We start from the raw sequence: 56720 nt of genomic DNA, 5'->3' as shown, positions 1-56720 counted from the left end.
TAGAGGTAGACTTTTTCCACTTTTGCATCGGGTCGCATCATGAGGTGCTGGCTCCTGAAAGAGTTCGGGAGCACAGCATTGAGGATCAACTGGCGGCTTTGAAGGTGTAGGTGATGGATCGCTTACGACATTCCTTCGGTCATGGATTGGATTCGACCAAGCTCGCCGAAGAAGCCATGCCAAGCTGCGCCAGCGACTTTCAGACGAGTCCGAAAGCAGGGCTGCGTTTTTGCAGAACATTGCGGTTGCCGATGTAGCGATGCCACGTGCCCGATTCCTCAAAAAAACTTCCGACTGGTACGAGAGCAAGGGCGCGTCGGGCAATTCACTTGTTGTCGTCGGTGAAGAAGGCGATGGCAAAACATGGCTCGTCGCAAACTGGCTTTATCAGATGCTGGACCAACCGGAATGCCCGCTGATCCTCTTTCTTCCGTCTTCAGTAGTCACGAATACCGAACCTGCGACGCTGTTGTCGCATGCACTGGCAGCCGACTCTGACATCGATGGCGCCGAACTGTGGAAAAAACGGCTGCAACGGTGGGTGGATGAGGAAAACGCTGTCATCCCGCCGATCCTACTGGTGCTTGACGGCGTCAATGAAAAATTTTCGCACACCCACTGGCGGGAACTATTCACTCGCCTCGATACGTCAACCTGGCGTGAACATCTGCTGGTGGTTATAACTTGCCGGTTAGGCTACTGGAAAAACAAATTAGAGCTAGGGTTCCGCAAACCCTTCGAACTTTTGAAAATCACGCCGTACGATGACGATGAGCTAAATGCGGCGCTGCATGAAAAATCCCTATCGCTCGCAGAACTATCTTCAGCCATCTTGCCGTTGCTGCGCAAACCGCGCTATTTCGATCTTGCTGTGCGTCACCGTGAACGGCTAGCTGATTCGGGGGATATCACAGTGGCGCGCCTGCTGTACGAGGACTGGCGCGACAGATATGAGCGTCGAACAGGTTTGCCGCTTGATCCAGCAGAGTTTAACGAATTGCTGAAAAGGATCGCTGACCGGGCGCGAGAGGGGGAGCAGCGACTTCGCATGAGTGAGCTGAAGGAGGATTTTCCTCCTCTCGATGACAACCAACGTCAGGAGCTGTACACAGAGCTGGTATCTGGTGGTGTGTTGTCTGATGCCCCCGGCGGCCGCATTGAGGTTGTCAGCGACCGGCTCTCCATGGGATTTGGACTACTTCTGGTCGACAGGACTCGGGAGGCGCATAGGCACGGAAGTAACCTTAGCGAGGCTGTTTCTCAATGGCTAGAGCCAGCGTCGGGAATAGACGAAAAATCGAGAATAGTCGAGCATGCGTCTTTGCATGCGCTGATTCTCGAGGATTGCCCGGACGAAGTACGCATAATACTTCTGTCTACATGGCTAAATCTGCAGAACCGCGATGATCCCGAATGCAGGAACTTCATTCGTTATCTGCCGCAGAGGCCTGAGACGTTTTTCAAACTCGCGCAAGATCTGTGGGCCACTCCTGCCGAAAACTCATGGGGTCAGCAGCTTCTGCTCGAGGGCATACTCCACTGGAACTTTGTTCCGAGTGTGCATGCACAGGCGGTCAGGTATGCGACCATCTGGCTTGGTTATATGTCGTCCTTCGACGACCTCGACGCAGAAGACAATCACGACGCAACTTTGGAAAAGCAGCGCGTCGAAAACCGAATGAGGCTCGAGACCAATCTTGCCGGGCGCCCCGTGGCCGACACCATATATGTCGGTTCATTTGAGCTTCGTCCTATTCGCAACGAGGGACTCTTGCGTTTGGGTAGGGTGGCATTGGCGTATATATCGCAGCTGCCGCGCGCAGAATTTGTACATTCGATTGTTACTGGCATCCTGGCGGAGTCTGTGCAGACGCATCTTTCGAAACTGGACGTCCTCAGTTGGGTAGTACGGACGGCGCCTGACAGCGAAATGCTCAAACATGCGCTATTCGAAGAAGTCGAAGCGCTCTGTCGTGTCGGAGATATGCCCGCAGCTATTGCTGCGGCACACCGAACGTTACGACTAGAGGGGTCATCTGACAGCGTCGCCAGAAAGGCGATACTGCCGGAAGAGCCTGCTTTCGACCTGAGCCGCCATCACGAGGAGTATCTGCGAGATCCATGCCTTTCTATCTTTTCATGGAGTCGTGAGGACTGCGTTCACTGTTTGGGAAGAAGCGATGTCCCGATCAAGCGTCTGGCCAATTATGCCAAAACGTATTGGCGTGATCCTGACTTTTCCAAACCGCCCGCGCTCACTGACAGACTCAGCTCTACCGAGATCATCGAGCCGGAGCTGTTGTGGCAAGAGCGCCAGTTTTCGTACGCTGAATCCGAACTGGAAAGCATTGAGCCAACTTTCCACGCGTGCGCGCCTGAGGTGTTTGCGCAGAAAATGCGCAAAGTCTTTGCTGATGCGCCGAATCGCGATGGCGACAAGTTATGGGCCTTGATTGTTCAAGTTAATGACTACAGCCTTCTTCTTGACGAAGAGAACCTGAAAGCGTTGCAACAGGTCTGGCAATTGTTGCCTGGCCAATTTTCTGGTCAGGACCTGCGTCAGCTGGAGTGGACGCTGTTTAATGAACTGCTCCTGCGTTGGTCATCAGAAGAGCAGTTGCAACGGTTGCTTGCGCGGTCACCGGATGCGTTTGACTTGCGGGATTTTGTCCGCAATTTCAAACCTGTGCCTTCGGGGTTATGCGAGAGCGTGTCAATACCTGAAGACGACGCGTCCGCCCAGCGGGCGACGTGGTTCCTGTCGAGGTCGTCAGAGTTCGTGAGCTCAAGGTTACTCCCCCGGATGCTTGAACATGCGGATAGCTTCATTCGAAGTATGGCTTTCAAGGCGATTTATCACTCTGGTGATCAGGATGTTTGGGACGGCTGGTTGACGCGTGGCTGGCGTCACTCCTCCACGATGCATAGGGAGGAGTCGTACTGGGGCTCCCGGCTACTTATTGACGCGCACAGCGTTGATCCGAAAGAGACAATGGAGCGTATTGACCCTGCATATGTGCTCAAGCTAGGTGAGGCACGAGGGTGGGTGCCCCCGGCTACCGATGCTGTCGTTGAATATCTGCTTAGATGGCTCGCCGTAATGAGCGAAAGTGTCCGTCTCGGTGCTGTTGCGTCGTTGCCTGCGATGAAGATTGCTGACGACTTGCGTGCGAGTCCTACCGATGCGTTTTCAGTCACGATATCGAACATCGCCCCTGACCGTTCGATACGGTTTATTAGTCCGTCGATTATCTGGGGTGGCACATACGCTAGCGGAAGTTTGAGCAATGAAACTTTCGAGGAGGAATCGCGTTCTGAATGGCAGGTTAGAAGTAACCTTGTGGTAGATGCTGTGCAATCTGCAAGGTCGCGCGGTGCCCATTGGCTTGACGATCTAACCACCGTGGAGGCAATCGAGCACATTCTGGACGCAGATCCCTCGATCGAAACAAGACTGCGTCAACTCACTGGGGCTGAGGGCACGGCATCGGACAACTTTATCGTAGGCTCCTATGGCCTACTGGTCCCGTTGTGCTCACACCTCCTCAATAAAAAGCCGGATGTCGGCGCACAGTTTTATCGTCGTTTGACGGCTCGCAAGACTGCTGTGAATCAGGTAACCGGCGGAACGGAGCTGGACTGGGTCGATATTGTCCTGTTCGAGTCTTACGACTCCGAGCCCGTACGGGCTCTCTGGGAAGAGGCGCTTGAGAACTGCAAGTCAGATGGTGATCTGATATCGCTGTTCATGCTAGCCCGCAACGGGGATGCTCGTACCTGGATGGAAAGCAGAGTTTCGGCGGACGAGAGCGCATCGAGCCAGTTTGTCCGGGCCCGAGCCATCCTGATGGCGGGCTTGCTTGGTCTGACGATGCCTCAAACACAACCCGAGACGTGGCTCTCGGATGTCGCAGAGCTTGCTACCCAATATCAAGATGTCGACTGTTGGGGCAGAGAGTGGTTCGACCGCTTTGTGACAGCTGAGGATGACGCCCACGCGTTCTCAGCATTCAAGTTGTTGCTCGAATGCGTGGACAGAAGGTTCTGGACCTGGAAGGAAACGTTGATCGCTGGTAGCTCTGAGCCGATATCCACTCGGCGCGCGGCTTTCCTGAACCAGAATATTGGAAACATCAAGACTGCAATCAAGGAAAATGAGAAAGCGATGTTCGAAAGCTTCCTGACAATGAAGGTGGCGGAAGGGCAGGTATGGCCGTGGCTGATTATTCAGGCATGAAAGACAAATGCGGGACAGATCCTGACGTCAAATTGACACGACTACCAGGTAACACGCCCGCCCGACTTGAACCGGCCGCTTTTACGTCGACTGCACATAAGATTTGGGGCCGGGCGCAAGCGATGCTGGCGCGTCAATCGTAGGTGTGAACGCCGTGGCGTGACTTTAGTGGAAGGCACACATCCCTCGATGTCCCCAGTCTCCCGCTAAGCGGAAATTCGTTGACCCTGCGTGAGTGACGCCTGTGGGTCGAATGCAGCCATCCGTAACCGGCTGTTTTCGATGAAACTGCTGCCTTCGCTGATGTGTCATACCATTGCAGGCTGAATCATTCTGCGTGACCTACCGCGGCGTTGCGTTTCTGCGTCCTGGTTCAAACGGCCTGCGCCGCCAGGCTTTATAGTGTCTGCCAACTTAGGGAGTACAAGCGTGCAAGATCCCTTCAATCTTCTTCGTTTCGTCGAGGCCCAGCGCCCGGTTTTTACCCGAGCCATGGAAGAGTTGCGTGCCGGGCACAAGACCAGTCACTGGATGTGGTTCATCTTCCCGCAACTGCATGGCCTCGGGCGTAGCGAGATAGCCAAACGCTTTGCCATTTCTGGTGCCGCCGAAGCCCGGGCCTATCTGCTGCATGATTTACTGGGTCCACGGCTGGAGGAAAGCGTAAGTACCATCCTGCAACACAGCGATAAGAGTGCACTGGAAATCCTTGGCCACCCTGATGACCTGAAGTTGCGCTCCTGCCTCACGCTGTTCGCCAGCATTAAGCCCGAACACCCCCTATTCCAGCTGGCCCTCGATCAGTTCTTCGCCGGCGAGCCAGACGCCAATACCCTGTTCCTTCTTGGAGAATAAGGTCGACGCGAGTTACGTCGCCAGCACCACGTCGAACCTCTTCGACACCGTGATCGGCCGGCTTGGGTTGATGCAACTGATATTTCGCAGCTGCTACTGACGACCGGCAGGACTCGGCCCAGAGTGTGTAAAAACGTCAGATTGGGTTTCTATATCGACTCTAGGAGACCGTGCTCACGTTTCGCAAACTGATCACGGTCACGACGTTTCCAGGAACAGTTAAAACGGCTCAGCAGCCTCTTAAAGTCCTTTGGATGGGGTAAAAAAGACCGATTTTTACGCCGTTAACGCTTTCATCAAGCTAGTGGTGCCGCTGATTTTCATGACCCGTTTCAGGTTGTAGGCGAGCACGTTCAAGCTCATCTTGGCGCTCACCCCGTTGAGCTTTCGGGTCAGGAAATGCGTCGCACCCATCCATTGCTTGAGCGTCCCGAAGGGATGCTCAACCGTCCATTTTCGGACTCGCATCATCTCCGGTGTGTTGCTCAGCCGAAGCTGCATCTCCTCCAATACGGCTTCATGCTCCCAGCGTCGCACTCGTCGTTCCGTGCTCGGTGTGCACTGCAATTTCAACGCGCAGCCTTGGCATTTCGAACTCCAGTAACGATGCAACTTCAGGCCTTTTTCAACGTAGGAATAGTGCCAGATCAGCGACTCTCCAGCCGGGCAAATGTATTCGTTTTTTGCCGCGTCATAGATGAAGGCATCGTTATTGAAACGCCCGTCAGCCTTGGCTCCAGAGGTCATCGGCTTGGGCACGTAGGCGGTGATGCCTGCATCGTGACAAGCCAGGATTTGTTCGCTTTTGAAGTAACCCCGGTCAGCCACTACCGACAACGTATCTGACGCTAACGCCTCGCGGGCCTGCTTGGCCATTGAGCTGAGTTGATCTCGGTCGGAACCGACGTTGGTCACCTCATGTGCAACGATCAAATGGTGCTGAGTATCGACCGCTGTCTGCACGTTGTAGCCGACGATTCCCGTGCCGCGCGTCATCATGGAGCGGGCGTCTGGATCGGTCAGTGAGACCTGTTTATCCGGCGATTCATTGAGCTGGATTTCGATCGCTTGAAGCTCCTTCATTTGAGTTTTGAGCTTGGCGATTTTCTCTTCCAACCGCACGGCGCTGGGCTCGAAAGCTGTTGGTTCTTGCCGATCGGCAGCATCGAGTGCCGCTAGGTAACGGTTGATACTCGATTCAATTTCTTCCATTCGCCGTTTCAGTTTGGCGCTGGTGAAATTGCGGTCACGGTTGTTGACTGCTTTGAATTTACTGCCATCGATGGCGACCAGATTTTCTCCGAACAGTCCCAACTGCTGACACAGCACGACGAACTGGCGACAGACGCCTCGGATGGCCTTGCTGTTGTCTTTTCGGAAGTTGGCGATGGTCTTGAAAACCGGCATCAAACGCCCGGTCAACCACATCAGCTCGATGTTGCGTTGAGCTTCTCGCTCCAAACGTCGGCTCGACTGGATGCGGTTGAGATAGCCGTAGATGTAGATCTTTAGCAAGATCGCGGGGTGGTAAGCGGGCCGGCCAGTGTCTGCTGGAATGGCACCTTCAAAACCCAGATTGACCAGGTCGAGTTCGTCGACAAAGACGTCGACTACGCGCACCGGATTGGTATCGTTGATGTAGTCGTCGAGGTTCGACGGAAGTAAGGTGCCTTGGCCTCGATGTTCACCTTGGATAAAGCGCTTCATGGGCGATCCCTGCGATGAAATCCTCAGAAATCATAGCAAGTGTTCGCGAAGGCGTTTTTACACCCTCTGGGCCAACAGCAGCCATTGAAATGTGTCTATGAAACCGGTGACGATTCACTCAGTTTCGATAACCGCTCTCAGACAAGTAAATCGACGGTCTGCAACATGCGCCGATAAGGCGAGTGCGGATGCCCCATCTCAAAGTGGATGGTTTCGATAAGACATTCCAGAAACCGTTCGGCCGCCGGCCGCAGGGGCTGCCCGCTTCGGCTGATGGCCCCCACTGAGGCGCTGCTGACCGGCTCGCGCAACGGCAGGGCGCACAAGCCTTCTCGCTGAGCGCAAACCTCTACCAGCGGCCAGGGAAAGATGCTCAACATGTCGGTCTCGCGCAGCAAGCTCAAGATGATCGACAGTGAATGGGCGAAATGCACATGCCCCGGCGTCGTAATCGCCCCGTCTTGCCGGGAGGCCAGAATCCAGTCGGCCAACGCCAGATCCTCCATGGTTCGACTGTTCGACAACGGGTGTTGATGACGGGCCACCACCGCGCAATCAGCCGTGAACAGGGGTAGGTAGGTGAGGTCGGCGCTGGAGCACTGGGTATCAAGCCGTCCGATAAAGAGATCGACGCTCGCATCCCGCAGCCGCGGACAGGCGACGGACGAAAGACCTTCATGCAGCTCAAGTTGCACTTTTGGAAATCGCTGGCGAAAACACACGACAGCCTTGGGCATGAGCGTCATCGCTAACCAAGGTGTCACGGCTACCGACAAGCGACCAGTCAGTTCCCCGTTGCAATCAGCCAACACTTGACGGGCACTGACCATCTGCGCCACTAGCAGGCGTGACTCAATCAACAGTTTCTTCCCGACCTCGGTAAACACAATCCCGGAGGTATTGCGGATCAGCAATTGTGTTGCTGTGTCGGCCTCCAGTTTCTGTATCGCTTTGGTGACTGCGGCCGGCGAGGTGTCGAGCCTTTTGGCAGCGCCGCGGATACTGCCCGCGTCGGCCACCGCCACCAGTGCGTTGAGTTGATAGAACTTCATAGTGTCCGCCGGTGTTAACCCTGGGTTGCCTTGTTCACTTTCGATTGCCTATTAGCCGTTGCTTTGGCGCTCTAAGCTCAAACCAACGTCGCCCAGGCTTCGACCCTCACCAAAAGACCGTACCAGAAAAAGCGCAGGCACTTTGATGAAACGTAAGATGTCGTGAGCCATAGCATGGGATGTGGTCCTTGCGACAGATTGGTTTCTCCCCCCAGGTAACCAAGGAAAAACTCTGCCAATGACACAGTCCATGACGTTGTTAAAAGAGATCGAGCAGGAAATGCGCGAACTGCGCCACCAGATCCATGCCAACCCTGAACTCGGTTATCAGGAGGTCGAGACCAGCGAACTGGTAGCTGAGCGATTGATCAAATGGGGTTATGAAGTGACGCGTGGCTTCGCCGAAACCGCGGTCATCGCCACGCTGAAAAAAGGCACCAGCCCCCGCGTGATTGGTATACGAGCTGACATGGACGCACTGCCCATTCTCGAGAAAACCGGTCTCCCGTATGCCAGTCGGATACCTGGCAAAATGCATGCGTGTGGCCATGACGGGCATACTGTCATGCTCCTCGCCGCTGCATACGCTCTTGCCCATGGTCACCCGTTCGATGGCACCGTACACCTGATTTTTCAGCCGGCCGAGGAAGGTCTGGCCGGCGCCCGAAGAATGATTCAGGAAGGCGTGCTGCAACAGTTCCCCTGCGATGCGGTGTTCGCCGCACACAACATGCCTGGTTACCCTGTCGGAAAACTCGGGTTCCGGGCCGGGCCCTTCATGGCTTCCGCCGACCAGGTCAATGTCACGATTCACGGAAAAGGTGGTCACGGCGCGATGCCGCATCTGAGCGTCGACCCTGTGGTGGTCTGCGCAAGTATCATCATGGCCTTGCAGACAATCGTCTCGCGCAACGTTTCACCTCAGGATATGAGCGTTATCACCGTGGGGGCCATTAACGCAGGCAAGGCGTCCAACGTGATCCCGGACAGCGCGCACATGCTGATGTCGGTCCGTTCACTGAACAACGACGTCAGAGACCGTCTGGAGAGCCAGATAAAACGCCTTATTCACGCCCAGGCAGAAGCATTCGGCGCGACAGCCGACATCCAGTACAGTGCCGACTACCCCTTGCTGGTGAATGACGAAGAAATGACCCGGTTCGCCAGCCAGGTGGCCATCGACTGGCTCGGTGAGGACGAGGTAATGAAAGACATCGTGCCCTTCAATGGCAGCGAGGATTTCGCTTACTTCCTTCAGCAATGCCCGGGCTGCTACTTGATCATCGGCAATGGCGACGGCGAAAAAAGCTGCATGGCTCACGATCCTCGCTACGACTTCAATGACGACATCCTGATCCGTGGCGCTGGCTATTGGGTCAAGTTGACGGAGGCTTTTTTACCGCTTAACGCCTGAGCAAAGACCTGCCAAACCGCGAAAACCAATAAAAAATGAGGTCATCATGCAGCTACGCAAACTTCAATACACCGTCATGCTGTTCGGGCTGATCATCACCCCGATATCGCAGGCGGAACCGGTGATAAAGTTCGGCGTCGACCCCAGTTACCCACCTTTCGAGCAAAAGCAGCCAGACGGCTCATTGAGTGGTTTTGATATCGATCTGGGTAATGCCCTGTGTGCCGAGTTGCGGGTCAAGTGCATCTGGGTCGAGCAGACCTTCGACGGCATGATCCCGGCGTTAAAGGCGAAGAAATTCGATGCCATCCTGTCGGCATTCAGCGCCACCGAGGCACGTCGCCAGCAAGTCGATTTCAGCCATAAGATCTACACCGCTCCGTCTTCTCTCGTCGCCAGGAAAAACACCGGATTGCTGCCGACGGCAGAGTCATTGAAAGGGAAGTCCGTAGGGGTTGTTCAAGGGTCACTGCAGGAGGGTTTTGCCAGATCGGAATGGGGTCGCCAAGGCGTCAATATCCATTCCTACCAAACCCAGGACCAAGTGTTTTCAGACCTCATCAACGGGCGCCTGGATGCTTCGTTCCAAGCCTCGGTACAGGCAGATATCGGGTTGTTGCAAAAGCCTCAAGGTCAAGAATTTGCCTTTGCGGGTGAACCCATCACCGACAAACGCATCATTGGCGATGGCGTCGCGATCGGTGTCAGAAAAAACGAGTCTGATCTGAGAGAGCAGCTGAACATCGCCATTGCCGGCGTTCGTCAATCAGGCCAATACGACCAGATCGCGAAGAAGTATTTCAACTTCAATATTTACGGCGAGTGAGCGAGTCCCCATAAAAGGAATGATGCCCAGACGTTTACATGCACCAGTCTTTGAATAGTCCCAGTGCACAAGCCCCACCAAACGGTGTTTGGTGGGGCTTCATTTTACAGGGCCATATCAGCCGATGGATTGCTCTCGTGCTGTGGTTTCGCCTGACCCGGAGCCGGGGCTTGCGCAGCAGTTACCTGGTCAATCACAGGCGGGGGATCAAGTTGGAGGACTTTACTGGTGTACGCCCATTCTTGATAAACACGCTCAGGACTACCGTTAAGCTTGGTGCCGTAACTCGGAACGATCTGGCGCAGCTTTTCCTGCCAGGCAGGGGTCGCCACCTTGTCCTTGAACACTGTCTCAAGCACAGTCAGCATAATAGGAGCAGCAGTGGACGCGCCTGGCGATGCACCCAGCAAGCCTGCAATGCTGCCGTCCTGGGAGCTGACGATTTCGGTACCCAGTTTCAGTACGCCGCCCTTTTCCTCGTCGCGCTTGATGATCTGAACGCGTTGGCCGGCTTGCCACAGACGCCAGTCTTCCTTCTTGGCATTAGGGAAGTATTCCTTCAGGGCATTCATACGGTCTTCATCCGACAGCATCAGCTGACCGGCCAGGTATTCAACCAGTGGGTACTGCTCGATGCCCACCTTAGTCATTGGCCAGATGTTGTGCGGGGTCGTGCTCGTAAGCAGATCGAAGTAGGAGCCTTCTTTAAGGAACTTCGTGGAGAAGGTCGCGAACGGGCCAAACAAGATCACGCGCTTGCCATCCAGCACGCGAGTATCAAGATGAGGAACCGACATAGGCGGTGCGCCGACTGACGCCTTGCCATAGGCCTTCGCCATATGCTGTTCAGCGATCGCTGGATTATCGGTTACCAGGAAGGAGCCGCCGACAGGGAAACCTGCATATTCTTTTGCTTCAGGGATGCCGGATTTCTGCAGCAGATGCAGTGCACCACCGCCCGCGCCAATGAATACGAATTTGGCGTCGGTCTGAGTTTGCGAGCCGTCTTTCAGGTTCTTGTAGGAAACACGCCAGCTGCCATCTTCATTGCGCTTGATGTCTTGCACTTCGCTCGAAAGCTTCAGCGAGAAGTTCGGTTTGGTTTGCAGATAACCGGCGAACTGGCGAGTGATCTCGCCGAAGTTCACATCTGTACCGATCGGGGACCAGGTAGCCGCGACCTTTTGATTCGGGTCACGTCCTTCCATCATGAGCGGAACCCATTTCTTGATTTGTACCGGGTCTTCCGAATACTGCATGCCCCTGAACAGAGGGCTCGCCTGGAGCGCTTCGTAGCGCTTCTTCAAGAACTGGATGTTGTCATCGCCCCACACAAAACTCATGTGCGGTGTGGAATTAATGAAGGAGTGGGGATTTTTCAGGACGTTGTTCTGAACCTGCCATGCCCAGAATTGACGCGAGATCTGGAAGGCCTCATTGATTTCGATGGCCTTGGGGATCTCGACCTTGCCATTCTTGTCCTCTGGCGTGTAATTCAACTCAGCCAAGGCAGAGTGGCCGGTCCCGGCATTGTTCCAGCCGTTCGAGCTTTCCTCGGCGACGCCATCGAGACGTTCAACCATCTCCATGGACATGTCGGGTTCGAGCTCATTGAGCCAAACACCCAGGGTCGAGCTCATGATGCCCCCGCCGATGAGGAGTACATCGACTTTTTTTGTCTCAGATGCGTGCAAGGGCATGAGTACCAGGGACATGGCCAAGCCAAGTAGCCCCGTGTTCACTTTTTTCAACATACAGTTATACCTAGGATAGAACGCCATCCACCCACCATTCTTGATCATGAGGTGCCCTGGCTCACCGCATGCAATGCCGCATGCCGTCGAACCCTGCACTCAGAAAGACTGATGGGTGGATATATAAGACCGATAGACATTATCGGCCTCACTTTTAGGCCCCTCCTGCGCTGACTTCTTGTTAGTCATTGGCTTCAGCTACTTGGGTGACACTAATTCTGTGTGTAAGTCATCGGACGCAGGGGATGAACAGATTCAACCCGCTCACTAAAAAAACGCCCGTCAATCTCTTCGCGATTCCTATGACGCCCGGACACTTCGGATAGGCACGCTCGATGGCACCTGTCGTACTTGCAGCGTCCGGTAGCCCCTTACGGTGGGTCGCTGTCCGCATAATCCCCGAGGGCGGCGAGCATCCATGCCGCGACATTCTACCTCAGGTCCCCACATCGACGAAGACGCATCATTTTCGCATTCTTCGAGGCAGCGGCAGCCATCACGTCACCCTTGTAAGCCTGTTGCCAGCGCAAATATGGAGCGCGTCCTTCGTGGCGGAGCGTTCGTTTTGCATAGACCGCCCGTGGGGCGGTCCATTACAGCCTTCAGAAACCGGATAAATCAGGAGCCCTGTGGGGTTTCTCCACGCGCCAGGCGAGCATCGATGTCTTCGATCACCGTCGGCAACTCGGCAATTGTGTCGATCAGGTAGTGCGGGCGGGAGCCTTCGAACATTTTGATGATGCGGGCACGTTCTTCAGCCAGTTTGTCCGAGGGCAGGGCCATGTATTGTTCGTAGCTCAAGCCCAGAGCGTTGCCGGAGCAGGTGAGTGCGACCGTCCACATGCCAGCGCTGCGGCCTTCGAGGATGCCCGGCCAAGTGTCGTCGACCTTGACGCAAGCGGCGACGTCGCTGATCCCCAAGGCAATAACGTTGGCCAACGCCTGAGCAGGATACGGGCGACCGTTGGGGACTTCATCGGTCGCCACAACATGGTCGGCGACATAGCCGTTCTGTCGAGCCAGCTCTACCACTTTTGCCATGACTACAGCCGGGTAACCGGAGCAGGAGCCGATCTTCAGCCCCTTGTCGCGTAAAGCAGCAATGGCGTCCAGTGCGCCGGGAATCAGTGCGGAGTGCAGGGCGATCTTCTCGATCTGTAGCGGCATGAAGCGCTCGTAAAGCGCGGTGACGTCATCATCGGTCGGCAGCCGATCGAAGGCCGCACGGTAGCGTTCGGCAATCTGCGGTTGGTTGCATAAGGTGCGGATATGGTCCCATTTACCCATGCCCATAGGGCCGCGGGCCTCTTCCAGGGAAACAGCAACTCCGAACTCGGCGAACGCCTCGACGAAAATTTGAGTGGGGGCAAAGGAACCGAAATCGACAACAGTGCCCGCCCAGTCCAGAACCACAGCTTGCAGTTGGGACGGTTGTTTGTAGTGCATGGTGAGTCTCCATTTTTGGGTATGAGCAGGCCGTCCTTCTCGTAAGAAAGAAGTAAGCCTATTGAGTGTTTGAGGGCGTTACGGGATCAGGTTGCCGGCGTCGGACTTGAGTCGAACAACTCCGAGATCATCGGCCGGTTTCTGCGAATGCCCAGGCAGCACAGGTGGTAATCAATAGAAAATGGGTGATCGACAAAAGTGATCGGTTTTGTGCCTGGAGTTTCGGCGTACTCGACGGCAGAAACGAAACCGATTCCGATGCCCTTGGCGATGGCATGGACGATGGCTTCGCGACTGTTCAACTGCATGACGCAGTTCAGGGTGACGTCTAGCCGCTTGCAGCTTTCCTCCACCAGCTGACGCGTCCGTGAGCTTTTTTCGCGAAGGACCAACTTCTCGCTGCTGATCTGCTCGACGCGCACCTCTTTCTGCCGGGCCCAAGGATGGTCGTCGCGGACAACGGCAATAATCGGGTAGCGTCGGTAGAGCTGAGTGTGAAAACGTTGGTCGAATTCGGAGAGGGCAAGAATCGCCACATCGATATCGAAGTTGAAGAGTCGCTCCAGGGTCTCTCTTTCAGGGGAGAACGAGGTTTCCAGTTCTATGTCCGGATGCCGCTGCATCAATTCGTAGGTCAGGTTCATTGCAATAGGAGGAGAAACCGCCCCCAGTCGCAGCATGCCGGTTTTGCGTTGCTTGAAACTGTGCAGAAGTTGCACAGCTTCATCCTCTTGGCCAAATAGGCCCTGGGTGATCGCATAGAGTTTGTGTCCTGCCGAACTCATCTCGATAAAGCGACCTCGGCGGTGGAAGAGTTCCACGGAAAACTTCTTCTCCAGCGCGTTAACCTGCTCACTTACAGTTGGCTGACCGATGCTCAGGTACTCGGCGGCGAGGGTGAAACTGCCGGTCTTCGCCACCGCATGAAAGGAACGTAGCCATTTGTGGTACTGGTACATAAAAGATCCTGTTCCTGAGTTGTTACCTTTAATTCAAGCATCTGTGCTCGCCAGTCAACGCCTGATGAACAGCGCGACCGTCGCACTGCAAAGGCACGCAGTAGTGACCACGATGAAGATCAAAGATGTATTCCCTGTAGTGTCCAGCATATTGCCGATCAGGGGTTCAGCCAGGCCTGCGAACAGATAAGACGAGAAGTTCATCACTCCGGTTGCGGTGCCAGCCCGCTTGGCCCCTACCAAGTCTGGGCAGAGCGCCCAGAAGCTGGACGCAGGGCCGTAAACGAAGAAGCCACAGAGGAACAACGCCACAAGACCGATAGCGCTATGAGGAGGAAGGCTCCACATCCACAGGCTGGTCGCTGCACCGAGGAACATGTAGAGCATGATGGCCAGGTAGCGTTTGGAGCCGAACAGTTTGTCCGATACCCAACCATTGCTGAGGGCGCCGATCGCCATGCCAACTGGAAGGGCAACCGTAATCCACTTCGGATCGACCATGCTGTCACCACTTTTCCAATTGGCACCCAGAAAGTGAACCGGAACCCAGACGATCAGGCCATAGCGAGCGGCGTTCTGGAATCCCAGAGACACGGCTGCGATGATCAAACGAAAGTTCTTCAGTACCGCTTTGTAGCGTTGCGCAGACGTTTCGACCTCACCGTGTGCCACCTCGTGGTCTTTGTCATTGGCGTTGGCCACACCCGTATCGGCGAGTGGTTCAAAGCCAAGATCTTGCGGACGTTCACGAGCAACCAGGTAGAAAATAATGCCACCCGCCAGCATCAGCAGCACTGGCAAACGGAAGATCCAGCGCCACTCCAGTTGCAGCACCTCGAGAACGACGATTGAGGTCACGTAAGAAAGGACAGAGGCGCAACCGGCTGCGAACACGTAAAAGCCATACACCTTGCCGCGTTCGCCAGCGCTCCACCAATTGGAGATGAGTCGGCTCCCTGGCGCCCAGCCCAATGCCTGAAAGTAACCGTTGATACCCCAGGGCAGGATCAGACTGGCAAAGCCGCCGGCGAAGCTCGTCACCCAGTTGGCGGCACAGGACAGCACAGCGCCAAGGGTCATGATGCGTCGGCCGCCGAATTTGTCGGCGAGGTTGCCGTTGATTGCCTGGCCAATGGCGTAGGACCAGAGCATGGCTGCCGATGCCCAGCCGAGCGTTTCCTTGGTCAAGCCGAACTCGGCCTGGATGCCGGGAATGGCGAAACCGAAGGTCTGCCGACCGGTATAGAAAAACAAATAACAGAACATCGCCGCCAGCAGCATGCGCCACTGGGCTACTCGGAACGATGAGGCGCGTACTGCGAGACCAGACATGGCTTGGGCACGATTCATGATCTTTTCCTTATTATTGTTCGTTCCCGCCGAGTGGGGTCGGAGGGTGCACTCTTTGTCGGTGCCGCAGGAAATCGCCGCGGCTCGTCACGCCGCTAGCAGTGCTTGTTGGGTTGGCAGGCGCTAGGCAGCTTGTGAACCGATGAAGTTCTTGCCTCGTGCGCCCTGCATGGCGAAATTGATGATGTCCTCGGCGTCCTTTGCCGTTACGCCATAGTCGGCAAACTCGGTCTTGACCCCCAAACTGTGCAGGAACTCGCGCAACTGACTCTGGGCCTTGTGCAAGTCGTTGCCGAATATCCGCTGAAGCGTCCGGTCGCGCGCCTCGTCATGTCCCCAGGCCAGGCCCAGAACCAGCGGCAGGGTGAAGGAGCAGGCAATGCCATGGGGCAGGCCGTGGCGCAGGGTCATCTCGTAGGAGATGGAGTGGGCCAGCGCAGTTTTAGTGTTGGAGAACGCCATTCCTGCTTTGAGTGCGGCCAGCGCCATCCGGGAACGCAGTTCCCTGTTGGTCAGGTCACGACGTAGCAGCGGCAGGCACTCCAGGATGTCCTCAATTGCAGAGATTGCAAAGGTGTCCGAAATCGGGTTGGCATTGATGTTCCAGATCGACTCAAGAGCATGAGAGAGGGCGTCCAGACCCGTAGAAACGGTGACCCCTGCCGGAACCGTCAACATCAGCTCCGGATCGACAATGGCTACCTTGGGCCAGGTACTGTCCAGGTGCAGGGAATATTTCTTGTGGCTGGCGGAGTCCCAGATAGTGGCCCAAGGGGTGACTTCGCTCCCTGTACCCGCAGTGGTTGGCGCCGCAATCAGTAATTTGCTGCGCGCCGGGAAAAAGGGCCGAGGTAGGCCACGTCCAGCTTTCCTGCCCGTAGCGCTTCGATGATGCCGTTGTAGTCCGTCGCGACAAAGGGTTCGACAGGCATACCCAGTTTGTCTTCGAGGCTGCTGAGCACCTGCTTGCTGGACTCGATCATCGCTTGGGAATCTTCTGACGGGATCAGGCCAATCCTCAGTTTGTCGTTCGCCGTAGCTTGGCAAGCAGCACTTATGGAAAGGAAGGCAATACCGGCGACGCGCAAAAATTTGGAGAAGGTTTTCATGGCATTCCAAGGGGTTGGTTGGAGTTGCCTCAGGCTAGGAATGTCACGTGACAGTCATACGATCAATTCAATATGGGTTTAAGCAGCTAACTATTGATGGAGTCTATGGATGTCGACCGCCAAGATGCGTGCATTCCTGGCCGTGGCCCGCCACGGGAGTTTCAGCGCAGGGGCTCGGGCGCTAGGGCTCAGCCAGCCGACTCTTACCACACAGGTACAAAGCCTCGAGCGTCAGCACAGAGTTGAACTGTTCCACCGTCGTGGGCGGCGCATTGAGTTATCCGACGTCGGCCGGCAGTTACTACCGATTGCCCAGGCCATGGCTGCACTGGATCTGGAGGCGCACAACCTCTTACGCGATTCCGGCAGGCTTGACAGCGGCCAGCTCAAGCTCGGGGCGGTGGGCCCGTTTCACGTGATCGAAATGGTGGACAACTACCTTCAGCACCATCCACGCATCGACGTTTCGATACGGGTTGGCAACTCGGCGCAGGTCTTGGCCGATCTTGAGAGTTACGTGACGGATATCGCTGTGCTTGCCGGACGGCATGATGATCCAGGACTCTGTGCCGTGCTCTACGCGCGTCACGCCATCATCCTGTTTGCCCACCATAAGCATCCCTTCGCTGGACGTGGTTCAGTGCGACTGGAGGAACTTGAAGGCCAGCCGCTGCTTCAAAGAGAGCCCGGGTCTACAACTCGCTTGGTCCTGGAGCAGGCCTTGATTGAGGCGCAGGTCGTTCCACGCATCGCCATGGAAATTGGTAGCCGCGAGGCCCTGCGCGAAGCCGTGGTGCGTGGCATTGGGCTGGGGGTTGTATCCGAGGCAGAGTTCATCCCCGATCCTCGCATCCGAACGATCCGCATCGAAGGCGATCCGCTCTACACCGAAACCTATCTCTATTGCCTGACCGAGCGGCGCTCCAGTCGACTCATCTCATCGTTCTTTGATGTAGTCCTTTCTGAGGACGTGAATTGCACTCGTTAGCGCAGACAGTCTTGAGTGGCTGGTTTTGGCCGATACCTGCCGGTCATGAGGGGCAGCAATCGACCCAAGTGGGCATGCGACCGTCTCACGATCCATGTCCGCGGAGACTGCCTTTGCCGGTTTTTCTCTTGAGATCCCCCGACCCAATAGCGTTCAGCATTTTCTGAAACGTCGGGCATTCGATATGACGGGGAGCAGGACAGGACGCTGCACGACGAAGCTCGTCGCGTATGGCACTGAGGCGCTCGATGGTGCGGTCCAGTTCCTCAGCCTTCTCTGCAAGCCTCTTGTGATCAATGGCAGGCTGACCGTCCGCGTCCAGCATGGCGGCGATATCGTCCAATGAAAACACCGCAGATTGCCCGAGCGCGATCAATGACAGTCGCTGGAGTACATCCGCACGAAATACGCGGCTCAGGCCACGACGACCTATCGAGCGGATAAGACCTTTTTCTTCGTAGTAGCGCAGGGTTGAAGACGGCAGACCGGAACGACGTGCCACTTCACCGATATCCATCTCTTTCATGCTTGACCTCAAGTCGACTTGAACTTGCAGACTACCGGAATCAAACCGCCAAGACAGGCTGAAGGCAAGGGGAAATACCATGGGAGTAGGTGAGTCAGTACTGCGCATTTTGTTTGTTGGAATGTGGGCCACGCTGATCATGGACGTATCGGCTTTTATTCAAAAGCGGGTATTTGGCTTGGCGTCGCCTGACTATGGGCTCGTCGGTCGTTGGTTGGGCCACATGTTACAAGGGCGGTTTCGTCACGCCTCGATTGTGGCTGCGCCCCGTGTCCAGAATGAACGCCTGGTTGGCTGGGTGTTCCATTACATCACTGGCAGTGTCTTTGCGATGGTGCTCTTCGGTGCCCAAGGGCTTGCCTGGATCTGCAACCCCTCTCTGATGCCCGCGCTGGTGACTGGCTTGATCAGTGTGATTGCACCTTTCTTCATCATGCAGCCCGCGTTCGGTTTTGGCATCGCGGCTTCGAGGACAGCGGCACCGAACATGGCAAGGTGCAGAAGTGTCATTGCGCATCTGACGTTCGGAATCGGGCTCTTTGGGGCTGGGTGGCTATTGATGCTCCTCTTTCCTGCGCCGCTCTGCCTAAGGTGAGCGCCTGTGGGATAGCGGTGGGCGCTCAGGGTGCTGTCGTAAGCCCGGAGTTTCTGGCCGGTTGCTGCCTGTCGGGAAGGGCTGAAAGCGACCCGTTGCAGTCTCTCAGGCTCCGCAAAGGTTGGCCAAAAGCGGCCCATGACCAGGGTTCGCTTTGGGCCGATACGCGAGCGGTAGGTACGGGTCGAGCCATGGCCCTGGTCGCATAAATTTGAAATGCACGGCGTTGCTCGACAGAATCGCGCCCCGATCCGGCCAAAGGTGCCGGACGTTCGTGGTGAAAAGGGGCTGCAGTTGAACGAACAGACATTGTCCATGCGCCTGGAGCGCGTGGCGGCGCATGTGCCAGCAGGTGCGCGCCTGGCCGATATCGGCTCGGATCACGGCTACCTGCCTGTGGCGTTGATGCGCCGTGGCGCGATCGCGGCGGCGGTGGCCGGCGAGGTGGCATTGACGCCGTTTCGCTCGGCCGAACGCACCGTGCGCGAGAACGGCCTGGACCAGCGGATCACCGTGCGTCTGGCCAATGGCCTGGCGGCGATCGAGCCGGGAGACGGGATCACGGCGATCAGCATCTGCGGCATGGGCGGCGAGACGATCCGCGACATCCTCGACAGCGGCAAGGCGCGTCTGAGCGGCCAGGAGCGCCTGATCCTGCAGCCCAACGGCGGCGAGCAGCCACTGCGCCAATGGCTGATGGAAAATGGTTACCGCATCCTCTGCGAGGAAGTGCTGCGGGAAAACCGCTTCGACTACGAAATCATCGTCGCCGAGCGCGCCGGGCCGGTGATGTACACCGCCGAGGAGCTGTACTTTGGCCCGCTGCAGATGCAGGCACGCAGCCCGGCGTTTCTGGTCAAGTGGCAGCGCATGCTGCGCCAGAAGCAGCAGACCCTGACCCACTTCGCCCGGGCGCGGCAGGCCGTGCCCGAGGAGAAGGCGCAGGAGATCGCCCGGCAGGCCCGGTGGATCACCGAACTGCTGGCTTGAGCCCGGGTCTAGGGGTTGTACGAAAAGTCGCCGAGCGGCGATCAGGCAAGGCGAAAACAGGCGAGGAACGGCCGGGGTCGCGCTCGACTTTACTGGTTGTAAATGAGCATTCCGATCGGACTCGCGCACGAGCCTGTTTTCAACGCAGCATGATCGACGCGTAGGCACTGTTCGTACAAAACCTAGGTCCATCAAGGTCCGTGGAACGCCACGGTGCCCATCAACCCTTACACAAATATTCCTCAACCAGCGCCACCCAACACGCCGCACCCAGCGGGGTGATTTCATCATTGAAATCATAGTGGTCGTTGTGCACGGAGCATCCATTGAACTCCCCAGAGCCATTGCCCAGCATGAAGTAACAGCCGGGCCTGGCCTTAAGCATCCAGGCGAAGTCTTCGCTGCCCATCAGGCGCATCGGCATTTTATCCAGCACGTTTTCGCTGCCCAGCACCTTCTGTGCGGCGGCGCGCATGCGTTTGGTCTCGGCTTCGCTATTGACCAGTACCGGGGCCAATAATTGATAGTCTGTGGCCAGGTTATCCGGCACGCCCTTGCCGTTCCGGCAATAGATTGTTTGGCACGTTCTGCAAGAGCATTGGCGTCGTTTGCTAGTTACGTCGACCCGCTTTTTAGCCACACTGAAATTGTGAGCTGGGTCCTGAGAGACACAGCGACCTTGGTAAAGCCGAAACCTCCTGAAGGGTGACGCAAATGAAAATACATGAAACCACGACCCCAGTAAGAGCCTTTGATCGCGCCTATATCAACGGCCAGTTCGTCACTCCCCATGGAACCCAGGTCGTCGATCTGGTGAACCCGACCGACAACAAGGTTATCGGCAAGGTCACCATGGCAGACGAAATCGACACCCGAAAAGCCATCGGTGCTGCGAAAGAGGCCTTCAACACCTTTTCGCAAAGTAGCAAGGAATACCGGATGGAGCTCCTACAGCGGTTGCACGACGCCGTGGCCAAGCGAATGGATCAACTCGTTGAAGCGACGGTCGTTGAATACGGCGCACCGCAAGACCGTGCGAAGGGCTCCAACAACCTCGCGGCGAACATTTTCCTGCACTTCAAGAAAGTCCTCGAAGATTTCGACCTGGTCAAAACTGTCGGCACATCTAAGGTCGTGATGGAGCCGGCCGGTGTGGTGGGCATATTTACGCCATGGAATTCGAGCGCCGGCTCGATCGCGATCAAGGTGGCTCCGGCAATCGCTGCCGGATGCACGGTCGTCATCAAGCCCAGCGAGATGAGCGCTATGCAAACGGCAGTGTTGATGGACGCCTTTCATGAAGCCGGGTTACCTCCTGGCGTCATCAATGTCGTGACGGGCCTCGGTGAGGTCGTCGGGACGGAGTTAACGAAAAGTCCCGACATTCAGAAAATCAGTTTCACCGGTTCAACGCAGATCGGAAAACTGGTCGCCAAGAACTCCCTAGACACAATGAAGCGCTTGACGCTGGAACTCGGGGGCAAGTCGCCAAACATCATCCTGGGCGACGCCGATCTCTCCACGGCGATCCCGATGGCCATCAACGCCTGCTACCTGAATAACGGGCAGGCCTGCATTGCGGCTTCGCGTCTGATCGTGCCGGAAGACCAACTCGACGAAGTGAAGCGATTGGCCAAGGCGGCCGTCGAAAAAATCAAAATGGGCGATCCGAGGGACAGAGACGTCACCCTCGGCCCATTGGCCAGCACAAAGCAGTACAAGCGCGTGCAGGAGTGCATCAAGTCTGGGATCGAGGAAGGTGCGGAGCTCGTCATCGGCGGGGAAGGTCATCCCCAGGGACTGGAGGGTGGGAATTTCGTCAAGCCCACCGTGTTCGCCAACGTCACCCGCGACATGCGTATCGCGAAGGAAGAAATCTTCGGACCGGTCTTGTCGATACTGACGTACAAGACGGAAGCCGAGGCCATTGAAATCGCCAATGACACCGAATTCGGCCTCATCGCCTACGTAAGCTCGGCGGACCCGGAAAGGGCCACCCGTGTGGCGCGCAAACTCGCCGCCGGCCGCGTCCTGATCAACACATTAAGTCACGATCCGTTTGCTCCCTTCGGTGGGTTCAAACAATCGGGGATCGGTCGGGAAGGTGGGATCTTCGGGCTGCAGGAGTATCTGGAACCCAAAGCGATCATTGGTTAACCCGAGGAATGTCCTGTCAGCGCGATTGCTTCCAGACGAAATGCCGGCGAGAGAAAAAATGACCGTCCACGTGTCAGACCGTTTCAAAGCCGCGAACGCCTTTTGGATAGGGCTCGCTAAGATCGGACTTACACCAGCAGCGGTGCTGAGCCGAGCTCGCTTGCCACTGACTGTTTACGACGGCAAGAAGAACCTCGTCACAACGGCGCAGTTCTTCGCACTCTGGCGTGCCGTGGGCGAGCTCTCCGCTGATCCGGCCGCGGGCCTAAAAATCGCCACCCAGATCGACGTCGGCAATCGGCCACCGTCAACTATGGCGGCCTATTACGCCCGTGACTACCGGGATGCCCTCGCCCGCCTTGCTCGCTTCAAGCAACTGTGTTCGCCCGAGGAACTGCAAATCAAGGTGAGCAAGGACGAGTGCGTGATCGAGCCTGTGTGGCTCCACGCGCAGGAAGAAACGCCGCCTTTGTTGACAGACGCCGCCTTTGTCTCGTTCGTTGAACTTGGTCGCCGCGGCACAGGGCATTTGGTGACGGCGAAAAGGGTCGAGCTAAAGCGCAGCGCGGAGGCGACCGGCTTCCACGAAGCCTATTTCAAGGGCCCGATCACGTTCGGAGCGCGACGCAATGCGCTCGTCCTGCACGCGACCGATCTCGATCGGCCGTTCCTTACCTACAATGCCGAGTTGCTTGACATGTTGAATCCGCAGCTCGAGCGCGCGCTTGAAGAGCGCCGTGCGCAAAGTTCGATCAGTGAGCAGGTGAAATGGATTCTCAAACGCATGCTCGCGGGAAACCAGCCGAAGATATCGGCCGTGGCGCGCGAGCTCGGGTTGAGCGATCGGACCTTGCAGCGTCGAATCATCGATGACGGCGCAACCTTCCGACAGTTGATTCTTGAGGCGCGGCGGGAACTGGCGCACGAGTACCTCAGCCGGCCGGAGATGGATGTCACGGAAGTGGCATTTCTGCTCGGCTACGTGGATTCGAATTCTTTCTATCGAGCTTTCCGAGCGTGGGAGGGAACGACACCCTCCCAGTTGAGGGCAGCGCTCCGACGATCTGAAACTAGGCAATAAGTGCAAGAAGAAGGGGAGGAATTTATGAACAAAGTATGGTTAGTCACCGGCAGCGCGAGCGGTTTGGGCCGAAACATTGCGAAGACTGTACTCGATTCCGGCGATCGGCTCGTCGCCACAGCACGCGACACGAAGCGACTTGATGACTTGGTAAAAAATACGGCGACCGCGTTCGCGAGGTTTCTCTGGACGTGACAGATGAAAGCGCCGCTCAGGCGGCCGTGGAGACGGCGGTTGCCGCATTTGGTCGTCTCGACGTTGTCGTGAATAACGCCGGGTACGGCGGTGCTGATCCGAACGTCCTCTTTGCGCCGTTGGGATTAGCGGAACGAGCGACCGGAAATGGCCGACTCCCGCCCGTCGTGACCGGCAGAGACGACCCTGAACGGACACTCGTCAACTTCAGCTCAGGGTCGAAAGCTGCTTGCTCCGCTATTGCAGCGGAACATACACATCTGTTTGCCATTGATCCTGCGGTGTCTCGGGATAGACGCTCAGGTAATTGAAGAACAGCGGCTGGTCACGAAGTTCCTCTCCACTGGCAGGAAGCCAATCGCGGTAAATCGGATAGATCGTTTCGCCGATGTGATCCGGTGACCCCGCGTGTCGCACCACGACGCAGCGACCGGCAGGAATGACGATCTCGTGCACGCCGAACTCATTCGGCGCCACGGCCTCGTGAATCTCGCCGCAGATTGCGAAGCGGAATGCTTGTGGAGGTGTCGTATCGGGGTTGCTATAGGGAATGCCAAAGGTGCGACTCGATGCCACCGGCGACTGTCCGCTCTGCATACGCCACTCGATGAACGTGCGCACGCTCTCATTGACGAGCCCGGCTGGTCCGCAGTGCTCAAGCGCTGCTACCTTGACTTCAGGGAAATCTACGATTCGTACTTGCATGATGATAGTCCTGGAAAAGTGAGGGATTGCGAATACCGCATTCCAGACCTGCCAGTTCGGTTCCTTCCTGAACGCACTCGGCGTCGTACCGAACGCCCGCCTGAACGCCCTGCAAAATGCCTCGGGACTTTCAAAGCCGGCACCGAGTGCGGCGTCCAGTACCGAGTGATCAGCGAGGGCGGCTAGGCGATGTGCCGCGCGTCGTAGTCGCATCAGTTGCACATAACGTGAGACAGGCACTCCAACGAACGCGGTGAATTGTCGATGGAAGTGAAACGCCGAAAAGTTCGCCACATGGCTCAACGTCTTCACCGACAGGTCACCTTCGAGATTGGCATCAATGTAGGCGAGTACGGCGTTGAAGCGTTTTGTGTACGCGAAATTGCTCGGCATGTCAGACACTGGGAAAAGCTCCTGGAAGTACGGTCGGCAATAGAGTCGACTATAGCGGCGCGAACGCGCCTAGCCGCGCTTGCTCAAGGCACGTTTTGGGTTGGCCAATGCGATCTCTTCCAAGGCGATGTAAAGGTCTGGGGCATTTCAGGTGTCCACTTCTGGCCGATTCTGTTGAAAAAGTCGGTTCTTCTGGACTGCCCGCATACTGACCACTGAAAACGCTTTTTTGCGCGCTGCTACGCGAAATCTGAGTCCGGAATCCTCTGCTCAATGTAAAAATTTCAATCTCAAGCGCGTACTTTTCTACCATGGAAACCATGGCCGACTTTTTCAACAGAATCGGCCGATTACTGCCGGTCGCGAAGGGCGGGAGACGACCCTGAGCCGTCGTTCGCTTCCACCGCAAACTGACGGAGACTGATCCGAGTCCGCAGAGTCCCAAAAAGACGCCGTGCTGCTCGCTATGGTGGCGAATCGCACGACAGGCAACAAGACCAAACAGTCCACACTCCGAGCGTGACCTTACAAACCCAATCCGATGGTTTGCGGACGATCACATCTCTGCGAAGCAAACATACAAAACTTCAGATCGGTGGCAGCCTGGCTGCAGGGTGCCCAGGATCGGCAAAAGCAATGACTGCAACAGAGATAGTGTCGTGAGATCAATCGCCAAGGCGCGCTAATTGATCTGCACAATGACCGGACCTTCCGTTACGATCGGCGGGTTCGCGTGGATATGCGAGGCATTTTTCTGAATCCAGTCGCGCGCGACTTTCAAGCTCGCATCGGTGCCGGCCTTGTCCGTGCAAACAGTCACCGATGTACCACCATCACCCGTATTTAGCAGTGTGTAGCTTACGAGGCCAGGCACTTTCCGGAGGGTAGCTTCGACGTCGGCGTTGCGCGCTTCTAAAAACTCGAAAAGCTGCTTTGCGCCAGAACCCAAGTAGGTTCTTATAACCGCATACATAGTCGTCTCCTTCGTGAGTTACCGTCTGAATGCCAATCCAGATTCGCTGATGGCCGCTATCACGTGGGTTTCAGTTCGTCCCGATTTATTCAGCTTAGCCAAACGCCGGCGACAAGCGAAATGCAACGACCACCGGCAGTTTTTGGCCGGAAGTGGGCAGTTCATGCTCAAACCCTGGTTTCAGCTATTTCTAGCTTCTTTTCAGGTATCCCTGGAGATATTCGGCGAGCGCCGTCGTAAGTTCGGCGGCACTGCTTTCTACCTTCCACACGAGAAAGTAAGCGTTGGCTGCCCCTAACGTCGTTGCGAATGGCCGAACCAGGCTGCCCTCGGCCAAGTGAGCCTGTGTGACGACATCAGAGAGCAAGGCAATTCCTTTCCCCTGGACAGCTGCCGCTATCGCATGGGCAGCGGAAGGTACTTTTACCCGGACGTTGTCGAAGAGCTTTACCCGTGCAGCCAGTGACCATCTGGTCCACTGCTCGCCGTCATCTTCGTGCAAAAGCGCGAAGCCATGGAGCTTGCGATCTCGACTGTGCAGATCCATTCGACCGAGCAGAGTGGGAGAGCACACCGCGCAGAGCTGGACTTCACTGAGTAGCTCCCAGCGCCTGCCGGGGAACGGCGGCTGGTCGTAGACGACTGCAATATCATTGGAATGCCAATCTACTTCTGCACAGTTGACCGCCTGGTTAATCGACAGGTTGGTCATGTTGCGGCTGATCGCAAATTCGACAATCGCGGCAGTCAGCCAAGCGATGCCGATAGAGGGGGGAAGTGATATCGAAAGCGAGCGCTCCTTTGGCTCGCCTTCGCGCTCAACGGCAAGTCGTACCACGTCTGCCAAGGTGCCCAGGGCCTCAGATACGGATTGATAAAACTCATGTCCGGTTTCAGTCAGTGCCACGTTCCTGCCTGTGCGCACGAATAGCTGAATTCCGGTGATTATGCTCAGTTTCTTTAGCTGCAATGAAATCGCGCTTGGGCTGAGATGGAGTTCGTCTGCGGCACCGCGCAGCGTGCCGAGCCGGGATACCGCTTCGAAGGCCCGCAGGTAGGGAAGAAACGCCAGTTTGTTGGTCACTGAAAGGCTCTGTGCAGGTAGCGATTGGTTGGTTTATGAAAACAATAATGTGCTGGATTAATCGCTTTAACTCACGATACCTGATTGCTAGGCTGACTTGAAACTGTGGAGGAAACCATGATTACTGCTCAGCCTTTCAATTATCCCTACGACGGCAGATTGGTGCCTGCGGCAACGGCATTGCTGGTGATTGACCTTCAGGAGGACTTTCTGTCCAACACTGGCTACTTCGCTAGAAGCGGATACGATCCAGCGCCTTTAAGGGCGATTCTCCCTACGGTAAACCAATTGATCCAAAAGGCCCGATCAGTGGGAATACAGGTCATCCACACAAGGCAGGGTTATCGGGGGGACTTGGCTGACATGACGCCCTACGAAAGATGGCGTCGGCGACAGGCCGGGCTTGAAGGTACTGACGTGTTACTACGCTCCAGTCCGGGCTTTCAATTGGTAGCTGAACTGGATGTGGGTGTCGATGACATCATCGTAGACAAAACCTGCAACAGTGCCTTCACCTACACTGAGCTTGAGCACATTCTGCGTGCTCGTGGCATTACCCATTTGCTATTCAGTGGCTGCACAACCGATGTCTGCGTGCACACGACCTTGCGAGAAGCGTGTGATCGTAATTTCCAATGCCTGACCATTGCCGACGCTTGTGCCAGCGGTGACCAGTACGCCCACGATGCCGCGCTGTACATGGTGACCGTGGAGAACGGAATTTTCGGCGCACTAACTGATGCTGCCGCCGTGCTGGAAGGACTGGCTCGACTCGATGGCCAGACGCTATGAAGGGGGCAGACCCGCTCACCGTTGATGGTGTTTCGCAGCATTATATTTCGCTGATGAAGCTCACGCCCAAAGGCTTGGCCGAGCTACATGACAGCCCATCACGGCGGGCAATGAGTGAATGTCGTGTAGCCGAGCAAGGGGGGCGTTCTCTGGCATTTTACGCGACCCTTGGGGCGTACGATTTTGTCCAGGTATTCGAGATGCCGAATAATCTGGCAATGATGCAGTACGTGCTCACCGCACGCCGCGATGGCTATGTAGAGCCCCTTGTGCTTCCGGCGTTCAGTCACGAAGACTTTGACCGAATCCTGGCGAACCTGGCCGTCTTGGCTTGATCCAGTCGGCGGCTTGTTTCAACGTGTAGACCTGAAGCGTATCGCAGCGATTGATTTTAGCTCACTGCTCGCCACGGCCCGTTTCTGGCCGAAGGCGCTCAGTTCGTTTGTGGATGTCGATCTTCTATTCATACCAGAACAGCAAAGACCCGCAGTTGGAACAGAACTGACGCGTGACGCCTTCGGACGATTCATAGCCCTTGAGCGCCTTTGTGTTTGTCATGATAGAAACCGCTGACCCGGGACTACTCGCATAAGTCGCGAAAGTGGCGTTCGCCATGTTCATCCATGAGTTGGAGGTCGGGGAGGGGATGCATATTGAGGCGTTAAGCCGGGCTGTAAATCCGCGGCGCGTTGCGATGGGGGACGTGGATCAAGTTGAGGCGGTGCTTGATTGCCCACTGCACGGTCAATGCAGTGGGTGCCGACAAGCTGACCAGCGTGCCAAGCTTCGCCCTTACCGCTTTGTGAATAAGCTCCAGGCTGCAGCGGCTAGTCACTACTGTAAAGCCGCAACGTGCATCGATCTGTGCACGCTGCATAGCGCCTATCAATTTATCCAGCGCGTTGTGGCGGCCGATATCTTCGCGGCACAAGAGCGCGGAGCCGTGTGAGTCAAAGTACAGCGCTGCATGTAGGGCGCCACTGCTACGCGCCATTTGTTGAGCTTGTTCGATGCGCTCGCGTATGCCGTTAAAGTGTTCCGCTGGGGGGAGAGGAGCAGGCTCCAGAATGTCCAGTTGCGGAAGTGCCTGTTCCAGCGCTTCCACACCACACAATCCGCAACCACTGGTACCCGCCATTTGCCGGCGATGATTCTTCAGTGCCCAGAAGGCACGACTGGAAATCTGTACATCCGCCTGACAGGCCTGGTCGAAGTGCGAGAGGCGGATATCATAGATTTCGTTCAGGTCTTCAACAATATCGTTACTAACGCTGAAACCTCGGATGAAATCCTCGAGGTTCCCGGGCGACACCATCATCACGGCCTGGCTCAGACCGTTGTAAGTGATGGCCAAGGCTATCTCGGACGCTAACGCAGCCTGGGAGACGAGTGCGCTCGTATCATAGGCTCGATAGGTGACGTTCATAGGCTTTGGCGCAGGTGCATTCGCATCGCTTTGGTCAGATGATTGTTCGACTCGACAAGACATGACAAAACCCTCGAATCAGTTCTTTGCGGCAAATAGTTTCTGGGCTTCAGCAAAACATTTCTCAGCGATTGCCGAGCGAGGTTCGGTTTTGCGCATCACGAGACCCAGGGGCGCGAGAACACTTGCATCTGGAAGGTTGATAAAGGCCAGATTCTCGATAGGGTTTTCCAGGCCACTGTCCAGCGGCATGACAGAGCAGCAAAAACCTTCGTGAATCGCCTGGAACAACTGATAAGTCGAATCGGTTTCGAGTAATGGCTGTGGGTCTAGCCCGCGGCTGCGGAAACTCAGGTCAATGGATTTTCGATAGTGCATGCCATTGCTGATCATCCCCAATGGCAGCTCGGCGGCATCTTCCCAGCTCATTTCTGTTCCTTCGAAATGGAAGTGGCGAGTGTCGTACAGCAAACCGACGCGGGTCTCTCCTATTTCGAAAAACTCCAGATAGTTGGGATTCACGTGGTCGAGATAACAGATGCCCAGATCCAGTTGGTTGTTACCGATACCTTCGATGATTCGGTCTGAGCTCATGGATGACAGGCTGAATTTTAGCTCTGGGAACGTATGGGAAAGCCCCTGAACGTAGCTGATTGGGTTAAAACCGCTGAGAGGCACCATGCCCAGACGCAAATTGCCGACTAACTGGCCGCGACACGCGGCGGCTTCCGCGAACAGCCCGTCATGTGCGGCGAGCAATGTTTTGGCCCATGCCAGCACGCGTTCACCGGCCTGGGTGAAACCTTCAAAGCGCTGGCCTCGGGTGACCAGCTCCAGACCCAGTTCATCCTCAAGATTGCGCAAGCGCATGGACAGCGTCGGCTGAGTAATGTGGCAGCGCGCAGCAGCCTGCCCGAAGTGTCGAGTCTGCTCCAGCGCGATCAGGAATTTGAGTTGCTTGATGTCCACAATGGCACCTGCTGAGGAATGAATGTGATGTCAGTAGAGCAGGTAAATATCATGATTAAAAACACGGATAGTTGGGCCAGCAAACGATCTCACGGTCCTTGTTCTCAGTCCAATCACACGTATTGAACGACCGATTGATTGGCTCTATCACGATCGAATTTAATTAAAGTAAGGAATCATTGCTGGTGAGAAAGCTTTCGATAGAGGCGCTCGATAAACCGGTTGGCCAGAACGATTAGACAGTGACTGTTTTAGCGAATTAGCCTCTGACAATTGTTTTCATTATTGCCTGCCGGAGAAGGACATGAGCGTTAAGTCGGATGCGTTATTTGTACCGTTGAATATGGCTGTGTTGACCGTCAGTGATACCCGAGAATATGCCAATGATACTTCCGGGCAATTACTGGTGAGTCGATTGCTGGAAGCGGGTCATACCCTGAGTGAGCGAAACTTGCTTAAGGATGACCTGTATAAAATCCGCGCCCAGGTCGCCAGCTGGATTGCCGACGAGCAGATTCAGGTCGTGCTGATTACCGGGGGGACTGGATTCACTGGCCGCGACAGCACACCTGAGGCTGTAAGCTGTTTGCTGGATAAGCAGATTGACGGCTTTGGTGAGCTGTTTCGGGCGATTTCTATCCTCGATATCGGTACCTCCACTGTTCAGAGCCGGGCCTTGGCCGGATTGGCCAACGGTACGCTGGTGTGCTGCCTTCCAGGTTCGACAGGCGCCTGTCGAACCGCATGGGAAGGCATTCTTGCCGAGCAATTGGATGCACGCCACAGACCGTGCAATTTCGTGCCGCACCTCAAGCCTGTGCAAGTCTGCGGGTCACGGGGATGAGTCAGTCACAGCTGATGCCGGTGGAGGAGGCCATCGCCAGGCTGCTGGACATGGCTGAGGCCCAACGTCTTCATGATAGCGAGCCAGCACTGCTGAGTGCCGCACGGCAACGGGTGCTGGCCAGTGACCTGGTGGCGACCCTTGATCTTCCGCCTTGGCCGAACAGTGCTATGGATGGTTATGCCTTGAATGTGGACGACTGGAGCGGACAGCCGTTAGTCGTATCCCAACGAATTCTTGCCGGTCAGGCCCCCGAAACGTTGCTACCGGGAACCTGTGCCCGAATCTTTACTGGAGCGCCGGTACCCGAGGGTGCCAACTGCATAGAGATGCAGGAGAACGTTGAGCTTTTGGATGACGGCCGCGTACGTTTCAAACAGCCGCTGACGGTTGGCCAGAATATTCGACCGCAAGGCCAGGAGAACCGTGTCGGGCAGGTGTTGCTCCATGCAGGCAAACGACTGGGACCTTTCGAGTTGGCCATCGCAGCGGCGCAGGGATGTACGCATGTGCATGTGGTACGGCGTCCACGGGTCGCGCTGCTTTCTACCGGCGACGAACTGGCCGAACCGGGCATGCCCCTGAAGCCCGGCTGCATCTACAACAGCAATCGCACCTTGTTGAGCCACTGGTTAAGTGCATTGGGTTGCGACGTCATCGATGCCGGTATCCTGCCCGACCGGCCGCAGCAGACGCGGCTCAAACTCGAACAGTTGCAATACGCTACGGACTTGATTCTCACCACCGGTGGCGTATCCGCAGGTGACGCCGATTGCCTCGGGCAGGTGCTGCGTGAATGCGGTAAACCGTTGTTCTGGAAGTTGCCTATCAAGCCGGGCAAGCCACTGACCGTGGGGTACTTTGGCACCGTTCCGGTCATCGGCCTGCCAGGCAACCCGACGTCGGCGCTGGTGACTTTCGGACTGCTGGCCCGGGCTTACGTGTTGCGCATCCAGGGTGTCGAAGACGTCACGCCCTTGAGCTTTGCGGTAAACGTCGGGTTTGACTGGCCTAAGGCAGGAGGCCGCCGGGAGTACCTGAGGGCCAAATTGGAAGCGGGGCGAGCGGTGCTCTATCCGAATCAGAGTTCAGGCGTGTTGCTGGGCGCCTCCTGGGCGGATGGACTGGTCGAGATCCCCGAAGGCTGCACGTTACAGGTAGGTGACACGGCGCGATTTATTCCTTTCTGCGACTTGTTCTAAGCGATCTATCCACCCCCTCAATTATTTGAGGGGGCTCATACCGCTAGCGCCCATCACTACCTTCCCAGCGACTTGCTGCCAGCCGATCACTCTCTCTGCCGCATACCCAACGGTCACCGGATCGGGTTTCTTCACGCTTCCAGAAGGGCGCTCGTGTTTTCAGATAATCCATCAAAAACGCGCAGGCATCAAAAACAGCCTGTCGGTGTTGGCTGGCAACGCCGACAAAAACGATGGGTTCACCAACGCTCAAAAGACCCACGCGGTGGACTATGTTCACCCGTTGCAGCGGCCACCGTTCATGGGCTTGATCGACGATCAGTTGCAAGGCGCGCTCGGTCATTCCTGGATAATGCTCGAGAAACAGGTTGCTGACCTTTTCTCCCTGATTGATATCGCGGACATAGCCCACGAAGGTGGCCACGGCACCGACACCAGGGTCTTCGGCGTGCAAACTTCGGGTCAGCTCACCCAAATCAAACACCTCAGTCTGGACCTGAACAGTCATCGCTTAACCCCCGGTCACTTGAGGGAAGAAGGCAATCTCATCGAAGTCTTCTATCGGGGCGTCGGGTGTACATAACTCCTGGTTCAGCGCACACATGAGGCTGCTTTCACCGAGTACTTCCTGCCAAATAGCGCCCCTGGCGATCAGCAATTTTCTGACATCGTCGATGCTTCGCAAAGACTCATCCAGTGCGATTTTTTCTCCGCCAAGGCCGAGTTGTTCCCGATAGCGCGCAAAGTAGTTGATCAGAATCATTGGCCGTCACCTGTCACAAAGGTGCCCGATTTTCCACCCTGTTTCCTGAGCAGTTGGACCCGGTCAATGACCATCCCCCGGTCGACGGCTTTGCACATGTCGTAGATCGTTAGTGCCGCCACGCTTGCCGCCGTCAGGGCTTCCAGTTCAACGCCGGTTCTGCCGTTCAGCCGGCAGGTGCTCACAATTCTTACGCTGTCGGGCTCCACGGCGCTCAACTCGAGGTGAATCGAACTGAGCATCAACGGGTGGCATAACGGGATCAATTCATGGGTTTTCTTCGCCGCCATGATCCCGGCGATTCGAGCGACCGCAAACACGTCGCCTTTGGGGTGCCCGTTTTGCTGGATGAGTTTCAACGTAGCAGGTCGCATACGTATCCAGGCCTGTGCTTGAGCTTCACGGTTTGTCGGATTTTTTTCGCTGACATCGACCATATTGGCTCTGCCTTCAGCATCTAAATGAGTCAGCATCCCGGAATCGGGCTGATTGAATTCGGTCATGCTTATCCTCCACCCCTACGGGTGCTTAATGAGTAGTTAGTGCTAATCAGTTCAGCACGAAGTCCACGGGCTGAAGTAGTGGAGGGAGTTCTGTCGCACCCAAGGCATCAAGCACTTCACGCTCGATGGTGCGCACGATGGCATTGGTTGGAAGGTCGTTTTCATCTCGACCAAAGGGGTCTTCCAATTCGTCGCCAATAGCATCCAGCCCAAAAAACGTATAACTCACAATGGCGGTGAAAACTGGCGTTAGCCAGCCCAGTGGCTCGGCCATCGCGAAGGGCAGCAAAATGCAAAATATGTAAATTGTCCTGTGTAGCAGGAGTGTGTAAGGGAACGGGAGAGGCGTGCTTTTGATTCGCTCGCAGATCGTTTGTGTGGTTGTCAGATTAGTCAGGTGATTGGCCATCAGCGTGTAACGCCATTCGCTGATCTCGCCGGATTCGGCGAGCGTTGAGCACTGTTGGCCGACTTGACGCAGAATACTTTCAGGGATGTTAGGTGTGTTGGCAGATGGCAATTTGTTAAGCCACGTACCCGCCGCACTGAGTTCGTCTTCCTTGCAAAGCTTGGCGTTAAGCGCATGGGCAAAGCCGCAGAGGTTGCGCAATATCTTGCTGCGTTGCTGTGTGTCCTTAATGACCTGGGTTTCCCGGATCATCGAGCGCACGTCCATGATCATCGCACCGAGCGCTTTGCGCGCTTCATACCAACGGTCGTAGCAGGCGTTGTTGCGAAAGTTCATGAAGATTGAAAGTGATAACCCCAGCAGCGTGAAGGGAGTGGCATTAACCTTTGAGAAGTACGCGGGATGGAGTGTTTCGACCAGGACAATAGCAGAGGCCAGGAGTGTCACCAGAAGGCTTCGCAGCGCGATACGCTTGGCAATCGAGCCTTTGAGTGAAATCAAGACATTGATCAGATTAGGTTTGGCTCTAACGATCATGGGAAACAGCCTTCTAGAGAGTAATGATCTGAAAACGGGGGCAGGCTATCCGCCGGTCATGTTCATGAAACGGACAACTTGCACGTCATCATTGAGTTCAAAGTTGTGCCGGTACGGCTTGATTTTCATCGCCTCGATGATTGCCTTCTCCAGGCGCTCCGGCTCTCCTGGATAGCGGCGAAGCACTTCCTTCAAGTCGACGGAATGCTCATTGCCCAGACACAACAGGAGTCGGCCCTCGACGGTTAACCGAACACGATTGCACGTAGCGCAAAAATTGTGGCTGTGGGGAGAGATGAACCCCAGGCGAATATGCGGCGCCTCAGCCAGGCGCCAATAGCGCGAAGGGCCTTGGGTCGATTCCGCGGAGTCGATGAGGGTGTAGCGTTCGGCAATCCGCTCGCGCACTTGCGCGCTGGAATAGAACGCCCCGGCACGGCTGTGCTCGCTGATGACACCCAGTGGCATCTCTTCAATGAAGGAAATATCCAGTCCACGATCGATCGCAAAACTAACGAGATCGTTTATCTCGTGATCGTTGCGCCCTTTCATGACAACGCAGTTGAGTTTGGTGTGTTGAAAGCCTGCTGCATTCGCGGCGTCGATACCGGCGATGACTTTCGTCAGATCACCGGAGCGCGTCAGTTCACGGAAGCGATCGGCGTCCAGGCTGTCGAGGCTGATGTTCAGGCGCTTGAGCCCCGCATCGAATAACGGCGCTGCCAGCTTGCCGAGCTGTGAGCCATTTGTGGTCATGCACAGTTCACGCAGTCCTGGCAGCGCTGCAATGCGCTTACAGAGCTCCACAACGCCGGGGCGAATCAACGGTTCGCCACCGGTCAGGCGGATTTTTCGCGTGCCCAGGGCCACAAAGCTTTCCGCTAATTGATAGAGCTCTTCCAGCGTCAAGATCCGTTGCCGCGGCAAGAATTCCATGTCCTCGGCCATGCAATACACACAACGGAAATCGCAGCGGTCGGTCACCGACATTCTGAGGTAGTCGACCCGGCGAGAAAAACTATCCATCAAGATTCGTTCGGTCATCACAACCTCCATCAGCGGTTCAGGTGTATGGCGCTGGTTTTGGGAGGCCACTGTTATATAAGGGCCTTATTGAGCCAAGGCTAAAGTTGTTTTTGGTCGTCGTCTAATCACTATTAACAACCGGTTGATCGATGAAATCTATGGGGTAAATAAAAGCTTGATTTAATGAGTTGTTAAATCTGTATTGCATTGATTTGTCGTTGGTTTTTTATTGATAGATTGTTTCGATGGGTTGGTCATTATTTGTGATTAGACACTTCTGTCATGCACGGAATAGGCTTGATTCGTAACCCGCCATTGAGCCCTTGAAGTGGCTCGACGCAAATCAGTCTGTAACTGACGTTAAATGCATTCGCATTGATGTGCGTATAAAAATAGCCATTAACAATGACTTTAAGTCAGGCCGCCGCCGACGTGCAAAGTCTTGGAGAAATACCATGAGCGAAGTTGAACGTTACAAACCGTATACGGGGGCGGCCGCAGGCTGGGGCGCGCTGATTGCTGTTACCAAGAACTGGTTGGGCAGCGAAAACGCGTTCAAGAACATTCGAGCCATGCTCAAGACCAACCAGAACGGCGGATTCGACTGCCCGGGCTGTGCCTGGGGCGAGTCGCCGGAAAGCGGCATGGTCAAGTTTTGCGAGAACGGCGCCAAAGCGGTCAACTGGGAAGCCACCGGCCGTCTGGTCAACCCTGCGTTCTTCAACAAATACACGGTGTCGTCGCTGGCGGCGTAAAGTGACTATTGGCTTGAATACCAAGGGCGCCTGACTCACCCCATGCGCTATGACGCTTCCGTTGATCATTACGTCGAAACCAGCTGGGACGATGCGTTTGCCTTGATCGCCAAACACCTGAAAGGGCTGACGTCGCCTGATCAGGCCGAGTTTTACACGTCTGGTCGGGCCAGCAACGAAGCCGCTTACCTCTATCAACTGTTCGTTCGCGCTTACGGCACCAATAATTTCCCTGACTGTTCGAACATGTGCCACGAGGCGAGCGGCCTGGGCATGGATGACAGCGTCGGCGTGGGCAAAGGCACGGTGACGTTCGATGACCTGGAGGAAGCCGACGCCATTTTTGTCATCGGCCAGAACCCGGGCACCAATCACCCGCGGATGCTTGAGCCACTGCGCGAAGCGGTGAAACGTGGCGCGCAGGTGATCTGTTTCAACCCCCTGAAAGAGCGTGGTCTGGAACGCTTCCAACACCCGCAACATCCGTTGGAAATGCTCACCAACGGTTCCGAACCCACCTCGTCTGCGTACTTTCGTCCGGCATTGGGTGGCGACATGGCGGCGATGCGCGGCATCGCCAAGTTTCTGTTGCAGTGGGAGCGTGAAGCGCTCGCGAACAACAGCGAGGCGGTATTCGACCGGGCGTTCATCGCCGAGCACACCTCGGGCCTGGAGACCTACCTTGCCGAAGTCGACGCCACGACCTGGGAGCACATTGTCGAACAGTCAGGCCTGTCCCTGGCGGACATCGAATTGGCTGCCCGCATGTACCGCAGAGCCACACGGGTCATCATGTGTTGGGCGATGGGGGTGACCCAGCACACTCACTCGGTGCTGACCGTCCAGGAGATCATCAACGTGCAGTTGTTGCGTGGCAATATCGGTCGCCCAGGTGCAGGGCTGTCGCCGGTGCGCGGGCACAGTAACGTGCAGGGCGACCGCACCATGGGCATCAACGAACTGGCACCCCCCGAGTTTATTGACGCGCTGGAAGCGCGCTTTGACTTCAAGGTTCCGCGCAGACACGGCCATAACACGGTGATGGCGATTGCGGCGATGGAAGAGGGGCGCTCGAAGGTCTTCATCGGCCTGGGCGGCAACTTCGCCCAGGCTACCCCCGACAGCCCGCGCACTCATGACGCACTGCGCAACTGCGACCTCACGGTACACATCGCCACAAAGCTCAATCGCAGCCATCTGGTCACCGGCCGTGAGGCCTTGATTTTGCCGTGCCTGGGGCGCACCGATATCGATATTCAAGAGGAGGGTCCGCAAGGCGTGACGGTGGAAGATACCTTCAGCATGGTGCACATTTCCCACGGCCAGCTGAAACCCAAATCTCCGTTGATGCGTTCGGAGCCGGCGATCATTGCCGGGATTGCCAACGCTACCTTGGGTAAACACCCCATCGACTGGCTCTGGACGGTCGCTGATTACGGTCGCATTCGTGACCTGATTGCCGACACCATTCCCGGCTTCGAGGATTTCAATAAAAAATTGCTGCACCCCGGTGGCTTTCACTTGGGTAACGATGCCGCCAAACGCATCTGGAATACCTCGACTGGCAAAGCGCAGTTTGCCCCCAGCGAATTGCCAGAACACCTGATCAGCGAAGGGGTGCGCAACCTGGACGTTAAGCCGGATCTTATCCTGCAAACCTTGCGTTCCCACGATCAGTACAACACCACCTTGTATGGACTGGATGATCGTTATCGCGGCGTCTACGGCATGCGCGATGTGGTGTTCGTCAATGAGCAGGACATTCGCAAACTGGGTTACGAACCGGGGCAAAAGGTCGACATGATCTCGCTGTGGGGGGACGGTCGTGAGCGTCGAGTGACCGGCTTTACCTTGATCGCCTACGACATTCCGCCCGGTCAGGCCGCCGCCTATTACCCGGAAACCAACCCGCTGGTGCCGCTGGAAAGTTACGGCGACCGGACGTTCACGCCGACCTCGAAGTTCATCGCGATTCGCCTTGAGCAGGCGCAGGACAGCAACCTGATCCAATCCTTCGGCGCTTGAGTCTGGCCGGGGCGGCATGGTTGTCGCCCCAGCCTCACCAGATCATTGGAAATCTGTTCGCTGCGAGCCGTGAGGTTCACTGCGGCCGGGCTTTGTATGCACGCGCATCGAGCCACTATGAGGGTATCGTCATGTTAAATCTGGGGGCGCTGGACCTGGCGCGCATTCAATTCGCGTTTACGGTTTCGTTTCACATCATATTTCCCGCCATCACCATCGGGCTTGCCAGTTTCCTGGCTGTCCTCGAAGGTCTGTGGCTGAAAAGTAACAACTCCGTTTACAAAGACCTTTATCACTTCTGGTCGAAAATCTTTGCCGTCAACTTTGGTATGGGGGTGGTGTCCGGCCTGGTCATGGCTTACGAGTTCGGTACCAACTGGAGCCGTTTCTCTGACTTCGCCGGGAGTATTACCGGGCCGTTGCTCACCTATGAGGTGTTGACGGCGTTTTTCCTTGAGGCGGGCTTCCTTGGGGTGATGCTGTTTGGCTGGAACCGGGTAGGGCGAGGGCTGCACTTCTTTGCCACGGTGATGGTCGCCATCGGTACGTTGATCTCGACCTTCTGGATTCTGGCCTCCAACAGCTGGATGCAGACGCCACAGGGGTTCTCGATCGTGGACGGACGGATCATGCCGATGGACTGGCTGGCCATCGTCTTCAACCCGTCGTTCCCGTTCCGCCTGGCGCACATGGCCATCGCCGCGTTTGTGGCCACGGCGTTCTTTGTAGGCTCTTCGGCGGCGTGGCATTTACTGCGTAAAAACGACACGCCGCACGTGCGCAAAATGCTCTCGATGGCGTTGTGGATGGCGTTGATCGTGGCGCCGATTCAGGCGGTGGTCGGTGATGCCCACGGGCTGAATACCCTGGAACATCAACCGGCGAAAATTGCCGCCATGGAAGGACATTGGGAAAATGTCGGTAACGAGCCGACTCCGTTGGTGTTGTTCGGTATCCCAGATATGGAGGCCGAGAAGACCCGTTATGCGATAGAAATCCCTTATCTGGGTAGTCTCATTCTGACTCACAGTCTGGATAAACAGATCCCTGCGCTCAAGAGCTTCCCAAAAGAGGATCGGCCAAACTCGACCATCATTTTCTTTAGCTTTCGGATCATGGCCGGGCTTGGAATGTTGATGATCCTCACCGGGTTGCTGGGGCTTGCGCTGCGTCGCAATGGCGCGCTGTACCGCAATCGCCTGTTCTTGCGCCTTGTGTTGTTCATGGGGCCGACCGGTCTGATCGCCATGCTGGCGGGCTGGATCACCACCGAGGTCGGTCGTCAGCCGTGGGTCGTCTACGGACTGCTGCGAACCGCCGATGCGGCGTCCAATCACACGGTCACGCAGCTGAGCATTTCGCTGGCGTTGTTTGTACTGATCTATTTCTCGGTGTTCGCGGTGGGTATCGGTTACATGATGAAGCTGGTTCGCAAGGGGCCGCAGCCGCATCACGAGCATCCGCCTCAAGACGGCCCTGGCCAGGAACGCACGCCACGCCGTCCCCTGTCCGCCATCACCGAGACGTTCGCGTCCGGCGACCACGTCAACTGAACAAGGGGATCGAACATGGGCATTCAAGGTATAGATCTGTCGTTGATATGGGGTGTCATCATCGCCTTTGGGGTGATGATGTACGTCATCATGGATGGGTTCGATCTGGGGTTGGGCATCCTGTTTCCGCTCATCCCAGACTCCCAAGAGCGCGATGTGATGATGAACACCGTCGCGCCGGTCTGGGACGGTAACGAAACCTGGCTGATACTCGGTGGGGCGGCACTTTACGGTGCGTTTCCCTTGGCTTACTCGGTGATTCTGGAGGCGTTGTATTTGCCACTGATTTTCATGCTGGCCGGGTTGATATTTCGTGGCGTGGCGTTTGAGTTCCGGTTCAAGGCCAGCCCTGAAAAACGCCACATCTGGGATATGGCCTTTATCGGTGGCTCACTGCTGGCAACGTTTTGCCAAGGTATCGTGATTGGTGCGTATATCGCCGGTATTCCGGTGGTCAATCGTCAGTTTGCCGGCGGCACCCTGGATTGGCTGTCACCGTTCCCGTTGTTCTGCGGGTTTGGGCTGATCATCGCTTACGCATTGCTCGGCAGTACCTGGTTGCTGGTCAAGACCGAAGGCATGCTTGAGTCACGCATGCGTCACTACTCGCGGCCATTGGCGTTCGTGCTCACGGCGGTCGTTGCGGTGCTCTGCGTGTGGACGCCGTGGTTGCATCCCGAGATTGCGACGCGCTGGTTCACTCACGCGCACATTGTAGTGTTCGGGGGGGTGTTGATTTTGGGTGTGCTGGCGTTGTTCGGGTTGCTTCGCACGTTGCGCCAGCATCACTCTCACTGGCCCTTTGTGTTCACGTTGGTACTGGTCTTTCTGGGTTACGTCGGCCTGGCGTTCAGTATCTGGCCGAACATCGTGCCGCCCTCGATCAGCCTGTGGGATGCCGCATCACCGCCCTCAAGCCAGCTGTTCATCTTGATCGGCACGTTGTTCATTCTGCCCATCATCCTGATGTACACCTGTTGGAATTACTACGTGTTCCGCGGAAAAGTGAGGATTGGCGATGGCTACCATTGATAGCGAAAACACTGAAGTTTTGGCTGCACAAAACGAAGCCGCCCCTTGGTATCGGCGGGTGCTCTGGTTGATCGCCATTTGGTTCGGCAGTGTGATTGCACTGGGGGTCGTGGCGAGCTTTTTCCGGCTGATGATGCATATGGCCGGAATGACCACTCATTGATGGCAGATTTCAGATGATGAAGGCCCGGCGCGATCTCTCGCGCCGGGCCTTTTATCAGCATGTCCCGCAGATCCTTTGTGGGAGCGGGCTTGCTCGCGAAGACGGACTGACATTCGCCATTGATGTCGACTGACACACCGCTTTCGCGAGCAAGCCCGCTCCCACACTCGATTTCATCGCATTCAGGATTTCCACATCGCCATTTTTTCCCCGGTCCCCTAAGGTTTGCGATCAGCAAGCTCTTCGAGCAGGTCTGATGAGGGCACGAAGAATAAGCCGCCAGTGACCGCCGTGCTGAAATCAAGCAAGCGGTCATAGTTGCCTGCGGGTCTTCCGACAAACATATTCTCGAGCATCTGCTCAATGGGCTCTGGCGAGCGGGCATAGCCGATGAAGTAAGTGCCAAACTCTCCGGCGCCTGGCCGGCCGAATGGCATGTTATCGCGCAGGATTTTCACCTCCTGCCCGTCCTTGGTGATGGTCGTCAAGGCACTGTGCGAAGAGGTCGGTTTAACCGAATCATCGAGCTCGATATCGGACAGTTTTTTTCGTCCGATAATGCGCTCTTGAGCCTCAACGGATAACTCGTTCCACGCGGTCATGTTGTGCAGGTACTTCTGAACCAGCACATAGCTGCCGCCGGTAAACGACGGGTCTTCATCACCAATGATCGTGAAGTCGACGGCATGGCGACCGACCGGATTTTCGGTGCCATCCACAAATCCGACCATGCTGCGCATATCGAAATAACGGAAACCCTGAACTTCATCAACGACCGAGATCGCATCGCCCAGCGATGAGAGCAATTGCGTCGCCAATTCGAATCATAAACAAGGGGGTGCGTTATACGACCGAGGTCCTCCAACTCGTAATCAGTACGGTGTAATAAAGACGCGACAGGATGATTGGCAAAGAAGTCTGGGGTAACCCGCTTATTGGTCGCCTCCCAGGTCACCGCTTTGGCACCATTTTCACAGAACTGGAACGTGGATCTGTGCTCTTTGTCAGGCCATGCGCAGCCCGGACAATCGAACCCCTCAGGCTGATTGGTCCTGAGCAGCGTCATAGGCGCCTTTGAGGCATCCATCTGCTCTCGAACAGCCGTCGCGGTAGCCTTGATAGCGCCCCAGCCCCCGGCGGGACCGTCGTAGTTACGAACACCTGGTACCTTGACCTTGCGTCGATTCGCCATGATCGCTCCACATACGACCCATACCCGGCAGGTGAGAGTCGACAGTTGCACATGATCCGCCGCTATAGCGGCATTACGTAACGACCTACTGTCTCTGATCGAGAGACGTAAATGTCACAACCACACAGCAAAAAATTGACATGCAAGACAGGGTTGGGCCCAGGAGTTTGAATCCTCTGAATCACCGTAAAATAGTGTGTTCATACGCTAAGACCGTGATCTAAAATCTTAGTGGTGTGTACCCGCATGTCAAGGCAACAGGCAGTTGATAAACGGGCTAGCGTATCGCTGGAGCGCGCCGGCAGTTCCATGGACCGGGTTCTGCATCTGACCATCTACCTCACCGACATGGCCGACCGCGCCGCCTTCAACGAGGTCTACCAGCGCTTCTTCGCCAAGCCCTGGCCGGTTCGCGCCGCCGTTGGCGTGGCCGCCCTGGCGGTCGAAGGCATGCGCGTGGAAGTCACCGCGATGGCGGCCAAGGGCTGAGTCTGCGGACTTATCCGGCGGCTCCGCTCAGCGAGCGGCCGCCACCGGGCAGCACATGGGGGCCGGTCAAGCGTTACGCCGCTGCAGATATAGCAGGCGAAGCAAATACCCCCAAACGCCCAGTAAACCGCATCGTGACCCAACGACTGCTCTTGGCCGTTCTCTGCCTGTCGCGACCGGCTGAAAACGACCCAATATAGGTCAATGCTCACTTCCCATTCGTGATGAGCTATTCAAAGAGCATGGATAACTTAGGTCGCCCGGGACTTCAGCTGATTGGCATCGGTGACACTGAATGCCTGTTCTTCCAGACTCGTTTGTATCAACGCAGCCAATTGTCTGGTTGCAGCCGTCAGGTCTTCGGCCCCGTGATAAAGCACGTAGCCGAGGGTCGGTACCGTGGGTGGACCTGGGATGACGGCGAGATGACTCGGCAGTCCAATGCGGGTTCGCAAGGTGAGGCTGTTGCCGCTGACCGAAAACCGACTCGGTAAAGGCTGTTCTGCCGACTGAAAACTGACCCAAGTGTTCAACTGCTCCTACTCAGCTTTCGGATGAGTGTTACCAGTCAGGCGGACACGCAGTACCGCACCCTCCCAGCGGATCCAGAAAAGCGCCGCCTGTTCCTCTCAATCCACCGCAGGGGTCTGCTCGCCATGGGCCTTGGCGGCTTGCAGGCGAACACTTAAGCGTTCCTGCCAAGAGATGATCACGGCATCCACGGAAGTCACAGAGCGGGAAGGGCAGGACGACGATGCTTGTCATGAAATGATCATGCGTTGTCGTCTGATGGGAAGCGCTCAGACATCCCGCAGCTTACATTCCAGTCAACAAAAAACTGCAGCGCACCCAAAGCGCTGATTGGAGAATAAAAAGCATGGCCCAAGTCGTACGTTTTTACGAAACCGGTGGTCCCGAGGTTCTTCGCTTTGAAGAGACAGAAGTCGGCGATCCCGGCCCGGGTGAGGTTCGGCTTCGTCACGTAGCCGTCGGTCTGAACTATGCCGACACCTATTTCCGCAACGGCACTTACCCGATCCCGATGCCTAATGGCATGGGCGTGGAAGCTGCCGGTGTAGTGGAGGCAGTGGGCGAGGGCGTGAGCAATGTGGTGGTCGGGGATCGGGTTACCTATACCGGTTTTCTCAACACCTTGGGCGCTTACAGCACGGAGCGTCTGATCCCGGCTGCGCCGTTGATCAAACTGCCGGAAAGCATCTCTTTCGAGACCGCGGCGGCCATGACCATGCGCGGGCTGACCTCTGCGTACCTGATGCGTCGCATCTATGACTTCAAGGCTGGTGACAGCATCCTGCTGCACGCTGCCGCCGGTGGCGTTGGCCTGATTGTCTCGCAGTGGGCCAAGCTACAGGGCCTGAATGTAATCGGCACCGTGTCCAGCGAGGCCAAGGCGGAACTCGCCCGTGCCCATGGTTGCGACCATGTGATCAATTACAGCCACGAGGATGTGGCCAAGCGCGTGCGTGAGTTGACCGATGGTGTTGGCGTCAACGTGGTGTTCGACAGTGTTGGCCAGAACACCTTCATGGGTTCGCTGGACTCGCTCAAGCGCCGCGGCCTGATGGTGTGCGTCGGTACCGCCTCTGGACCGATCCCGCCTTTCAACCCTGCACTTCTGGCGATGAAAGGCTCGCTGTTTATGACTCGCCCGGCACTGGCCGACTACATCGCCGACCCGGCAGAAAAGGCCGATCTGGCCGGTGAACTGTTCGATCTGGTCGGCAGCGGCCGGATCAAGATCGAGATCAACCAGCATTACAGCTTGCAAGACGCCGTGCAGGCACACCGTGACCTGGAGTCGCGCAAGACCACCGGTTCTTCGATCTTCGTTATTTAAGGGGGCGTTGGTCATGCAAGTTGAGCAACTTACCTGCAACATTGGCGCAGAGCTGATCGGCGTTAACCTCGCCGATGCCATTCATGACGCTGGCCTGTTCGCCGAGATCCGCGCCCAACTGCTCAAGCATCGGGTGCTGTTCCTGCGAGACCAGGACATCAGCCGCGCCGAGCACGTGGCCTTTGCCCGACGCTTCGGCGAACTGGAGGATCACCCGGTCATCGGCAGTCACCCGGATTATCCCGGCTTGGTGCAGGTCTATAAGAGCCCGGACAGTCCGATCGACCGTTACGAGAACTCCTGGCACACCGACGCCACCTGGCGCGAGGCGCCGCCGCTGGGGTGCGTACTGCGCTGTGTGGAGTGTCCGCCAATCGGTGGCGACACTATGTGGGCCAATATGGTGGTGGCTTACGAGCGCTTGCCGAGCGACGTGAAAGCGAAGATCGAAGGCCTTCGTGCCCGTCACAGCATCGAGGCGACCTTCGGCGCGGCCATGCCGATCGAAAAGCGCCTGGCGCTCAAGGCCCAATACCCGGACGCAGAACATCCGGTGGTGCGTACTCATCCAGAAACGGGCGAGAAGGTGCTGTTCGTCAATGGTTTCACAACCCACTTCAGCAACTACCACACCGCCGAGCGCGTGCGTTATGGCCAGGATTTCAGTCACGGTGCGTCCGAATTTCTGCGCTACCTGATCAGTCAGGCCAGCATCCCTGAGTATCAAGTGCGCTGGCGCTGGAAGCCGAACAGCATCGCCATCTGGGACAACCGCAGTACCCAGCACTACGCCGTGATGGATTACCCCGCCTGCCATCGAAAAATGGAACGCGCTGGGATCATTGGCGACAAGACCTACTGAGCAACCTCAACTGTGTTCATGTAAACGCCCGCTCCAGCACCGTCCGTTGGGCGAGCAACAATAAAAACAGGAGACGAACATGCAATTTTTCGACGATTCCCTGCACCCTGAAAACATGGAAAAGGTGGTGATTACCGTCGCCCCTTACGCCCCTGAGTGGATGCCGGAAGACTTCCCGGAAGACATTCCGGTGACCATGGATCAACAGGTGCAGAAGGCTGTTGACTGCTATGAAGCAGGCGCCACCGTGCTGCACTTGCATGTGCGTGAACTGGACGGCAAGGGCTCCAAGCGCCTGTCCAAGTTCAACGAACTGATCGCTGGTGTGCGTGAAGCCGTGCCAGACATGATCATTCAGGTCGGCGGCTCGATTTCTTTTGCCCCTGAAAGCGATGGTGAGGCGGCCCTGTGGCTGTCCGACGATACCCGGCACATGCTCGCGGAGTTGTCGCCCAAGCCGGATCAGGTCACCGTGGCCATCAACACCATTCAAATGAACATCATGGAGTTGCTGTACCCGGAATACCGGGAAGGCACCTCTCTGGCCGATCCGCTCTACGAAGCCGCCTACAGTGAAATGACCGTACCGGCAGGTCCGGCCTGGGTGACCGAGCACCTCAAGCGCCTGCAGGCCAACAATATTCAGCCGCACTTCCAGCTGACCGGCATTCATGCCTACGAAACCCTTGAGCGAATGGTGCGCAAGGGTCTCTACAAAGGCCCGTTGAACCTGACCTGGATCGGCATTGGCGGTGGTTTCGACGGCCCGAACCCGTACAACATGTTCAACTTCATCAACCGCGTACCGGATGGCTGTACCCTGACTTCCGAGTCGCTGATCAAGAACATGCTGCCACTCAACACCATTGCCCTGGCCATGGGCTTGCATCCTCGTGTGGGCACTGAAGACACCATCATCGATCAACACGGCAAGCGCTTCACGTCCGTGCAGCAGATCCAGCAGACGGTGCGTATTGCCCACGAGCTGGGGCGTGAAATTGCCACCGGCAAAGAGGCGCGCGACATCTACCGTATCGGTGTGCAGTACAAGAGTGTTGAAGAAACCCTGTTGGCCAACGGTATGGCGCCGAACCGCAAGCCGGGTCAGAAAGGTGTGCCACAGCGCGGGTGATAGAAAGATAGCCGGGGCAGGAACTCAATGAGATCTTGCCCCGGCTAAGTTGTAACGCGTTGCGCAAGACCAAAAATAATAACAAAACAGGTGCAAGACACCGAGGAGGTAGCATGGCCTATCACCACAGTACTGTGGACGATGAAGAAGATACGTCGGTCGGTATTCCACGCAGGTACGCCTGGATTGTGTTCGCGCTGACTTTTGGCTTATTGATTTCTGATTACATGTCTCGGCAAGTACTCAATGCCGTGTTCCCGATTCTCAAAAGCGAGTGGGCCCTGAGCGACGGTCAGCTCGGCCTGCTGAGTGGCATTGTCGCCCTGATGGTTGGCCTCTTGACATTCCCTCTGTCGCTGCTGGCCGACCGCTTTGGCCGGGTCAGGAGTCTAGCGCTGATGGCGTTGCTGTGGAGTCTGGCTACCCTGGGTTGCAGCTTGGCGCAGAGCTACGAGCACATGTTGATTGCGCGCTTCATGGTGGGCGTCGGCGAGGCGGCCTACGGTAGCGTCGGCATCGCCGTGGTGGTGTCGGTATTTCCCAAAAGCATGCGTGCAACCCTCGTCAGTGCCTTTATGGCGGGTGGCGCGTTTGGTTCGGTTTTAGGGATGGCCTTGGGCGGGGCGATTGCCGTCAAGCTGGGCTGGCGTTGGTCGTTCGCCAGCATGGCGTTGTTTGGCCTGCTGCTGGCGGTGCTTTACCCGATCATCGTCAAGGAAGTGCGTATTGCCCCAAAACGCATAGCGGCTGCCACAAAAAAGACTAAAGCGGCGATCAAGCGTCCGCTGCGCACGCTGTACTGCACTCGTTCGGTCATCGGCGCTTATGTTGGCAGTGGCCTGCAACTGTTCGTTGTTGGCACCGTGCTTGTGTGGTTGCCGAGCTATTTCAACCGCTATTACGGGATGGACGAGGGCAAGGCCGGTGGTCTGGCGGCCATTATCGTGCTGTGCTGCGGCGCCGGGACGATTCTCTGCGGCATGCTCAGCGATCGCCTGTGCCGCCACTCTCCGGTTCGCAAGATCGACCTGTCCATTGCTTACTGCCTGGGCAGTTGCCTGCTGCTGTCGCTGGCTTTCGCGCTACCCGCCGGTCCTGTCCAGTTGGTGCTGATCGGCCTGGGCATGCTGATCGCCGCTGGCACCAACGGCACTAGCGGCGCCATGGTGGCGAACCTGACCCACTACTCGGTGCATGGCACCGCTTTCGCCACCCTGACCTTGGTCAATAACCTGCTCGGCCTGGCCCCGGGGCCCTTTATTACAGGCAGGGTGTCTGATGTCATCGGCCTGCACGGGGCTTTCCAGCTGGTGCCGCTGATGAGTATCGGGGCGGCCGCAGTGTTCTTCTACACCCGGCGTCACTATCTCAACGATATTGCCCGTCCACAGGGCGAGCAGGTCGATGATATGCCACCTAATACTGTGCTTGAGGTTTCGCCGTGACAGGTATTTTGCGTATTGATGCGTTCTTCGACTTTATTTGCCCCTGGTGCTTGATTGGTAAGCGCCAGTTGGAGCGTGCGCTTGCTCAGTTGCGCGCCAGCCACCCGGATGTGGAGTTGGAACTGGCCTGGCATGGCGTGCAGCTGCTGCCGCACCTGCCGGCGCAGGGTGCGCCTTTTGTCGAGTTCTACCGTCAGCGCCTGGGCAGTGCCGAGGCGGTGCAAGCACGCCAGGCGCAAGTGCGGCAGGCCGCGGCCACCGTCGGCTTGAGCATCGACTTCAGTGGCATCAACACGATGCCCAATACTGCCGATGCCCATCGCCTGTTGGAGCACGCCACCCCGCTGGGCAGCGTGGCGCAGGGCGAGACCTTGCTGGAGCGACTGTTCAGTGCCTATTTTCATGAAGGCAAGAACCTGGGAGATCGTGCCACCCTGCTGGCGATTGCCGAGTCCTGCGGCTACCCGCGCGCGGCCCTGGCCGACTGCCTGGAGGGGGCTCGAAGCCCCTTCGACGATGGCGGGATGGGCGCCAGGGGTGTGCCCTATTTCATCTTCAACCGGCGCCAGGCAGTGTCCGGTGCACAGCCGGCCGAGGTGCTGTTGCAGGTCATGCAGCAAGTGCTTGCGCAGGATGTGGCCGTGAGTCATTCGGCATGAGTCGGCGTATTGCAGTACCGGCCGAGAAAGTCCCGGCACTGGGCATGCGCACGCTGTTCGAGCCGGAGGGCAGCAGCCTGGCGCTGTTCAATGTCGCCGGGCAGTTCTACGCCATCGACGACAGCTGCCCACATCAGGGGGCCTCACTGTGTGGTGGCCGCCTTGAGGGCCGGGTGATCCAGTGCTGTGCCCACGGCCTGCGCTTCGACCTGGCCAGCGGTTACCTGCTCAATTCAAACGCTGTGAAGGTTGCCAGCTACCCGGTCGAGGTGGTCGACGGCCAAGTGTTTATTGTCATCGCTCCCAAGGAATCCGCAGTATGAGTGCCATTGCTCTAACCTCTGTTCACAGCCGCGTGCGAGAACTGGCCCCCGGTTTTATCGTCAGCCTGGTTGTCGCCGCAGCGGCGAGTTTCCTCTCCGAGCACTATGGTGCGCCGGTGATGCTGTTCGCGCTGCTGCTCGGCATGGCGCTGAATTTTCTCGCCGGTGAAGGCTCGTGCAAGGCCGGTATCGAGTTCACCTCACGCACCGTATTGCGCATCGGCGTGGCGTTGCTGGGGATGCGCATCACCCTCGAACAGATCGTCGCGCTGGGTTGGAAACCGGTAGCGCTGGTGGTGATCCTGGTGGTGGTGACCATCCTCGTCTCGATGGTGGCGGCCAAGGCCATGGGGTTCCAGCGTGTGTTCGGCATGCTCACCGGTGGCGCCACGGCGATTTGCGGTGCCTCGGCAGCTTTGGCGCTGGCCGCGGCTTTGCCTAACCATCCGCAGAAGGAACGTGCCACCCTGTTCACCGTGATTGGTGTCTCGGCGCTGTCCACGACGGCCATGATTGTCTACCCGATGATCGCCAACTGGCTCGCCTTGTCGCCACAGGAGGCCGGGGTGTTCCTCGGCGCCACCATCCACGACGTTGCCCAGGTGGTAGGTGCCGGCTACAGCATGTCTACCGAGACCGGCGATACTGCCACCGTCATCAAATTGATGCGTGTGGCCATGCTCGTGCCGGTGATCATCAGCGCGGCGATGATTACCCGCATGAAGGGCGCCGACCCGACCGGCAAGCGGCCACCGTTGTTGCCCTGGTTTGCTGTGGGCTTCCTGATGCTCGCGTGCATCAACAGTACCGGCTGGGTCGCCCCGGCGGTGCAGGGTTTCACTAACGAGCTGTCGCGCTGGAGCCTGGTCATCGCCATCAGCGCCCTGGGCATGAAGACCCAGCTCAAGGAGCTGGCCTCGGTGGGCATCAAGCCGATCCTGCTGATGGTGGGGGAGACGGTCTTTCTCGTCGTTTTGGTGCTGTTACTGATGCGCTGGGGCTTGTAAGCAGGCTATCTATTGAGGGCTGCACGACGTTTCGGGTAGTTCGATCCTGAGTCATGCGTCGTACTCCGCACTTGTTCCTTTTACGGTCGTCTGTTGAAGCAGGCGGCCGTTTTTTTACTCAATAGAAATCCTGAACACACAGTAAGCCAACCTGTTGTGCTCAGTTGTCTTCTTGCGCAGCGCGCAGAGTGCTGTCGAATCGTGTTCAGGTGGCAGCGGGGTGTTTTAGCTGTCTTTCTTTGCGCGGCACGATCTTGTGTTCACTGCGCCAGGCGGCTGGCGTCATGCCGAACTGGGAAATGAACCAGCGAGTGAATGAGTTGGGCATGGAGTAGCCGAGCATGTCGCTGATCCGTCCCAGTGAGTTGCCGGGGTTCTCCAGGTAGCGAATCACCAGGTCGCGGCGCACGCTACTGATCAACTCACTGAAACTGGCCCCGTCTTCTTCCAGGCGGCGTTGCAGGGTGCGCACGTTCATGCCCTGGCTCTGAGCAATCTGCTCAATGGTGGCGCGGCCCATGGGGAGCAGCAGGTAAATGGATTTGCGCACGTCGAGCGCCAGGGAGTGGTCGCTTTTGTCCTGTAGCAAATCCAGGTAGCGCTGCGCGTGTCGGGCCATGGCCGCATTGGCCAAAGGGTTGGCGGCGTCGAGGTTGGCGGCGGGACAAACGATGCCGTTGAACTCGCAGCCGAACTCCACCTTGGAGCCGAAGATCCGTCTATGCACGGTGAGGTCCGCTGGCGCTTCATGGGTGAAACAGACATTGATCGGGTGCCAGTGCGCACCGAGCAGGGCTGCGCAAAAGCGGTGCATCACGGCGATGGCCAGTTCGATGGATTGGCGGTTGTTCGTGGCCATCTCGGTGACCAGTTCCTCGCGGATGATCACCGTATTGCCGGTTTCCTCAATGAAAATCGCCAGTGAGTCGTTGATCGTGTGACGGTACTGCACAATGATTTTCAGCGCGTCGCGCAGAGTGTTCTGGTGACTGAGCAGCAGACTCACTTCACCAAAGTCCGATAAGTGGCGCAGCTCGGCCATGCGCAGGCCGAACGCTTCACAACCGCTCAGGTGCGCTGACTGCTCCAGCAGGTTAATGACGGCGCTGGCGGGGATGCGTCGATTGGGATCGCTCAGGAGCGAAGGGCTCAAGCCCACCTCGGCCAACAGAGCGTTCACGTTCAGCCGCAGATGGCGAGTCACTTCCAGGTAATTGGTCAGTGCGGCGGATCGGACTAGAGCGGTCATGGCGTGCATTTCTTCCATTCGGTGACAAATGAGGACTCCCTGTCGGAACTGCCTGTCATTTATAGAGACTTGGTCGCGAAATGAAAAGCACTTGTCGGTAGATATACCCGATCGATCCTGAGGCTTTGTCATCAAAAGAGGAGTGACTGACGCTAAATGGGAAGCGCTTCGACAAGACGAATTCTACTGTGCTGCTGGCAGGGTTCGAAGTGTTGGCGGACTCCTCGATGGATTGTTCAAGGGTGAATAGGGCGATGAGTGACACCACGATTTTGATAGTTCCGGGTTTGCGTGATCACGTGCCTGAGCATTGGCAAACGCTGCTGGAAGCCAAGTTGGACAAGGTTCGCTCGGTGCCGCCATTGGAAGAGAACAAGCTCAGCCTGGCAGCTCGTGTCGAAGCGATCCAGTGCGAGCTGGAGACGATTTCCGGTCCGGTGATCCTGGTGGCTCACAGTGCCGGTGTGCTGATGGTGGTGCATTGGGCTGCCCGCTATGGCCGTCCGATCAAGGGCGCCTTGCTGGCCGCACCGCCGGACCTTGGGGCCAGCTGGCCAGCAGCTTATCCAACCCCGCAGAGCCTGCGGGCCAATGGCTGGGATCCGCTACCCAAGGGGCCTCTGCCGTTCCCCTCGATCGTCGCGGCCAGTACCAACGACCACCTCGCGAGCCTGGAGTCGGTGAGCCAAATGGCCCGCAACTGGGGAAGCGAATTGGTCAATCTAGGCGCCGTAGGCCATCTCAACCCGGCTGCCGGTTACGGCGAATGGCCGCAGGCCGAAACGATTATCCACACGCTGGATCGCTAGGCGCAAACACTGGAATAAAACTGCCGGAAAGACACTCGCACCACCGCCAGGACCGGATGTGAGTCGTTGTTAGCACCAAAAACAAAAAAAACAAAAAACGGAGACAAGGTAATGCACACCACTACAGGACTCAGCCCCCTGCGTCGCAGCCTGCTGCCCACAGCTATTCTGCTCGCCTCCATGCCGGCAGCCCATGCTTTTGAACTCAGCGATGGTAGTGAAGACTGGGCCGTGCGCTTCGATAACACCCTCAAGGCCAGTTATGGTCAACGGGTGGAAGGTCAGAACTCGAAGATCGCCAACACGGCCAACCTCAACGACGGTGACAACAACTTCCGTGTCGGTAGAGCGGTGACTGAGCGGGTCGATCTGCTGACCGAGCTGGACGTGGTCTACCAAGGGAAAATGGGCTTTCGTGTCAGCGGCGCGAGTTGGTATGACCATGCCTATGACGATGTCGGATCCAGCTCCAACCCTTTTCCAGGGCAGGCGGGCAATGCAGGTAATCTGGTTGCAGCTCGTCCGGCCGGTTTGATTCAGCCTGGCGACTCGCTGAACGGCCACGTTGCACGCACGCATGGGCTGAGCAACTACACCGATCGTTATTACAATGGACCTTCCGGCGAAATTCTCGATGCCTTTGTGTTCTACAGCACCGAGGTCGGCGAGGAGTCGATGTTCAGCGCAAAGCTCGGCAAGCACAACGTGTACTGGGGTGAGACCCTGTTCAACGCGGCCAACGGCATCAACTACGGTCAGGCAGGCCTGGACATTGCCAAGCTGTACAACGTGCCGGGCACCGAAACCAAGGAACTGTTCCTGCCGCGCAACCAGCTTTCCATGTCGTTCACGGTCAATCCGGAACTGACGCTGGGCGCGCAGTACTTCCTGGAATTCCAGAACTCCCGTCTTCCCGAGGGTGGGACTTACATGGGCGGCTACGACATGCTGGGCGAGGGCGCCGACGTGTTCTGGCTGCCAGTGCCGGCGCTACTGGGCGGGGCCGGTGCTTTTTACGGCGCGCCGCGCGGGCATGATATCAAACCGCACAACTCTGGCGACTTCGGACTGATGGCCAAGTGGAGCCCGGAATGGCTGAACGGCACCCTGGGCTTCTACTACCGCAACACCTCGGACCCGATGCCGGCGGTGCTGATCAATGCACCTAACCTGCAGAAGCCAGGGTTGCCGGGTCTGCAAGGCGTTGAGTACATGACCGCCTATGCCGATGACATCGACATCTACGGCATCAGCCTGTCGAAAAGTGTGGGGCCGGTCAGCGTCGGTCTTGACCTGAACTACCGCGAAAACATGCCGCTGGTGAGCAACTTCAGCACCGTCAACTCGACCCTGGATGCACAAGCGGGCTCGGGCCTGATCAACGGTGCCAACATTATCGGCGCCATGCCGGGCAAGGGCGAAACCGGACTGGCTCGTGGCAAGACCTTCCATGCGGTACTCAATGGCCTGGTGGCTTTTGGCAGCACTCCGTTGTGGGATTCCTCCTCACTGGCCGTGGAAGGTGCCATGACCCATCTGGTTAGTGTCAATCAGGCCGGCAAGCAGACCTTCAAGGGCGATTCCAGCTACAGGGGCGCCGACAAGGTCGATACCAATGCCTACACCATCGCTGCCAACTTCACCCCGACCTGGTTCCAGGTCTTCCCGGGTGTCGATATGTCCATGCCGGTGTCCTACAACGTTGGCCTCAAGGGCAACTCGGCGGTGCAGCTTGGCGGCAACGAAGATGCCGGCAGCTACTCCGTAGGCGTCGCCGCGGACATTTATCAGAAGTACAAGTTCGACCTGAAGTACGTCGACTCCTTTGGTCCTTTCGATACCTGTGAAAGCGGGTTTGATAACAACACCCCTGGAGCCAATGGCCTGTACCAGTGCATCCCCGGTCAGATCACTTCGCAGGCAGGCCTGTCGCCTCTGTTGAAGGACCGCGGGATGGTCACTGCCTCGTTCAAAACCACCTTCTGATTGACGCTCAGATTACAAAAACAAGTGGAGAGAATTCAGATGAGATTCCTAAGTAGCGTGCTGGCAGCCTCCCTGGTGGCCGTCATTGCCGGTCAGGCCCAGGCGGGCGTATCGGCTCAGGAAGCGGCCAAGTTGGGCACCAACCTTACCGGTGTAGGCGCCGAGATGGCGGCTAATGCCGATGGTTCAATCCCAGCCTACAAAGGCGGGCTGACCACCCCGCCAGCCAGCTTCAAGCCCGGCGACAGCATGCGTCCGGACCCCTTTGCCGACGAGAAACCGCTGCTGGTCATCGATGGCAAAAACGTCGATCAGTACAAGGGACTGTTGACCGCCACCACGGTGGAACTGGCCAAGCGTTACCCCACTTACCACATCAATGTTTATCCGACTCACCGCACTGTCGCCTTGCCCAAGGCAGTGCTGGACAACAGCTTGAAGAATGCCACCGGTGCCAAGTCCCTCGACGGCGGTCTGGCCATCGATAACGTACTGCCTGGCGTGCCGTTCCCGATCCCGACCTCGGGCAGTGAGGCCATGTGGAACCACCTGTTGCGCTACCTGGGGGTCAATTTCACTGCCAAGTATGACTCCTGGAACGTCGATTCGGCGGGTGTGCCGACCCTGGCCACCACGGGCAAGTCGTTCATGAATTATCCGATCTACGAAGACATGTCAAAGCCGATTGCCAGCACTGACACCTTCTACCAGATGAAGCTGTATTACACCGGTCCCGCGCGTCGTGCGGGAGAGGCGATCATGCTCAAGGATTCTGCCAACCCGTTGGCGCAGCCACGCAAGGCCTGGCAGTACCTGCCTGGCCAGCGTCGGGTGAAGCTGGCGCCGGACCTGGCCTATGACACGCCTAACCCGGGTACGGGCGGTACCAATACTTACGACGATACATTCGTCTTCAATGGCGCGTTGGACCGCTACGACTGGAAGCTGGTGGGCAAGCAGGAAATGATTGTGCCCTACAACACCTACAAGCTGACCTACGCCGTGGACGCCAAGCAGCTGACGACCCCCAACCACATCGCTTCCGACTATGTGCGCTGGGAGAAACACCGTGTCTGGGTGGTGGAGGGCACTCTCAAGGATGGTGCGCGGCACATCTACCACAAGCGTCGTTTCTACCTGGATGAAGACAGCTGGATCGCTTTGGCCTCTGACCAGTATGACGCGAGCGGCAAGCTCTACCGTGGCGCCTTCACCTTCCTCAGTCAGAGTTACGACAAACAGGTCCCCGATACCTCGCCTTTCATGATTTACGACCTGGTGGGCGGCAACTACAACATCAATGGCATCGTGGGCCCATACGGTGGCATCAAGTACATCGAGCCACTGTCGAAGGCGCAGTGGGCGCCGGATGCCCTGGCAGGGGCCGGTATCCGCTAAGCGGCAGGCGACAAAGTCCGGGGCGATCGGTTGTGGTCCCCCGGCAGTGTGACTGGAAGATGGACGGCCTGAGCGTCGTTCATCTTGGGTTACCGACTCCGACGCCGGGCTGTACCTCGTGTGCTGTCCGGCGCCGTTTTCCTAGAAGGTGCGTGCGGTATGGGTTCCTTGAAAAAGTTCGTGCTGGTGTTGCTGTTTTCGATGCTGGCGCTGTTGCAGGGTGTCGCTCAGGCAGCCAGTTATGTGGATGTTCTGGATCTGCCGGCCAAGCCGAGTCCTTTGGCCGTGCGCAGCCCCTTGATCGGCATCGCTCGTGCAGGTGAACGCCTGGTTACCGTTGGCCAGCGTGGCCATATTCTTTATTCCGATGACGCTGGCCAGCACTGGCTGCAGGCCAGTGTCCCGCTCAGCAGTGATCTGACGGCGGTGTTTTTTCCGTCTGCCAAGCAGGGTTGGGCGGTCGGTAACGATGGTGTCGTACTGCACAGCGAAGATGCCGGCACCACCTGGCGCAAGCAACTCGACGGTCGCCAGATCGGTGACTTGCTGGTCAAGCATTATTCGACGCTGGCCAGTACCGAGCCGGCCAACGAGCAATGGCCACTGCTGGTCGCTGAAGGTCAGCGTCTGGTCGAGCAGGGCGCCGACAAACCGTTCCTCGATGTGTGGTTCGCCAACGACAAGCTGGGCTATGTCGTCGGTGTGTTCAACCTGATCCTGCGTACCGAGGATGGTGGTCAGAGCTGGACCCCGTTTCAGGACCGAACCGACAACCCGCAAAGCTTTCACCTCAACGCTATCGCCTCGACTGGCGATGGGTTGTACATCGCCGGCGAGCAGGGGCTGTTGCTCAAGTGGAACGCCGCGCAGCAGCGTTTCAATGCCTTGCAGACGCCCTATCAGGGCAGCTATTTCGGCGTCATCGGCAAGCCCGGTGAAGTGCTTGCCTACGGCCTGGGCGGCACTGTGTTGCGCAGCACCGATGGTGGCGAGCACTGGAGCTCACTGGCGACTGGCCTGCGGGTCAGCATCACGGCCGGCATCATCAATGCCCAGGGTCAGTACGAGCTGTTCACCCAGGCCGGACACGCACTGGTCAGTCAGGCGGGCGGTACACGGCTGCAGTTGATGGCAGAGCAGGATCCGACCCCTGTGGCCGGTGTGAGCCAGGCCGCCGATGGTTCGCTGGTGGTGGTGGGTAGCCATGGCGTACAGAGATTGTCCATCAAATAAGACCTCGAAAAATTAGAGCGAGTACCCAGACATGGGCAATATCAAGCAAGACACCATGCCGGTGATCCGCGACCTGCTGGACTTCGACCGCCATTCCGGCAACCTGTTGGAGCGGCTGGTGTTCAACTACCGCCCACTGTTTATGTTGCTGATGGCACTGGTCACCGTGCTGCTGGGTTATATGGCGGTGACGCGTCTGGAGCTGCGGCCCAGTTTCGAAAAAATGATTCCCCAGAGCCAGCCGTACATCCAGAACTACCTGGAAAATCGCCAGTCGTTGCGCGGTCTGGGCAACTCGGTGCGGGTGGTGGTCGAAAACACTAAGGGCGATATTTTCGACCCCGACTACCTTGAGGTACTCAAGCAGGTCAATGACCAGCTGTTCCTCACTGAAGGCGTCGACCGCGCCTGGATGAAGTCGCTGTGGAGTCCCGGGGTGCGCTGGACTGAAGTCACCGTGGAAGGCTTCCAGGGCGGTCCGGTGATGCCCGGTACCTACCAGGGGGCGCCCGCGGACATCGAGCAACTGCGCCAGAACATCAGCCGTGCGGGCATTGTCGGCAGCCTGGTGGCCAGCGATTTCAAATCCAGCATGCTGATCGTGCCACTGCTGGACAAGACCTCGGCCACCGGCCAGGGCATCAACTACCACCAGTTCTCGCGGGTGCTCGAAGAGCAGCTGC

The 56720-nt window shown here is 57.1% G+C and carries 47 protein-coding genes and 7 pseudogenes; 31 read left to right on the top strand and 23 right to left on the bottom strand.

The features are described 5' to 3' along the window. Positions 1 to 229 precede the first annotated feature (229 nt). Positions 230 to 4237, top strand: coding sequence for an NACHT domain-containing protein (locus tag ACZYSM_RS24275; protein ID WP_489075393.1), 4008 nt, complete (start codon positions 230 to 232; stop codon positions 4235 to 4237). Positions 4238 to 4666: 429 nt separating this feature from the next. Then, positions 4667 to 5092 carry a DUF1810 domain-containing protein gene (locus ACZYSM_RS24270; RefSeq protein ID WP_489075391.1) on the top strand — a complete coding sequence of 142 codons (426 nt, stop codon included), beginning with the start codon at positions 4667 to 4669 and terminating at the stop codon, positions 5090 to 5092. A gap of 276 nt (positions 5093 to 5368) precedes the next feature. Here the strand turns inward: ACZYSM_RS24270 and ACZYSM_RS24265 are convergent, their stop codons facing one another. Then, positions 5369 to 6799 (bottom strand): IS1182 family transposase, encoded by a 1431-nt coding sequence (locus ACZYSM_RS24265; protein ID WP_489075389.1) that lies wholly within the window; start codon positions 6797 to 6799, stop codon positions 5369 to 5371. Positions 6800 to 6936: 137 nt separating this feature from the next. Next, on the bottom strand, positions 6937 to 7851 hold the full coding sequence (locus ACZYSM_RS24260) for a LysR family transcriptional regulator (RefSeq protein ID WP_489075387.1): 915 nt from the start codon (positions 7849 to 7851) through the stop codon (positions 6937 to 6939). A gap of 238 nt (positions 7852 to 8089) precedes the next feature. Between ACZYSM_RS24260 and ACZYSM_RS24255 the strand changes: the two genes are divergently transcribed. Further along, positions 8090 to 9265, top strand: coding sequence for a M20 aminoacylase family protein (locus ACZYSM_RS24255; RefSeq protein WP_489075385.1), 1176 nt, complete (start codon positions 8090 to 8092; stop codon positions 9263 to 9265). Positions 9266 to 9311: 46 nt separating this feature from the next. Then, the gene (locus ACZYSM_RS24250; RefSeq protein ID WP_489075383.1) at positions 9312 to 10091 is read left to right on the top strand and encodes an ABC transporter substrate-binding protein; all 780 of its coding nucleotides are present in this window, start codon (positions 9312 to 9314) and stop codon (positions 10089 to 10091) included. A gap of 104 nt (positions 10092 to 10195) precedes the next feature. On the opposite strand, the gene mqo is transcribed toward ACZYSM_RS24250, so the two are convergent. The 6 genes and pseudogenes from mqo to ACZYSM_RS24220 form a co-directional block, all read right to left on the bottom strand. Beyond that, entirely contained in the window at positions 10196 to 11845 is a 1650-nt protein-coding gene (gene mqo / locus ACZYSM_RS24245; RefSeq protein WP_489075381.1) for a malate dehydrogenase (quinone), read from the bottom strand. Between the two features lie 618 nt (positions 11846 to 12463). Next, complete coding sequence (phnX, locus tag ACZYSM_RS24240; protein ID WP_489075379.1) at positions 12464 to 13291, bottom strand: phosphonoacetaldehyde hydrolase; 828 nt, start codon at positions 13289 to 13291, stop codon at positions 12464 to 12466. Between the two features lie 86 nt (positions 13292 to 13377). Next, positions 13378 to 14250, bottom strand: a complete 873-nt coding sequence (locus tag ACZYSM_RS24235) for a LysR substrate-binding domain-containing protein (protein WP_489075377.1) — start codon at positions 14248 to 14250, stop codon at positions 13378 to 13380. A 54-nt stretch (positions 14251 to 14304) separates the two neighbouring features. After that, complete coding sequence (locus ACZYSM_RS24230; RefSeq protein WP_489075375.1) at positions 14305 to 15600, bottom strand: MFS transporter; 1296 nt, start codon at positions 15598 to 15600, stop codon at positions 14305 to 14307. Between the two features lie 123 nt (positions 15601 to 15723). Then, positions 15724 to 16449: pseudogene (locus tag ACZYSM_RS24225) on the bottom strand (iron-containing alcohol dehydrogenase); the annotation flags it as partial. Further along, positions 16422 to 16709 (bottom strand): annotated as a pseudogene (locus ACZYSM_RS24220) (PhnD/SsuA/transferrin family substrate-binding protein); the annotation flags it as partial. The pseudogenes ACZYSM_RS24220 and ACZYSM_RS24225, both read right to left, overlap by 28 nt. 109 nt (positions 16710 to 16818) lie before the next feature. Between ACZYSM_RS24220 and ACZYSM_RS24215 the strand changes: the two are divergent. Then, positions 16819 to 17697 carry a LysR substrate-binding domain-containing protein gene (locus tag ACZYSM_RS24215; protein ID WP_489075373.1) on the top strand — a complete coding sequence of 293 codons (879 nt, stop codon included), beginning with the start codon at positions 16819 to 16821 and terminating at the stop codon, positions 17695 to 17697. Between the two features lie 85 nt (positions 17698 to 17782). Here the strand turns inward: ACZYSM_RS24215 and ACZYSM_RS24210 are convergent, their stop codons facing one another. Then, the gene (locus ACZYSM_RS24210) at positions 17783 to 18223 is read right to left on the bottom strand and encodes a helix-turn-helix domain-containing protein (protein ID WP_489075371.1); all 441 of its coding nucleotides are present in this window, start codon (positions 18221 to 18223) and stop codon (positions 17783 to 17785) included. Positions 18224 to 18302: 79 nt separating this feature from the next. On the opposite strand from ACZYSM_RS24210, the gene ACZYSM_RS24205 reads away from it, so the two are divergent. Further along, positions 18303 to 18818, top strand: a complete 516-nt coding sequence (locus ACZYSM_RS24205) for a DUF2938 domain-containing protein (protein WP_489075369.1) — start codon at positions 18303 to 18305, stop codon at positions 18816 to 18818. Positions 18819 to 19112: 294 nt separating this feature from the next. Next, positions 19113 to 19808 carry a tRNA (adenine(22)-N(1))-methyltransferase gene (locus ACZYSM_RS24200; RefSeq protein WP_489075367.1) on the top strand — a complete coding sequence of 232 codons (696 nt, stop codon included), beginning with the start codon at positions 19113 to 19115 and terminating at the stop codon, positions 19806 to 19808. A 220-nt stretch (positions 19809 to 20028) separates the two neighbouring features. Here ACZYSM_RS24200 and ACZYSM_RS24195 read toward each other — a convergent pair whose 3' ends face one another. Beyond that, on the bottom strand, positions 20029 to 20358 hold the full coding sequence (locus tag ACZYSM_RS24195) for a M20/M25/M40 family metallo-hydrolase (protein WP_489075365.1): 330 nt from the start codon (positions 20356 to 20358) through the stop codon (positions 20029 to 20031). Positions 20359 to 20522: 164 nt separating this feature from the next. Between ACZYSM_RS24195 and ACZYSM_RS24190 the strand changes: the two genes are divergently transcribed. From ACZYSM_RS24190 to ACZYSM_RS24180, 3 genes and pseudogenes are all read left to right on the top strand, one after another. Continuing rightward, positions 20523 to 21965, top strand: coding sequence for an aldehyde dehydrogenase family protein (locus ACZYSM_RS24190; RefSeq protein WP_489075363.1), 1443 nt, complete (start codon positions 20523 to 20525; stop codon positions 21963 to 21965). A gap of 58 nt (positions 21966 to 22023) precedes the next feature. Further along, entirely contained in the window at positions 22024 to 23046 is a 1023-nt protein-coding gene (locus ACZYSM_RS24185; RefSeq protein ID WP_489075361.1) for an AraC family transcriptional regulator, read from the top strand. A gap of 24 nt (positions 23047 to 23070) precedes the next feature. Next, positions 23071 to 23552 (top strand): annotated as a pseudogene (locus ACZYSM_RS24180) (SDR family NAD(P)-dependent oxidoreductase). Here ACZYSM_RS24180 and ACZYSM_RS24175 read toward each other — a convergent pair. The 3 genes from ACZYSM_RS24175 to ACZYSM_RS24165 form a co-directional block, all read right to left on the bottom strand. Then, positions 23479 to 24348 carry an AraC family transcriptional regulator gene (locus tag ACZYSM_RS24175; protein WP_489075359.1) on the bottom strand — a complete coding sequence of 290 codons (870 nt, stop codon included), beginning with the start codon at positions 24346 to 24348 and terminating at the stop codon, positions 23479 to 23481. The pseudogene ACZYSM_RS24180 and the gene ACZYSM_RS24175 overlap by 74 nt on opposite strands. A 673-nt stretch (positions 24349 to 25021) precedes the next feature. After that, positions 25022 to 25312, bottom strand: a complete 291-nt coding sequence (locus ACZYSM_RS24170; RefSeq protein ID WP_489075357.1) for a hypothetical protein — start codon at positions 25310 to 25312, stop codon at positions 25022 to 25024. Positions 25313 to 25502: 190 nt separating this feature from the next. Next, the gene (locus ACZYSM_RS24165; RefSeq protein ID WP_489075355.1) at positions 25503 to 26396 is read right to left on the bottom strand and encodes a LysR substrate-binding domain-containing protein; all 894 of its coding nucleotides are present in this window, start codon (positions 26394 to 26396) and stop codon (positions 25503 to 25505) included. Between the two features lie 117 nt (positions 26397 to 26513). On the opposite strand from ACZYSM_RS24165, the gene ACZYSM_RS24160 reads away from it, so the two are divergent. Both ACZYSM_RS24160 and ACZYSM_RS24155 read left to right on the top strand, forming a co-directional pair. Next, positions 26514 to 27188 (top strand): cysteine hydrolase family protein, encoded by a 675-nt coding sequence (locus ACZYSM_RS24160; RefSeq protein ID WP_489075353.1) that lies wholly within the window; start codon positions 26514 to 26516, stop codon positions 27186 to 27188. After that, entirely contained in the window at positions 27185 to 27523 is a 339-nt protein-coding gene (locus tag ACZYSM_RS24155; protein ID WP_489075351.1) for a GYD domain-containing protein, read from the top strand. Before ACZYSM_RS24160 ends, ACZYSM_RS24155 begins: the two co-directional genes overlap by 4 nt. Positions 27524 to 27849: 326 nt before the next feature. Here the strand turns inward: ACZYSM_RS24155 and fdhD are convergent, their stop codons facing one another. Then, a complete protein-coding gene (gene fdhD / locus ACZYSM_RS24150; RefSeq protein ID WP_489075349.1) occupies positions 27850 to 28677 on the bottom strand; it encodes a formate dehydrogenase accessory sulfurtransferase FdhD in 828 nt (275 codons plus the stop codon). 15 nt (positions 28678 to 28692) lie between these two features. Then, positions 28693 to 29583: a LysR family transcriptional regulator gene (locus ACZYSM_RS24145; protein WP_489075347.1), complete on the bottom strand. Its 891-nt coding sequence runs from the start codon at positions 29581 to 29583 to the stop codon at positions 28693 to 28695. A 304-nt stretch (positions 29584 to 29887) separates the two neighbouring features. Here ACZYSM_RS24145 and moaB point away from each other — a divergent pair, with 304 nt between their 5' ends. Further along, entirely contained in the window at positions 29888 to 30427 is a 540-nt protein-coding gene (gene moaB, locus ACZYSM_RS24140; RefSeq protein WP_489075345.1) for a molybdenum cofactor biosynthesis protein B, read from the top strand. Next, positions 30424 to 31629 carry a molybdopterin molybdotransferase MoeA gene (locus ACZYSM_RS24135; RefSeq protein WP_489075343.1) on the top strand — a complete coding sequence of 402 codons (1206 nt, stop codon included), beginning with the start codon at positions 30424 to 30426 and terminating at the stop codon, positions 31627 to 31629. Before moaB ends, ACZYSM_RS24135 begins: the two co-directional genes overlap by 4 nt. A gap of 43 nt (positions 31630 to 31672) precedes the next feature. Here ACZYSM_RS24135 and moaE read toward each other — a convergent pair whose 3' ends face one another. From moaE to moaA, 5 genes are all read right to left on the bottom strand, one after another. Further along, a complete protein-coding gene (moaE, locus tag ACZYSM_RS24130; RefSeq protein WP_489075341.1) occupies positions 31673 to 32137 on the bottom strand; it encodes a molybdopterin synthase catalytic subunit MoaE in 465 nt (154 codons plus the stop codon). Positions 32138 to 32140: 3 nt separating this feature from the next. After that, a complete protein-coding gene (locus ACZYSM_RS24125; RefSeq protein ID WP_489075339.1) occupies positions 32141 to 32392 on the bottom strand; it encodes a MoaD/ThiS family protein in 252 nt (83 codons plus the stop codon). Further along, the gene (gene moaC, locus ACZYSM_RS24120; protein WP_489075395.1) at positions 32389 to 32865 is read right to left on the bottom strand and encodes a cyclic pyranopterin monophosphate synthase MoaC; all 477 of its coding nucleotides are present in this window, start codon (positions 32863 to 32865) and stop codon (positions 32389 to 32391) included. Before moaC ends, ACZYSM_RS24125 begins: the two co-directional genes overlap by 4 nt. Before the next feature lie 76 nt (positions 32866 to 32941). Further along, on the bottom strand, positions 32942 to 33841 hold the full coding sequence (locus ACZYSM_RS24115; protein ID WP_489075337.1) for a bestrophin family protein: 900 nt from the start codon (positions 33839 to 33841) through the stop codon (positions 32942 to 32944). Positions 33842 to 33886: 45 nt separating this feature from the next. Then, a complete protein-coding gene (gene moaA, locus ACZYSM_RS24110; protein WP_489075335.1) occupies positions 33887 to 34885 on the bottom strand; it encodes a GTP 3',8-cyclase MoaA in 999 nt (332 codons plus the stop codon). A gap of 437 nt (positions 34886 to 35322) precedes the next feature. Between moaA and ACZYSM_RS24105 the strand changes: the two are divergent. The 4 genes and pseudogenes from ACZYSM_RS24105 to ACZYSM_RS24090 all read left to right on the top strand — a co-directional run bounded on the left by ACZYSM_RS24105 (position 35323) and on the right by ACZYSM_RS24090 (position 40395). Then, positions 35323 to 37647, top strand: a pseudogene (locus ACZYSM_RS24105) (FdhF/YdeP family oxidoreductase). 131 nt (positions 37648 to 37778) lie between these two features. Beyond that, entirely contained in the window at positions 37779 to 39200 is a 1422-nt protein-coding gene (locus ACZYSM_RS24100) for a cytochrome ubiquinol oxidase subunit I (protein WP_489075333.1), read from the top strand. A 15-nt stretch (positions 39201 to 39215) separates the two neighbouring features. Then, entirely contained in the window at positions 39216 to 40232 is a 1017-nt protein-coding gene (gene cydB, locus ACZYSM_RS24095) for a cytochrome d ubiquinol oxidase subunit II (protein WP_489075331.1), read from the top strand. Further along, complete coding sequence (locus ACZYSM_RS24090; RefSeq protein ID WP_489075329.1) at positions 40219 to 40395, top strand: DUF2474 domain-containing protein; 177 nt, start codon at positions 40219 to 40221, stop codon at positions 40393 to 40395. Before cydB ends, ACZYSM_RS24090 begins: the two co-directional genes overlap by 14 nt. A gap of 218 nt (positions 40396 to 40613) precedes the next feature. On the opposite strand, the pseudogene ACZYSM_RS24085 reads toward ACZYSM_RS24090, so the two are convergent. After that, positions 40614 to 41219 (bottom strand): annotated as a pseudogene (locus tag ACZYSM_RS24085) (Dyp-type peroxidase); the annotation flags it as partial. Between the two features lie 614 nt (positions 41220 to 41833). Between ACZYSM_RS24085 and ACZYSM_RS24080 the strand changes: the two are divergent. Beyond that, complete coding sequence (locus ACZYSM_RS24080; RefSeq protein WP_489075327.1) at positions 41834 to 42076, top strand: RidA family protein; 243 nt, start codon at positions 41834 to 41836, stop codon at positions 42074 to 42076. A 251-nt stretch (positions 42077 to 42327) separates the two neighbouring features. On the opposite strand, the pseudogene ACZYSM_RS24075 reads toward ACZYSM_RS24080, so the two are convergent. Then, positions 42328 to 42549, bottom strand: a pseudogene (locus tag ACZYSM_RS24075) (hypothetical protein); the annotation flags it as partial. Positions 42550 to 42953: 404 nt separating this feature from the next. On the opposite strand from ACZYSM_RS24075, the gene ACZYSM_RS24070 reads away from it, so the two are divergent. From ACZYSM_RS24070 to ACZYSM_RS24040, 7 genes are all read left to right on the top strand, one after another. Next, complete coding sequence (locus tag ACZYSM_RS24070) at positions 42954 to 43934, top strand: quinone oxidoreductase family protein (protein ID WP_489075325.1); 981 nt, start codon at positions 42954 to 42956, stop codon at positions 43932 to 43934. 13 nt (positions 43935 to 43947) lie between these two features. After that, the gene (locus ACZYSM_RS24065; protein ID WP_489075323.1) at positions 43948 to 44796 is read left to right on the top strand and encodes a TauD/TfdA dioxygenase family protein; all 849 of its coding nucleotides are present in this window, start codon (positions 43948 to 43950) and stop codon (positions 44794 to 44796) included. Between the two features lie 79 nt (positions 44797 to 44875). Beyond that, positions 44876 to 45928, top strand: a complete 1053-nt coding sequence (locus tag ACZYSM_RS24060; RefSeq protein ID WP_489075321.1) for a beta-keto acid cleavage family enzyme — start codon at positions 44876 to 44878, stop codon at positions 45926 to 45928. 113 nt (positions 45929 to 46041) lie between these two features. Continuing rightward, the gene (locus ACZYSM_RS24055; RefSeq protein WP_489075319.1) at positions 46042 to 47373 is read left to right on the top strand and encodes an MFS transporter; all 1332 of its coding nucleotides are present in this window, start codon (positions 46042 to 46044) and stop codon (positions 47371 to 47373) included. After that, on the top strand, positions 47370 to 48032 hold the full coding sequence (locus tag ACZYSM_RS24050; protein WP_489075317.1) for a DsbA family oxidoreductase: 663 nt from the start codon (positions 47370 to 47372) through the stop codon (positions 48030 to 48032). The genes ACZYSM_RS24055 and ACZYSM_RS24050 overlap by 4 nt, the downstream gene beginning before the upstream one ends. After that, entirely contained in the window at positions 48029 to 48355 is a 327-nt protein-coding gene (locus ACZYSM_RS24045; protein WP_489075315.1) for a Rieske (2Fe-2S) protein, read from the top strand. Before ACZYSM_RS24050 ends, ACZYSM_RS24045 begins: the two co-directional genes overlap by 4 nt. Beyond that, positions 48352 to 49362, top strand: coding sequence for a YeiH family protein (locus ACZYSM_RS24040; protein ID WP_489075313.1), 1011 nt, complete (start codon positions 48352 to 48354; stop codon positions 49360 to 49362). Before ACZYSM_RS24045 ends, ACZYSM_RS24040 begins: the two co-directional genes overlap by 4 nt. Before the next feature lie 205 nt (positions 49363 to 49567). Here the strand turns inward: ACZYSM_RS24040 and ACZYSM_RS24035 are convergent, their stop codons facing one another. Next, positions 49568 to 50611, bottom strand: coding sequence for an AraC family transcriptional regulator (locus tag ACZYSM_RS24035; protein WP_489075311.1), 1044 nt, complete (start codon positions 50609 to 50611; stop codon positions 49568 to 49570). A 254-nt stretch (positions 50612 to 50865) separates the two neighbouring features. Between ACZYSM_RS24035 and ACZYSM_RS24030 the strand changes: the two genes are divergently transcribed. From ACZYSM_RS24030 to ACZYSM_RS24010, 5 genes and pseudogenes are all read left to right on the top strand, one after another. Beyond that, a complete protein-coding gene (locus ACZYSM_RS24030) occupies positions 50866 to 51420 on the top strand; it encodes an RBBP9/YdeN family alpha/beta hydrolase (protein WP_489075309.1) in 555 nt (184 codons plus the stop codon). A 111-nt stretch (positions 51421 to 51531) separates the two neighbouring features. Then, positions 51532 to 53406 (top strand): DUF1302 domain-containing protein, encoded by a 1875-nt coding sequence (locus tag ACZYSM_RS24025; protein WP_489075307.1) that lies wholly within the window; start codon positions 51532 to 51534, stop codon positions 53404 to 53406. A gap of 39 nt (positions 53407 to 53445) precedes the next feature. Then, positions 53446 to 54804: a DUF1329 domain-containing protein gene (locus ACZYSM_RS24020; RefSeq protein WP_489075305.1), complete on the top strand. Its 1359-nt coding sequence runs from the start codon at positions 53446 to 53448 to the stop codon at positions 54802 to 54804. A 159-nt stretch (positions 54805 to 54963) separates the two neighbouring features. Continuing rightward, a complete protein-coding gene (locus ACZYSM_RS24015; RefSeq protein WP_489075303.1) occupies positions 54964 to 56037 on the top strand; it encodes a WD40/YVTN/BNR-like repeat-containing protein in 1074 nt (357 codons plus the stop codon). Between the two features lie 31 nt (positions 56038 to 56068). Beyond that, positions 56069 to 56720 (top strand): annotated as a pseudogene (locus ACZYSM_RS24010) (RND family transporter); the annotation flags it as partial.

The sequence above is a fragment of the Pseudomonas sp. F220 genome, from assembly GCF_057813935.1.
This window is presented reverse-complemented; position numbering and strand designations above follow the sequence as displayed.

Excerpts from the sequence above, each read along its gene's own strand:
- ACZYSM_RS24260 (WP_489075387.1), bottom strand. The coding sequence starts at position 7,851 with ATGAAGTTCTATCAACTCAACGCACTGGTGGCGGTGGCCGACGCGGGC.
- ACZYSM_RS24160 (WP_489075353.1), top strand. The coding sequence starts at position 26,514 with ATGATTACTGCTCAGCCTTTCAATTATCCCTACGACGGCAGATTGGTG.
- ACZYSM_RS24090 (WP_489075329.1), top strand. The coding sequence starts at position 40,219 with ATGGCTACCATTGATAGCGAAAACACTGAAGTTTTGGCTGCACAAAAC.
- ACZYSM_RS24035 (WP_489075311.1), bottom strand. The coding sequence starts at position 50,611 with ATGACCGCTCTAGTCCGATCCGCCGCACTGACCAATTACCTGGAAGTG.
- ACZYSM_RS24125 (WP_489075339.1), bottom strand. The coding sequence starts at position 32,392 with ATGATTCTGATCAACTACTTTGCGCGCTATCGGGAACAACTCGGCCTT.
- moaC (WP_489075395.1), bottom strand. The coding sequence starts at position 32,865 with ATGCTGACTCATTTAGATGCTGAAGGCAGAGCCAATATGGTCGATGTC.
- ACZYSM_RS24155 (WP_489075351.1), top strand. The coding sequence starts at position 27,185 with ATGAAGGGGGCAGACCCGCTCACCGTTGATGGTGTTTCGCAGCATTAT.
- ACZYSM_RS24015 (WP_489075303.1), top strand. The coding sequence starts at position 54,964 with ATGGGTTCCTTGAAAAAGTTCGTGCTGGTGTTGCTGTTTTCGATGCTG.
- ACZYSM_RS24170 (WP_489075357.1), bottom strand. The coding sequence starts at position 25,312 with ATGTATGCGGTTATAAGAACCTACTTGGGTTCTGGCGCAAAGCAGCTT.
- ACZYSM_RS24255 (WP_489075385.1), top strand. The coding sequence starts at position 8,090 with ATGACACAGTCCATGACGTTGTTAAAAGAGATCGAGCAGGAAATGCGC.
- ACZYSM_RS24055 (WP_489075319.1), top strand. The coding sequence starts at position 46,042 with ATGGCCTATCACCACAGTACTGTGGACGATGAAGAAGATACGTCGGTC.
- ACZYSM_RS24045 (WP_489075315.1), top strand. The coding sequence starts at position 48,029 with ATGAGTCGGCGTATTGCAGTACCGGCCGAGAAAGTCCCGGCACTGGGC.
- ACZYSM_RS24230 (WP_489075375.1), bottom strand. The coding sequence starts at position 15,600 with ATGAATCGTGCCCAAGCCATGTCTGGTCTCGCAGTACGCGCCTCATCG.
- ACZYSM_RS24190 (WP_489075363.1), top strand. The coding sequence starts at position 20,523 with ATGAAAATACATGAAACCACGACCCCAGTAAGAGCCTTTGATCGCGCC.
- fdhD (WP_489075349.1), bottom strand. The coding sequence starts at position 28,677 with ATGTCTTGTCGAGTCGAACAATCATCTGACCAAAGCGATGCGAATGCA.
- ACZYSM_RS24205 (WP_489075369.1), top strand. The coding sequence starts at position 18,303 with ATGGGAGTAGGTGAGTCAGTACTGCGCATTTTGTTTGTTGGAATGTGG.
- ACZYSM_RS24030 (WP_489075309.1), top strand. The coding sequence starts at position 50,866 with ATGAGTGACACCACGATTTTGATAGTTCCGGGTTTGCGTGATCACGTG.
- moaA (WP_489075335.1), bottom strand. The coding sequence starts at position 34,885 with ATGACCGAACGAATCTTGATGGATAGTTTTTCTCGCCGGGTCGACTAC.
- ACZYSM_RS24185 (WP_489075361.1), top strand. The coding sequence starts at position 22,024 with ATGACCGTCCACGTGTCAGACCGTTTCAAAGCCGCGAACGCCTTTTGG.
- mqo (WP_489075381.1), bottom strand. The coding sequence starts at position 11,845 with ATGTTGAAAAAAGTGAACACGGGGCTACTTGGCTTGGCCATGTCCCTG.
- ACZYSM_RS24100 (WP_489075333.1), top strand. The coding sequence starts at position 37,779 with ATGTTAAATCTGGGGGCGCTGGACCTGGCGCGCATTCAATTCGCGTTT.
- ACZYSM_RS24020 (WP_489075305.1), top strand. The coding sequence starts at position 53,446 with ATGAGATTCCTAAGTAGCGTGCTGGCAGCCTCCCTGGTGGCCGTCATT.
- ACZYSM_RS24265 (WP_489075389.1), bottom strand. The coding sequence starts at position 6,799 with ATGAAGCGCTTTATCCAAGGTGAACATCGAGGCCAAGGCACCTTACTT.
- ACZYSM_RS24115 (WP_489075337.1), bottom strand. The coding sequence starts at position 33,841 with ATGATCGTTAGAGCCAAACCTAATCTGATCAATGTCTTGATTTCACTC.
- ACZYSM_RS24210 (WP_489075371.1), bottom strand. The coding sequence starts at position 18,223 with ATGAAAGAGATGGATATCGGTGAAGTGGCACGTCGTTCCGGTCTGCCG.
- ACZYSM_RS24060 (WP_489075321.1), top strand. The coding sequence starts at position 44,876 with ATGCAATTTTTCGACGATTCCCTGCACCCTGAAAACATGGAAAAGGTG.
- ACZYSM_RS24070 (WP_489075325.1), top strand. The coding sequence starts at position 42,954 with ATGGCCCAAGTCGTACGTTTTTACGAAACCGGTGGTCCCGAGGTTCTT.
- ACZYSM_RS24215 (WP_489075373.1), top strand. The coding sequence starts at position 16,819 with ATGTCGACCGCCAAGATGCGTGCATTCCTGGCCGTGGCCCGCCACGGG.
- phnX (WP_489075379.1), bottom strand. The coding sequence starts at position 13,291 with ATGCACTACAAACAACCGTCCCAACTGCAAGCTGTGGTTCTGGACTGG.
- ACZYSM_RS24040 (WP_489075313.1), top strand. The coding sequence starts at position 48,352 with ATGAGTGCCATTGCTCTAACCTCTGTTCACAGCCGCGTGCGAGAACTG.
- ACZYSM_RS24235 (WP_489075377.1), bottom strand. The coding sequence starts at position 14,250 with ATGTACCAGTACCACAAATGGCTACGTTCCTTTCATGCGGTGGCGAAG.
- ACZYSM_RS24065 (WP_489075323.1), top strand. The coding sequence starts at position 43,948 with ATGCAAGTTGAGCAACTTACCTGCAACATTGGCGCAGAGCTGATCGGC.
- ACZYSM_RS24025 (WP_489075307.1), top strand. The coding sequence starts at position 51,532 with ATGCACACCACTACAGGACTCAGCCCCCTGCGTCGCAGCCTGCTGCCC.
- ACZYSM_RS24080 (WP_489075327.1), top strand. The coding sequence starts at position 41,834 with ATGTCAAGGCAACAGGCAGTTGATAAACGGGCTAGCGTATCGCTGGAG.
- moaB (WP_489075345.1), top strand. The coding sequence starts at position 29,888 with ATGAGCGTTAAGTCGGATGCGTTATTTGTACCGTTGAATATGGCTGTG.
- moaE (WP_489075341.1), bottom strand. The coding sequence starts at position 32,137 with ATGACTGTTCAGGTCCAGACTGAGGTGTTTGATTTGGGTGAGCTGACC.
- ACZYSM_RS24250 (WP_489075383.1), top strand. The coding sequence starts at position 9,312 with ATGCAGCTACGCAAACTTCAATACACCGTCATGCTGTTCGGGCTGATC.
- cydB (WP_489075331.1), top strand. The coding sequence starts at position 39,216 with ATGGGCATTCAAGGTATAGATCTGTCGTTGATATGGGGTGTCATCATC.
- ACZYSM_RS24135 (WP_489075343.1), top strand. The coding sequence starts at position 30,424 with ATGAGTCAGTCACAGCTGATGCCGGTGGAGGAGGCCATCGCCAGGCTG.